The organism is Ruegeria sp. R14_0 (assembly GCF_017743975.1).
GTDB lineage: Bacteria > Pseudomonadota > Alphaproteobacteria > Rhodobacterales > Rhodobacteraceae > Ruegeria.
On sequence record NZ_JAGHRC010000003.1, the window covers coordinates 169,488 to 226,576 of the forward strand.

At 57.9% G+C, this 57,089-nt stretch carries 54 protein-coding genes and 2 tRNA genes (2 of these 56 cut by a window edge); 22 read left to right on the plus strand and 34 right to left on the minus strand.

The window, feature by feature from the left end; genetic code table 11:
- The 6 genes from ribD to J7416_RS10645 form a co-directional block, all read right to left on the minus strand.
- Positions 1–192, minus strand: the start of a protein-coding gene (ribD, locus tag J7416_RS10620) for a bifunctional diaminohydroxyphosphoribosylaminopyrimidine deaminase/5-amino-6-(5-phosphoribosylamino)uracil reductase RibD (RefSeq protein ID WP_209224745.1). 909 nt of this gene lie to the left of the window's left edge; the window shows 192 of its 1,101 coding nt (coding positions 1–192); its start codon is at positions 190–192; its stop codon lies off the left edge, out of view.
- Positions 189–659 (minus strand): transcriptional regulator NrdR, encoded by a 471-nt coding sequence (gene nrdR / locus J7416_RS10625; RefSeq protein WP_170324479.1) that lies wholly within the window; start codon positions 657–659, stop codon positions 189–191. Before nrdR ends, ribD begins: the two co-directional genes overlap by 4 nt.
- 121 nt (positions 660–780) lie before the next feature.
- Positions 781–1,194 (minus strand): secondary thiamine-phosphate synthase enzyme YjbQ, encoded by a 414-nt coding sequence (locus J7416_RS10630; protein ID WP_209224746.1) that lies wholly within the window; start codon positions 1,192–1,194, stop codon positions 781–783.
- Between the two features lie 17 nt (positions 1,195–1,211).
- On the minus strand, positions 1,212–1,613 hold the full coding sequence (locus J7416_RS10635; protein ID WP_209224747.1) for a hypothetical protein: 402 nt from the start codon (positions 1,611–1,613) through the stop codon (positions 1,212–1,214).
- An 84-nt stretch (positions 1,614–1,697) separates the two neighbouring features.
- The gene (locus tag J7416_RS10640; RefSeq protein WP_209224748.1) at positions 1,698–2,240 is read right to left on the minus strand and encodes a DUF4166 domain-containing protein; all 543 of its coding nucleotides are present in this window, start codon (positions 2,238–2,240) and stop codon (positions 1,698–1,700) included.
- A complete protein-coding gene (locus J7416_RS10645) occupies positions 2,241–2,675 on the minus strand; it encodes a DCC1-like thiol-disulfide oxidoreductase family protein (protein WP_209224749.1) in 435 nt (144 codons plus the stop codon).
- Between the two features lie 277 nt (positions 2,676–2,952).
- Between J7416_RS10645 and J7416_RS10650 the strand changes: the two genes are divergently transcribed.
- Entirely contained in the window at positions 2,953–3,960 is a 1,008-nt protein-coding gene (locus tag J7416_RS10650) for an AraC family transcriptional regulator (protein ID WP_209224750.1), read from the plus strand.
- Positions 3,961–4,148: 188 nt separating this feature from the next.
- On the opposite strand, the gene rpoD is transcribed toward J7416_RS10650, so the two are convergent.
- The 4 genes from rpoD to J7416_RS10670 form a co-directional block, all read right to left on the minus strand.
- The gene (rpoD, locus tag J7416_RS10655) at positions 4,149–6,137 is read right to left on the minus strand and encodes an RNA polymerase sigma factor RpoD (protein WP_209224751.1); all 1,989 of its coding nucleotides are present in this window, start codon (positions 6,135–6,137) and stop codon (positions 4,149–4,151) included.
- Positions 6,138–6,251: 114 nt separating this feature from the next.
- A complete protein-coding gene (dnaG, locus tag J7416_RS10660; RefSeq protein WP_209224752.1) occupies positions 6,252–8,198 on the minus strand; it encodes a DNA primase in 1,947 nt (648 codons plus the stop codon).
- 80 nt (positions 8,199–8,278) lie between these two features.
- Entirely contained in the window at positions 8,279–8,575 is a 297-nt protein-coding gene (locus tag J7416_RS10665) for a hypothetical protein (protein WP_170422090.1), read from the minus strand.
- 138 nt (positions 8,576–8,713) lie between these two features.
- Positions 8,714–10,144, minus strand: a complete 1,431-nt coding sequence (locus tag J7416_RS10670; RefSeq protein ID WP_209224753.1) for a Glu/Leu/Phe/Val dehydrogenase — start codon at positions 10,142–10,144, stop codon at positions 8,714–8,716.
- A 325-nt stretch (positions 10,145–10,469) separates the two neighbouring features.
- On the opposite strand from J7416_RS10670, the gene J7416_RS10675 reads away from it, so the two are divergent.
- From J7416_RS10675 to J7416_RS10685, 3 genes are read left to right on the plus strand one after another with little or no spacing between them, the layout of a single operon-like run.
- Positions 10,470–12,236: a TadE/TadG family type IV pilus assembly protein gene (locus J7416_RS10675; protein ID WP_209224754.1), complete on the plus strand. Its 1,767-nt coding sequence runs from the start codon at positions 10,470–10,472 to the stop codon at positions 12,234–12,236.
- Complete coding sequence (locus J7416_RS10680; RefSeq protein ID WP_209224755.1) at positions 12,233–12,763, plus strand: TadE family protein; 531 nt, start codon at positions 12,233–12,235, stop codon at positions 12,761–12,763. The genes J7416_RS10675 and J7416_RS10680 overlap by 4 nt, the downstream gene beginning before the upstream one ends.
- 1 nt (position 12,764) lies before the next feature.
- Positions 12,765–13,403 (plus strand): hypothetical protein, encoded by a 639-nt coding sequence (locus J7416_RS10685; RefSeq protein ID WP_209224756.1) that lies wholly within the window; start codon positions 12,765–12,767, stop codon positions 13,401–13,403.
- On the opposite strand, the gene J7416_RS10690 is transcribed toward J7416_RS10685, so the two are convergent.
- The gene (locus J7416_RS10690; RefSeq protein WP_247744237.1) at positions 13,351–13,767 is read right to left on the minus strand and encodes a hypothetical protein; all 417 of its coding nucleotides are present in this window, start codon (positions 13,765–13,767) and stop codon (positions 13,351–13,353) included. The two genes, J7416_RS10685 and J7416_RS10690, sit on opposite strands and share 53 nt — an antisense overlap.
- Before the next feature lie 221 nt (positions 13,768–13,988).
- On the opposite strand from J7416_RS10690, the gene J7416_RS10695 reads away from it, so the two are divergent.
- Positions 13,989–14,900, plus strand: coding sequence for a pirin family protein (locus J7416_RS10695; protein ID WP_209224758.1), 912 nt, complete (start codon positions 13,989–13,991; stop codon positions 14,898–14,900).
- Between the two features lie 18 nt (positions 14,901–14,918).
- Here J7416_RS10695 and J7416_RS10700 read toward each other — a convergent pair whose 3' ends face one another.
- The gene (locus J7416_RS10700) at positions 14,919–15,506 is read right to left on the minus strand and encodes a TetR/AcrR family transcriptional regulator (protein ID WP_209224759.1); all 588 of its coding nucleotides are present in this window, start codon (positions 15,504–15,506) and stop codon (positions 14,919–14,921) included.
- Between the two features lie 100 nt (positions 15,507–15,606).
- On the opposite strand from J7416_RS10700, the gene J7416_RS10705 reads away from it, so the two are divergent.
- From J7416_RS10705 to J7416_RS10730, 6 genes are all read left to right on the plus strand, one after another.
- The gene (locus J7416_RS10705; RefSeq protein WP_209224760.1) at positions 15,607–15,855 is read left to right on the plus strand and encodes a hypothetical protein; all 249 of its coding nucleotides are present in this window, start codon (positions 15,607–15,609) and stop codon (positions 15,853–15,855) included.
- 127 nt (positions 15,856–15,982) lie between these two features.
- Positions 15,983–17,269, plus strand: coding sequence for a homoserine dehydrogenase (locus J7416_RS10710; protein WP_209224761.1), 1,287 nt, complete (start codon positions 15,983–15,985; stop codon positions 17,267–17,269).
- 69 nt (positions 17,270–17,338) lie between these two features.
- Positions 17,339–18,316: a class II fructose-bisphosphatase gene (glpX, locus tag J7416_RS10715; protein WP_209224762.1), complete on the plus strand. Its 978-nt coding sequence runs from the start codon at positions 17,339–17,341 to the stop codon at positions 18,314–18,316.
- Positions 18,317–18,415: 99 nt separating this feature from the next.
- The gene (recJ, locus tag J7416_RS10720) at positions 18,416–20,158 is read left to right on the plus strand and encodes a single-stranded-DNA-specific exonuclease RecJ (protein ID WP_209224763.1); all 1,743 of its coding nucleotides are present in this window, start codon (positions 18,416–18,418) and stop codon (positions 20,156–20,158) included.
- 98 nt (positions 20,159–20,256) lie between these two features.
- Positions 20,257–20,331 (plus strand) — tRNA-Glu (locus tag J7416_RS10725).
- A 24-nt stretch (positions 20,332–20,355) separates the two neighbouring features.
- Positions 20,356–20,430 (plus strand) — tRNA-Glu (locus J7416_RS10730).
- A gap of 11 nt (positions 20,431–20,441) precedes the next feature.
- Here the strand turns inward: J7416_RS10730 and J7416_RS10735 are convergent.
- The 8 genes from J7416_RS10735 to J7416_RS10770 form a co-directional block, all read right to left on the minus strand.
- Positions 20,442–22,283: a V-type ATP synthase subunit A gene (locus tag J7416_RS10735; RefSeq protein WP_209224764.1), complete on the minus strand. Its 1,842-nt coding sequence runs from the start codon at positions 22,281–22,283 to the stop codon at positions 20,442–20,444.
- Positions 22,280–22,972: a hypothetical protein gene (locus tag J7416_RS10740; RefSeq protein WP_209224765.1), complete on the minus strand. Its 693-nt coding sequence runs from the start codon at positions 22,970–22,972 to the stop codon at positions 22,280–22,282. Before J7416_RS10740 ends, J7416_RS10735 begins: the two co-directional genes overlap by 4 nt.
- Before the next feature lies 1 nt (position 22,973).
- Positions 22,974–23,651 carry a hypothetical protein gene (locus J7416_RS10745; protein ID WP_209224766.1) on the minus strand — a complete coding sequence of 226 codons (678 nt, stop codon included), beginning with the start codon at positions 23,649–23,651 and terminating at the stop codon, positions 22,974–22,976.
- Entirely contained in the window at positions 23,651–24,094 is a 444-nt protein-coding gene (locus tag J7416_RS10750) for an ATP synthase subunit C (protein WP_170422131.1), read from the minus strand. The genes J7416_RS10745 and J7416_RS10750 overlap by 1 nt, the downstream gene beginning before the upstream one ends.
- Complete coding sequence (locus J7416_RS10755) at positions 24,091–25,887, minus strand: V-type ATP synthase subunit I (protein WP_209224767.1); 1,797 nt, start codon at positions 25,885–25,887, stop codon at positions 24,091–24,093. Before J7416_RS10755 ends, J7416_RS10750 begins: the two co-directional genes overlap by 4 nt.
- A complete protein-coding gene (locus tag J7416_RS10760; protein ID WP_209224768.1) occupies positions 25,884–26,489 on the minus strand; it encodes a V-type ATP synthase subunit D in 606 nt (201 codons plus the stop codon). Before J7416_RS10760 ends, J7416_RS10755 begins: the two co-directional genes overlap by 4 nt.
- Entirely contained in the window at positions 26,467–27,828 is a 1,362-nt protein-coding gene (locus J7416_RS10765) for a V-type ATP synthase subunit B (RefSeq protein ID WP_209224769.1), read from the minus strand. The genes J7416_RS10760 and J7416_RS10765 overlap by 23 nt, the downstream gene beginning before the upstream one ends.
- Before the next feature lie 203 nt (positions 27,829–28,031).
- Complete coding sequence (locus tag J7416_RS10770) at positions 28,032–29,423, minus strand: MATE family efflux transporter (protein WP_247744238.1); 1,392 nt, start codon at positions 29,421–29,423, stop codon at positions 28,032–28,034.
- A 224-nt stretch (positions 29,424–29,647) separates the two neighbouring features.
- Between J7416_RS10770 and J7416_RS10775 the strand changes: the two genes are divergently transcribed.
- The 6 genes from J7416_RS10775 to J7416_RS10800 all read left to right on the plus strand — a co-directional run bounded on the left by J7416_RS10775 (position 29,648) and on the right by J7416_RS10800 (position 36,854).
- Complete coding sequence (locus J7416_RS10775) at positions 29,648–31,060, plus strand: GMC family oxidoreductase (protein ID WP_209224770.1); 1,413 nt, start codon at positions 29,648–29,650, stop codon at positions 31,058–31,060.
- Positions 31,057–31,488 (plus strand): hypothetical protein, encoded by a 432-nt coding sequence (locus J7416_RS10780; protein ID WP_209224771.1) that lies wholly within the window; start codon positions 31,057–31,059, stop codon positions 31,486–31,488. Before J7416_RS10775 ends, J7416_RS10780 begins: the two co-directional genes overlap by 4 nt.
- A gap of 125 nt (positions 31,489–31,613) precedes the next feature.
- Positions 31,614–33,536: a DUF3604 domain-containing protein gene (locus tag J7416_RS10785; RefSeq protein ID WP_209224772.1), complete on the plus strand. Its 1,923-nt coding sequence runs from the start codon at positions 31,614–31,616 to the stop codon at positions 33,534–33,536.
- 33 nt (positions 33,537–33,569) lie between these two features.
- On the plus strand, positions 33,570–34,400 hold the full coding sequence (locus J7416_RS10790; protein ID WP_209224773.1) for a peptidylprolyl isomerase: 831 nt from the start codon (positions 33,570–33,572) through the stop codon (positions 34,398–34,400).
- Positions 34,397–35,398 (plus strand): HupE/UreJ family protein, encoded by a 1,002-nt coding sequence (locus J7416_RS10795; protein ID WP_209224774.1) that lies wholly within the window; start codon positions 34,397–34,399, stop codon positions 35,396–35,398. The genes J7416_RS10790 and J7416_RS10795 overlap by 4 nt, the downstream gene beginning before the upstream one ends.
- Positions 35,399–35,516: 118 nt before the next feature.
- Complete coding sequence (locus tag J7416_RS10800) at positions 35,517–36,854, plus strand: serine hydrolase (RefSeq protein WP_348540261.1); 1,338 nt, start codon at positions 35,517–35,519, stop codon at positions 36,852–36,854.
- A gap of 30 nt (positions 36,855–36,884) precedes the next feature.
- Here J7416_RS10800 and J7416_RS10805 read toward each other — a convergent pair whose 3' ends face one another.
- The 3 genes from J7416_RS10805 to J7416_RS10815 all read right to left on the minus strand — a co-directional run bounded on the left by J7416_RS10805 (position 36,885) and on the right by J7416_RS10815 (position 39,735).
- Complete coding sequence (locus tag J7416_RS10805; RefSeq protein ID WP_209224775.1) at positions 36,885–37,667, minus strand: hypothetical protein; 783 nt, start codon at positions 37,665–37,667, stop codon at positions 36,885–36,887.
- The gene (locus tag J7416_RS10810; RefSeq protein WP_209224776.1) at positions 37,664–38,944 is read right to left on the minus strand and encodes a hypothetical protein; all 1,281 of its coding nucleotides are present in this window, start codon (positions 38,942–38,944) and stop codon (positions 37,664–37,666) included. The genes J7416_RS10805 and J7416_RS10810 overlap by 4 nt, the downstream gene beginning before the upstream one ends.
- A gap of 122 nt (positions 38,945–39,066) precedes the next feature.
- Positions 39,067–39,735 (minus strand): TetR/AcrR family transcriptional regulator, encoded by a 669-nt coding sequence (locus J7416_RS10815; RefSeq protein ID WP_209224777.1) that lies wholly within the window; start codon positions 39,733–39,735, stop codon positions 39,067–39,069.
- A gap of 67 nt (positions 39,736–39,802) precedes the next feature.
- Between J7416_RS10815 and J7416_RS10820 the strand changes: the two genes are divergently transcribed.
- The 4 genes from J7416_RS10820 to J7416_RS10835 are packed head-to-tail and all read left to right on the plus strand — an operon-like array spanning position 39,803 to position 43,768.
- Positions 39,803–41,158, plus strand: coding sequence for an NAD(P)-binding domain-containing protein (locus J7416_RS10820; protein WP_209224778.1), 1,356 nt, complete (start codon positions 39,803–39,805; stop codon positions 41,156–41,158).
- Positions 41,155–42,069 carry a bile acid:sodium symporter family protein gene (locus J7416_RS10825; protein WP_209224779.1) on the plus strand — a complete coding sequence of 305 codons (915 nt, stop codon included), beginning with the start codon at positions 41,155–41,157 and terminating at the stop codon, positions 42,067–42,069. Before J7416_RS10820 ends, J7416_RS10825 begins: the two co-directional genes overlap by 4 nt.
- Positions 42,054–42,992, plus strand: coding sequence for an SDR family oxidoreductase (locus J7416_RS10830; RefSeq protein ID WP_209224780.1), 939 nt, complete (start codon positions 42,054–42,056; stop codon positions 42,990–42,992). Before J7416_RS10825 ends, J7416_RS10830 begins: the two co-directional genes overlap by 16 nt.
- Complete coding sequence (locus J7416_RS10835) at positions 42,989–43,768, plus strand: SDR family NAD(P)-dependent oxidoreductase (protein WP_209224781.1); 780 nt, start codon at positions 42,989–42,991, stop codon at positions 43,766–43,768. The genes J7416_RS10830 and J7416_RS10835 overlap by 4 nt, the downstream gene beginning before the upstream one ends.
- 21 nt (positions 43,769–43,789) lie before the next feature.
- Here J7416_RS10835 and J7416_RS10840 read toward each other — a convergent pair whose 3' ends face one another.
- From J7416_RS10840 to J7416_RS10890, 11 genes are all read right to left on the minus strand, one after another.
- Entirely contained in the window at positions 43,790–45,994 is a 2,205-nt protein-coding gene (locus J7416_RS10840; RefSeq protein WP_209224782.1) for a PAS-domain containing protein, read from the minus strand.
- 3 nt (positions 45,995–45,997) lie between these two features.
- Positions 45,998–47,167: an FIST N-terminal domain-containing protein gene (locus tag J7416_RS10845; RefSeq protein WP_209224783.1), complete on the minus strand. Its 1,170-nt coding sequence runs from the start codon at positions 47,165–47,167 to the stop codon at positions 45,998–46,000.
- A 51-nt stretch (positions 47,168–47,218) separates the two neighbouring features.
- Positions 47,219–47,896, minus strand: coding sequence for a response regulator transcription factor (locus J7416_RS10850; RefSeq protein WP_209224784.1), 678 nt, complete (start codon positions 47,894–47,896; stop codon positions 47,219–47,221).
- Positions 47,897–47,989: 93 nt separating this feature from the next.
- Entirely contained in the window at positions 47,990–48,460 is a 471-nt protein-coding gene (locus J7416_RS10855) for a putative molybdenum carrier protein (RefSeq protein WP_209224785.1), read from the minus strand.
- Between the two features lie 24 nt (positions 48,461–48,484).
- A complete protein-coding gene (locus J7416_RS10860; RefSeq protein ID WP_209224786.1) occupies positions 48,485–48,919 on the minus strand; it encodes a hypothetical protein in 435 nt (144 codons plus the stop codon).
- A complete protein-coding gene (locus J7416_RS10865) occupies positions 48,909–50,981 on the minus strand; it encodes a glycosyltransferase (RefSeq protein WP_209224787.1) in 2,073 nt (690 codons plus the stop codon). The genes J7416_RS10860 and J7416_RS10865 overlap by 11 nt, the downstream gene beginning before the upstream one ends.
- Positions 50,978–52,060: a hypothetical protein gene (locus tag J7416_RS10870; protein ID WP_209224788.1), complete on the minus strand. Its 1,083-nt coding sequence runs from the start codon at positions 52,058–52,060 to the stop codon at positions 50,978–50,980. The genes J7416_RS10865 and J7416_RS10870 overlap by 4 nt, the downstream gene beginning before the upstream one ends.
- 5 nt (positions 52,061–52,065) lie before the next feature.
- Entirely contained in the window at positions 52,066–52,383 is a 318-nt protein-coding gene (locus J7416_RS10875) for a hypothetical protein (protein WP_209224789.1), read from the minus strand.
- A 77-nt stretch (positions 52,384–52,460) separates the two neighbouring features.
- Entirely contained in the window at positions 52,461–54,530 is a 2,070-nt protein-coding gene (locus J7416_RS10880; protein WP_209224790.1) for a hypothetical protein, read from the minus strand.
- Between the two features lie 210 nt (positions 54,531–54,740).
- The gene (locus J7416_RS10885) at positions 54,741–55,745 is read right to left on the minus strand and encodes a radical SAM protein (RefSeq protein WP_209224791.1); all 1,005 of its coding nucleotides are present in this window, start codon (positions 55,743–55,745) and stop codon (positions 54,741–54,743) included.
- A gap of 487 nt (positions 55,746–56,232) precedes the next feature.
- The gene (locus J7416_RS10890) at positions 56,233–56,607 is read right to left on the minus strand and encodes a helix-turn-helix domain-containing protein (protein WP_209224792.1); all 375 of its coding nucleotides are present in this window, start codon (positions 56,605–56,607) and stop codon (positions 56,233–56,235) included.
- Positions 56,608–56,735: 128 nt separating this feature from the next.
- Between J7416_RS10890 and J7416_RS10895 the strand changes: the two genes are divergently transcribed.
- On the plus strand, positions 56,736–57,089 hold the 5' portion of the coding sequence (locus J7416_RS10895) for an NAD(P)H-dependent oxidoreductase (RefSeq protein ID WP_209224793.1). The gene runs 255 nt beyond the window's last position; 354 of the gene's 609 nt are visible here — the first part of the coding sequence; the start codon lies at positions 56,736–56,738; the stop codon falls past the right edge of the window.

Here is a 57,089-nt window from a genome sequence, read left to right on the forward strand (position 1 = left end):
GGCCTCTCCGGCCTGCGCCAACGCTACGGGCTCGGCGTGCGGGCGGCCACCTGGTTGGGTCCAGCCCCGCCCCACAATTCGCCCGTCGCGCACGATCACGCAACCGACCGCTGGGTTTGGCCAGCACGTCCCCTGACCGCGTCGACCCAAAGACAGGGCCAACGCCATAAATCGCTTATCTGTTTCGCTCACTCGTCCGTCGAAGGCTGCGGCGGGCGCAGTTCGTGGACAAACTCCTCGAAGTCATCGGCCGCCTGGAAATTCTTGTATACGCTCGCAAAGCGAACATAGGCGACGGTATCGATCCGCGCCAGAGCTTCCATGACGATCTCGCCGATTTTGCTGGATGGGATATCGGTCTCACCCATGCTTTCCAGACGGCGCACGATGCCCGAGATCATCTGGTCGATGCGATCAGGCTCAATCGGGCGTTTCTGCATCGAGATACGGATCGAGCGTTCCAGCTTATCCCGATCAAAATCTTCGCGCTTTCCGTTGGTTTTGATCACCACCAGATCGCGCAGTTGCACACGCTCATAGGTCGTGAAACGGCCGCCGCACGCAGGGCAGAACCGGCGCCTGCGAATGGCTACGTGATCCTCTGCCGGGCGAGAATCTTTGACCTGAGTGTCGATATTTCCGCAAAACGGGCAGCGCATCCGCCGTCTCCTCGTCCCTAGTACCGCCTCCATTTGTAAGCGCTACGGCTTACTTATCCACAACTATAGGGCAGCCGCTAGGGTTTGGGTAGTCGGAATTTTTCAACGCAAGATAAAGGGGTCAGGCGAAGTGTGCCGCAACCCGTCGTTTATGCGCTGCAGTACGGTGTTCGAACAGGTAAACGCCTTGCCAAGTTCCCAATACAGGTTGGCCTCCCGACACAGGGATAGACAGCGAAACAGGCAACAAAGCCGCCTTGATATGGGCGGGCATATCGTCGGGTCCTTCGTAGGTATGGCGCAGATAAGCCATCGCTGGGTGATCAGACGGCGGCACCAACCTGTCGAAAAAAGCGCGCAGATCCGTCTGCACTTCGGGGTCGGCGTTTTCCTGAATCGCCAGCGAACATGAGGTATGGCGCACGAACAGTGTCAGCAACCCATCGCCTGAGACCGAGTTGAGCCAGTTGCGCACGTCCGAGGTGAATTCGTACAACCCCGGACCATCCGTCGAAATAATGAACTCGGTCTGCATTTGTCGATCGCTATGGATCAGTTGAAGAACGGACGAACGTTACAGCGCCCATTGGCCCCCTGAACGGACATGCTTTCACCGGGATTAAAGCCGGAAGTCAAGAAACTGCCCTGCTGCGGCTGACCACCTGCGGGAGGCGCGATTGAGAACCGAACAGATGTCCTACGACCTGTTGCCTCGCTGGGGCCATAGCCACGCACAACGTAAATTCGATCCTGCCAGCCTGCGCCCAGGGTCCGGCGAGCGAAATCCGCGGCCGCACACCAATACCCGTCGACGTCGCGCCGCGCGCGCGGGATCACTTCGAACTCGGTGTTGTTCAGTGCGACGGTCTGAAACCCGTTTCGCGCTGCAGAGGCCGTAGCGGGCACGCTCAGCAAGATTGCGGCAGCCGCCGCCAAAGTCATAACCTGTTTCATAATCATACTCTTTCCTGTTTCGAGGTAATTTCTGAAATAGTGTACATCCCCACCGGACAAAGCCGGATCACAATCAATTCAGCCCTAACCCTTTTGCTCGTGATCAGACGTTAACCAACCCTGATAGCGGATCAAAGGGCCCAGAACCGGCATCTCGGCTGACACATCGAACCTGAATCGGTTGCTCTCATCTTGCCATTCAATTGTTTTTGAGCGCGGCAAAAGCGGCTTGGGACAGGGTATTCCAAGGAACTTAAGCCCGAGAATCTGGATGGATAATAGATGGTTCGAAGAAACCGGCTTCAGCCAAATCGACACCGGGCCAAACCGTTCGCGCACGCAGTTGGAACGGTGATCAAAGCTGAGCCGGGATCGCGTGGTATGACCACCAAAATCGCGCGTCCACAGCCACCCTGCGCCGTTCCTTGTGATCGAAACCTTGACCTCAACATCCCGCCCGTCCGGCGGCATGCGCGCACAGCGCAAGGCCAACGCAACCAGCATTCCGCCCCCAGCTTTGATCGTGCAACGACCCGAGTACTGGCCGCAGACGCTGTGCAACGCACGCACCGCCTCGGGCAGTTCCGTTCCCTTGGGCAAGGCTTGCAGAAAAGGATCGGGATGCACTCAGAACCCCTCGGGCAGAAAGCGAGACCGGAGGGCCGCATCAGGTACCATACACGTCTCGGATCGTCCGAAAATCGCAAACCGGTTACGTGCAATCGCTTGGTAGAGCGGGTCTTTGATAAACCGAGGCAGCCATTTGCAGACAGACAAAGCCGGCCAGATGCCGGGCAAGCGGCGCATTGCAGCTGCGAATGCATCCAAACGCTGGTGGATCACGCCATCCGTGACCACAAGGTTGGTTTCAAAATCATGGGTTGGCAAGCCGAGGTCGGAATACAGCCTCTGCCCCAAAGGCGATTGCGCGGTTGCGAATTTGAACCGTTGGGCTTTGTCCCGTGCCACCATGAACCGAAAAAAGCCCGAACAAAGAACGCATTCGCCGTCGAAGACGATGAAATCCTGCCCTTCGATTAGGTTTGTTGTGTGATTGGTCACGCCGGATACGTCCGCTCGAACTCTGCTGACGCAATTTGGCACCAGGGCGCGCGACAGACAATGCGACACGGAAGCCTCATCGCTGTCGGGGAACCTACGGTGGTGAACCGGGCTCTGACCTCATCCCCTCAAAGATCGCGACCCGACAGCAAGCGAAAAATAGGTACCCGTTTGGCTGCGGTCTTGCGAAACACGGCCAATATTATTTGAATAGATGCCATATGCTTCGCTTTCCCCTATATTCAGGTGCAGCCGATCAACAGCATGGGTTTTGAGAATGGACGTCGACATCGCCCGCATTCAGGTCTTGTCCAGAACGTTGGATCAACGGGCCACAGACCCTGCGATCGTGGACCGCGTGCTGGCCAAATCAGGCCTGAGGCGCGCCGATATCGAACCACCCTCGACAGCCTATAGCGCGCACAAAGAGGCCCTGTTCGCTCGCTATGCCTGCGATGCCCTTCACGACACCACTTTTGCCGCACAGGCCGGACTGGCATTCAACGCGTCTTCAAGCCTGACGGCTTACATCAGTAAGTACTCACGCGATCTAAAGCAGGTGGTGGAAAACTCATCCCGGTTTCACGGCATGATTGACCCGGCGCTGCACCTAAGCCTGCGGGTTGCCGGGAACTTTGCCTCAATTGAGGCAGAGTGGAAGGACGCCAGTTTTGCCCGGTACCACCGCCGGACCGAGTTTCTGATTTTTGCGGCTCTTGCCCGGATGCGTACGCTGACGCAGACCGCTTTTTTTCCCATCGAAATCCGGTTTCAGCACGAGGTGGGTGATATCGGCAAAAACTATCAAAAGCTCGCAGGTTTTCCGGTAAGTTTTGGGGCCGAGCGGTTGGAAATCGTGTTGACCTTGTCCTCATTGGACCTGCCGGTGCCAACCTATGACCCAAGCCTACGGGAACATCTGTTGGCCTATGGCGACCGCATTCTCGCCGAGCACAGGGAACCCAAGCAAAAACTAAGGGCGCAGGTCGAGGGGCTGATCACACGCTCCCTGCCTGGGTCAATCATACAGGCCGAAGATGCGGCCTCGAACCTTGGGATGAGCCCGCGCACCTTTGCGCGGCGATTGAGCAATGAGGGCACGAGCTATCGCGAGATCGTCGAGGACCTGCGTTCGGACCTGGCACAGACGTTCATCACCAACGGGATGCCCTTGTCGGAAATTGCATATTCGCTGGGTTACGCCGACCAACCGGCTTTCTCGACCGCATTTAAGCGCTGGACCGGCCAAGCCCCCAGCGCTTTTCGTGGCCGTTTAGATCTGTGATCCAAAGCAGCGGGTGGCCGGGGGTCGTCAGCGGCACAGCCTCGCCCCGGCCTGTCCCATGAGTGGACTAGGCCCAGATAAGGTCACATGGGTCACATGCCTTGTGAGTTCTCGCCAAATTGAAGCCTGATCCCGCCACCGTGAGGGCTGCGTGAAAAAAAGGCGCCTCAACCGAGGCGCCTTTCTGTTTACTGATCCAGGAAGGACCGTAGTTTCCGCGACCGGCTGGGATGCTTCAGCTTCCGCAGCGCTTTCGCTTCGATCTGACGGATGCGTTCGCGGGTCACGCTAAACTGCTGACCGACCTCTTCCAGCGTGTGGTCTGTGTTCATGCCGATGCCAAAGCGCATCCGCAGAACCCGTTCCTCACGCGGCGTGAGCGAGGCCAGTACCCGTGTGGTCGTTTCCTTGAGGTTTTCCTGAATCGCGCTGTCCAGCGGCAGCACGGCATTCTTGTCCTCGATGAAATCGCCCAACTGGCTGTCTTCTTCATCGCCAATCGGCGTTTCCAGCGAGATCGGCTCTTTGGCGATTTTCATCACCTTGCGAACCTTCTCAAGCGGCATCTGCAGCTTTTCGGCCAGTTCCTCGGGCGTCGGCTCGCGCCCGATCTCGTGCAGCATCTGGCGACCGGTACGAACCAGCTTGTTGATCGTTTCGATCATGTGGACCGGAATTCGGATGGTACGCGCCTGATCCGCGATGGAGCGCGTGATCGCCTGACGAATCCACCAGGTCGCATAGGTCGAGAACTTGTAGCCACGGCGGTATTCAAATTTGTCCACCGCCTTCATCAGGCCGATGTTGCCTTCCTGAATAAGATCAAGGAATTGCAGGCCGCGGTTCGTGTACTTCTTGGCGATCGAGATCACCAGACGCAGGTTGGCCTCGACCATTTCTTTCTTGGCCTGGCGCGCCTCTTTCTCGCCCTTCTGAACCTGCTGCACGATGCGGCGGAATTCAGGGATGTCCAGACCAACGTACTGACCGACCTGAGCCATATCGTTGCGCAGCTCTTCGACCTTTGCGGTCGAGCGTTCGATGAACATCTGCCAGCCCCGACCCGGCTTTTCAGCCATCTCGGACAGCCAGTTCGGGTCCAGCTCGCGGCCACGATAGGCATCGATGAACTCACGACGGTTGATGCGGGCCTGATCCGCCAGCTTTACCATCGCACTGTCCAGCGACATGACACGGCGGTTGATGCCATAAAGCTGGTCGATCAGCGCTTCGATACGGTTGTTGTGCAGATGCAGACCATTCACCAGTTCGACGATCTCAGACCGCAGCTGTTGATAGGTCGCCTCTTCTTTTTCCGAGAACGTGTCGTCTTCGTTCAGGGTCGCGGAAATCCGGCTGTCCTGCATTTCCGATAACATGGCGAAGTCGGTCGAAATGCGTTCCAGCGTGGTCAGAACCTGATCTTTGAGCGCGGCTTCCATCGCGGCCAGCGACATGTTGGCCTGATCGTCGTCGTCGTCATCGTCGTCATTGTTCAGCGGATTGCCATCGGCGTCCAGTTCAGGGCCTGTGTCCTTGGCTGGCTTGGCGGCCTGCACGGCTGAGGTGTCGACGACCGGTTCTTCCACGTCGCCGTCTTCGTCCATCTGGTTGCCGAACGTGGCCTCCAGATCAATGACGTCGCGCAGCAGAATGTCTTCTGACAGAAGTTCGTCGTGCCAGATGGTGATCGCCTGGAAGGTCAGTGGGCTTTCGCACAGACCGGCGATCATGGTGTTGCGGCCGGCCTCAATCCGTTTGGCGATGGCAATTTCGCCTTCACGGCTCAGCAATTCCACCGAACCCATTTCGCGCAGATACATGCGCACCGGGTCGTCAGTGCGATCCAGCTTTTCGGTCGCCGCCCCGGCCAAAGCAACCTCACGGTTGCTTTCCGTCGTGGTCAGTTCGGTCGAGCCTTTATTCTCTTCCTCTTCGGCCTCTTCATCTTCGATGATGTTGATGCCCATTTCGGACAGCATCGACATAACGTCTTCGATCTGTTCCGAGCTCACCTGATCAGGCGGCAGAACCTGATTGAGCTGGTCGTAGGTGATGTAACCTTTCTCGCGGGCCTCGGCGATCATCTTTTTGACCTGGGCCTGGCTCATGTCCAGCGAGATTTCCTGTTCCTGCTCTTCGGATTTGCGATCTTCGGTCGTGTCTTTGGCGGCCATTCAATGCTCCTGCAGGGATGGGTGATTCGATTGAACCGAATCATTAGCGCGTAGAAGTGATTCGGCCACCCGTTTACCCGTTTTTCTTTTCCAGTGCCTTACGAAAACATCACTTTAACGACGTTTCCGTTCGAAATTGATGCCGGACATGATCGCCTTGAACGCGTCTTTCTCGTCGCGGTTGATTCGCGCACCGTTGTCGGCGATGTCGAATACCGCCCTGTCCTCGTTCTGGCTACGACTCGTACGGTTGCGCTCTTCGGCGGCCTGTGCCAGCCGGTATGTCAGCGCCTCATCAGCCAGTTCAGTAAGTTCCTCGGCAGCTTCGGCAATCTCGGCATCCAACCCCCGGAGCGCTTTGATCTTTGCGAGTTCCTCGGCCAGTGTCATCTCGGCCTTTTCAACGTCGCCTGGTTTGAACACACAGGGGATTACTGCGACATGGCGAAGGGCCAGCAGGTTTTCAAGGATTTCGCTGCCTAAAGTTTCGATTATGTGGTCTTTCAGATGATCCGGGTCATCGATGGCGTGCCGCAAAATGGCCGCGCGCAGGGCCGCGTGGTCGGGGTCATGGCACTCCATCTCTTCCAGCTGCGCTTCAAACTGGATGACGACCTCAGGGTTCAGGATTGCGATGGCGAGAATTGCTGCCTCACGCAGTTGGATGTCGGCATTCTCGGACGACGCAAGGAATGAAGCGCGTGCACCTGGTGTTGCGGCTGGCTTGGGTTGCCACTTGCCGCGCGGCTGCCATTGACGGTTCTGCGGCTGGCGTTGCGGGCGGAACAATTGCCAGCGCAGGTCTTTGATCTCCTGTCCATAATGCGACCGGATTGAAGGGTCTCGGATCAGTTTGATCTTGTCGCGCAGCGCCTTGTCCAAAGCTGCCTTGCGTTCCGGACTGTCGAACACCTTGCCCTCGGTCTCGCGCTGCCACAGCAGTTTGACCATTGGGATCGCGCCTTCCAGCACCGATTGAACCGCCCCAGGTCCTTCGGCGCGCAATAGGTCATCAGGGTCCTTGCCTTCGGGCATCAGCGCAAATCTTAGGGATTTCCCGGCCTCGAGCAACGGCAAGGCCAGATCGACGGCGCGCATCGCCGCGCGCAAACCGGCCGTATCGCCATCCAGCGCGATGATCGGCTCATCCGATATCCGCCAGAGCAGTTGCAATTGATGCTCGGTGATCGCCGTGCCCAGCGGCGCGACCGAAGACCCAAACCCGGCCTCGGCCAAGGCGATCACGTCCATATACCCCTCGGCCACGATCAGTGGCTGTCCCTTCCCCGCCGCCTGACGGGCAGGTCCGTGGTTATAAAGGCTGCGGCCTTTGTCGAACAATTCAGTTTCAGGCGAGTTCAGGTATTTCGCGTTGTCGTTGGGGTCCATCGCGCGACCGCCAAAGGCAATGCAGCGCCCCCGGGGGTCGCGGATCGGGTACATGATCCGGTTGCGAAACGTGTCGTACGGCTTTTTGCCCTTGTTCGAAGGCTTGGCCAGACCTGCCCCAAGGATCAGATCCTCGGCCACGTTCTTGCCGCGCAAATGATCCCACAACCCTTGCCATCCGTCAGGTGCAAAACCGATTTCCCATCGATCCAGCGCTTGCGGATCCAGACCACGACGCGTCAGGTAATCCCGCGCTGCACCCCCTGCACCGGTCTTGAGCTGCAGACGGAAGAATTGCACCGCCTGCTCCATGACTTCGGCCAGCTGTGAGCGGCGGTCCTGCTTCTCTTGCGCTTTCGGATCACGCGCGGGCATCGGCATGCCGGCCTCGCGCGATAGTATCTCAACCGCTTCGATGAACGAGACGTTCTCGGTCTCTTTCACAAAAGTAATCGCATCACCTTTGGCATGACATCCAAAGCAGTAATAGAACCCCTTTTGGTCATCAACGTGGAACGAGGCGGTCTTTTCATGATGAAACGGGCATGGCGCCCACATATCCCCCTTGCCCTGATTGGACTTGCGTTGATCCCACGTGACTTTGCGACCGACAACCTGAGACAGGCTGAGCCGGGTGCGAAGTTCATCGAGAAAACCGGGAGGCAAGGACATGGCTTAAACCTGCCAGAAATGGAAACGCTCGCCAAGACAGGGGCGAGCGTTTGTCCACAAAGAAATCGTCGGACTGTGGATTATTGCTGCAGACACAGCTCTAGCCACGCTGCACCCAGATCTTTCTTGCGCACATCCCGCATCTTTTGCTCATAAACCCAAGGGGTGATCAGTGGGATCGCCGCGTTGTAGTTTTCAGGCCAGGACGGGCTTGTTTCTGCAACCGCCTGTGGCACATCGCGTTCTTTGACACGGTCCAGCCGGGCCTGCTGAATCGCCTTAACAACGTCAGCCTGGTACTGGCAGCTTTGTTCCTTGGTCTCGGCGGCGGCCAAAGGTGTGGCCAGCAAAGCTGCAGCAAGGGCGATACGCAACATGGGGTACTCCGAAAATCGATTCTGTCGCTGCAGCTTACCTGCCGCAGGCGTAAGCTGCCATTGGCGTTTTCATCGCATCGGTGCGAACATCGGCAACTGTGTTGCGCAACCCGGTCAAAACCAGATTGCGCGTTGGCTTCAGAGACCCTTGGCGCGATAACTTTTGGAAACCCGGTCAATAGCCACGATATAGGCCGCCGTCCGCAGGTCTTCGACGTCATCGCGGCTGTGCCACACTTCGCGCATCGACTGATAGGCAATCCGCATGGTGTCATCCAGGCCCGAGCGCACCAGCTCCAGCTCATCCGCGCCGCGCAGATACTTGGCCTTGAAATCCGGAGACATCGACCACGCATCACCAAGGTAACGGTCCAGCCGCTGTAGCTCGCTGACGATCAGCTCGTGCCGCGCCTCTTCCTGCCGGCGCTGCATGCGACCGAAACGGATATGGCTCAGGTTTTTGACCCACTCAAAGTAGGACACCGTCACACCGCCTGCATTCGCGTACATATCCGGAATGATGACCGTGCCCTTCTTGCGCAGAATCTCATCCGCACCGGCGGTCACCGGACCATTCGCGGCCTCGATAATCAACGGCGCCTTGATGCGTTCCGCGTTGGAAAGGTTGATAACCCCCTCCAATGCGGCCGGAATCAGAATGTCGCAGTCTTCTTCCAGAACGGCAGTACCTTCGGCCGAATGGGTTGCATCCGGATAATCGCTGACACCGCCATGCTTGATGATCCATTGGCGAACCGACTCGACGTCGATCCCTTCGGGATTATACAGCGCGCCGTCCCATTCGATGATTCCGACGATTTTCGAGCCGTCCTCTTCGCTCAGGAACTTCGCGGCGTGATATCCCACATTGCCAAGGCCCTGAACAATGACACGCTTGCCATCCAGCTTTCCGGAAAGCCCCGCCTTCTGCATGTCTTCCGGATGGCGAAAGAACTCACGCAAAGCGTACTGGATGCCCCGACCCGTTGCTTCGACCCGTCCGGCGATCCCGCCGGCATTCAGCGGTTTGCCGGTCACACAGGCCCGCGAGTTAATGTCCGTGGTGTTCATCCGGGCATACTGATCGGCCATCCAGGCCATCTCACGCTCACCCGTGCCCATGTCCGGGGCTGGTACGTTCTGGGATGGGTTGATCAGATCCCGCTTGGCCAGTTCATAGGCGAAACGTCGGGTGATCTGCTCAAGTTCATGCTCTTCATATTTTCTGGGGTCGATGCACAACCCCCCTTTCGAGCCGCCAAATGGCGTCTCAACCAGGGCGCATTTGTACGTCATCAGTGCCGCCAACGCCTCAACCTCATCCTGATTCACGGCGGTGGCATATCTGATACCGCCCTTCACGGGCTCCATATGTTCAGAGTGAACCGATCGGTAACCAGTGAACGTGTGAATATCGCCGCGAAGCCGAACGCCAAAACGCACCGTATAGGTGGCGTTGCAAACACGGATCTTTTCTTCCAATCCCGGAGGAAGATCCATCAGGGACGCCGCCCTGTTAAACATCAAGTCTACACTTTGGCGAAAGCTGGGTTCGTTGTTTGGCGTCATGTGATCCTCCGTGCCGGTGAACGCAAAGCGTTCTGACGTTTTGTCGCACCCATTGCCTAAACGATCAATATTTAAGCAAAGATAAAACGCAGAATCCTACGGAAGACCCGCGAAACAGGCTGAGTCGCCGGTCATCTTCGAAAGCGCCGAAATTGTCGCCGCAGGGAAAACAGAAACCCTGAATGCCGCAAAATTATCCCCAGTCTGCCTGCAAACTAGCCAAATACCTGGCGATTTTGCCCAATTCACGCCACGTTTCGCCGTTAATTTTTGAACGTTAACGTTTCCTTAGCAGTTAGAGTCTCTGCTCAGCGAGGTCGGCAAAATGGCAATGCGCGTATTTAAGTGCGGTTCTAAAAACCAAAAGGGTGAAACCTCTGCAGCGCGGCGTTTCGCGCGAGAGGAAGATGGTGGTGTCTTCACCATTTTCGTGCTCATCGGTTTTTTGCTCATCATGGCGACAGCTGGCATCGGCGTGGACATCATGAACTTTGAACGCGACCGCACAAGTCTGCAGGCTACTCTGGACCGCGCGGTTCTTGCAGCAGCGAACGTTAAGCAAGACCTTCCTCCTAAGGAGGTCGTAAAGTCCTATATCGAGAAATCTGACGTTCGCGGGGAACTTACGGGAGAGCCTATCGTTCTCGAAGGAATTGGCTCAAGAAAAGTCACGGCCAATGCTTCAGTCGATGTTGACATGCATTTCTTGTCCTATTTCGGTTATCCCAAACTGACAGCGGCAGCCGCAAGCGTCGCGGAAGAGGCCATCGGTTCGATCGAAATCGCGATGGTTCTCGATATCTCAGGCTCCATGAATTGGAACTCTGCGACAGCCAACAAGAAGAAAATTGCCGCGCTTCGTGAAGCTGCGGTCAAATTCGTGAATACGATCTACAAAGAAGAAGATCCCGACAAGATTTCGATCGCGATCATTCCGTACAACAATCAGGTGAATGCCAGCGCGAATATCCTGGATAAGATGTCCGGCGTGACGCGCGAGCACACCTTTTCGAATTGCGTAAACTTCAAACCGTCCCAATTCGGGGAAGTTGCTTTGGACCCCACCAAACCTCTCAACCGAACAGCGCATTTCGACCGAAGAAACTATGGGGACAATTACAGTAGCGAACTTCACAGGAGTTCTGTCTGCACTACCCGAGCAGGCAGCGCCATAACACCAGTGACCAATGTTATTGCAGACCTGCACAAGCAGATTAACGCGATGACACCAGGCGGAAACACGTCGATTGATATCGGGGTGAAATGGGGTGCCGCGTTTCTGGACCCTTCTTTCCAGCCTGTGATCGCGCAACTGGCAAATCAGAATTTCGACCCAAATGTGAATGTTGATCCAGATACTGGTTTCATCGTTGGGACGTCTCAAGAGCCTAAGAAAGTTGTACCTCCGGTCTTTAGTAACCGACCGGCGGCGTATGACACTAACGTCAAAAAGATCATGGTTGTTATGACCGATGGTGAGAACACCGAAAACTGGATACTGGACGATGATCTGCGCGATGGGGCTTCGGATGTTTGGTTCAACTCAGACCCAATCATCGGTGAAGTTTGCACCTATTACCCGGGCTGGGGAACATGGTGTCGTGATGAAGTTATTCACGACAATGAGTACAGCGTTCGCACCTCTACTGATCCGGATCTCTATTACTGGACCCGGCAGGAGTTGGAAGACCAGACTGAACCCTACGGTGGCGCAGACAAGAATACGCGCCTGACCTACCCCCAATTGTGGAACCGCGTAAACTTAGACTGGAACGCTCGGTATAACTATGCTTGGCAGGACAACAACAACACTAACTGGTACTCGAGAGCATTTACCACGACCAGCAGAACGACCAAAGATACGCGTCTGAAGAATATCTGCGGCAAACTCAAAGCAAAAAATGTCGACATCTATGGCATTGCGTTCGAAGCACCGGACGTTGGCGTCAAAGCAATCAAAAACTGCTCGAGCGGCGACGGTTTCTTTTTCCCGGTTAACGCCGGCGGCACGTTGGGAAGCGAAAATCTGACTTTGGAACAGGTTTTTCAGACCATTGCAGTATCAATTAAACGCCTGAGGCTGACGCAATGATCCTCAAAACGCTGGGAAAAATAGTTCGCTTCAAGCGGACCGAAGACGGCGGAGTGACAATCGAGTTTGTTATCCTCTTCCCTCTTTACATGTTCTTCATTCTGGCCGTGATTGAATATGCACTGGTCACGATTCAACAAGCGATGTTGGAACGCTCCGTGGACCTGGTCGTGCGCGATATTCGACTTGGCATCAATTTACCGGACACAGAACACGACACGATCAAGGATGCCATTTGTGGCAATATGGTCGGTATGCGGGATTGCTCGAACAATCTGCTGTTGGAGATGATTGTTCAGGACCCTTTCAGCGGCGTGAACTTCCCTGCCGAGCCAACTTGCGTTGATAGAGAGGAAGAAGTTCAACCGGTGACCACATTCCAAAACGGTGGATCGAATTCGCTCATGATTATGCGCGCCTGCGCCCTGGTTGATCCGTTGTTCCCGACAACTGAAGTTGGCCGGAAGATGTCAGGCCACAACCTCGTCACACTGACGACGACAACCACTTTTGTTCAGGAGCCCTAATATGAAGCGTTTCTTCCCACGCATCCCTCGCTCCCTTAGTAACTTTGCCCGTCGAGAAAACGGCAGCCTTTCCGTTGAAACGGCAATTATTTTTCCCGTTCTCACTTGGGCGGTAACGCTTACCTATTCTTACTTCGACGGCTTTCTCGAAAGCACTGCCAACGTGAAAGCGGCATACACAATAAGCGACTTGATTTCGCGGGAAGGTGACAGGGAAATCACCGACACCTACGCGGAATCCATGTACGTCCTGTATAACCGAATGGTGGCCAATGACTCGCCGTTGCGGATGCGTTTGTCGGTCGTCACATATGTTGCGGCCGACCCAGATACAGGTGCCGACGAGTACTATATTGTCAATTGGTCGACGCATTGCGGTTTTGAAGGGAATTGGACACAGGACAACCACGATCCGCTGATCGAAAAGCTGCCGGCAATGGCGGACTTGGACACGTTGATCATTGTCGAAACGTCCAAAGAGTACATTCCGCGTACGACGACAAAGTGGCTGTCTGGCGGCAACGAGTTCAACAATTTTGTTTTCTCGCGCCCGCGTTTTGTCCCAATTGTGAAAGGGAACCCTTCTGCTAAGTTCTGTCAGTTGGACATCCCACCAGCGCAGACAGCCCCTGAAGCATAAATTTGGTTTCGGCGGCCGTGGTCAGGCCGCCCACGCCTACGCGGCGCCCTAACCGCCACCACAAACCCGGTGCCCAGCTGTTGCCCGCCTTTTCTTTGGTTTTCAGCAAAAACCCGTTTGAGGGCTTGAAAGCAAACACGCCCTGATCGATGGCCTCGATGTCTTCGATCCGAGCGATCAAGTGCCCTGCCCCGGTTCTGAGTTCAGTCTCAGTCAATTCGATCCAGTCGCTTGTGGCGTGCCACATCCGGTAGGCAAGCCAGAACGACGCCCCCCCAACAACCAACAGAAACATCTGCCAGACTGGCTCTGGCGGTGTGGCGATCGCGACATAGATGACAAGCACACCGACGGTAGACAGCATTCCCACCCCCAGCCATCGTCTTGGTGAAGATGGGCGGACCGTGGCTAGAATTTCCTGTTGCATTGGCGTTCCCTGCTCTGTTTCGCATGGGTTTAGCCGCTTTGCGCAACAAAAAACAGAGGGACACATCCTGCGAATTTGCGCACAGTCCCCGTGTTTGCATGCAAATTGACGCAGATAGCGCACAACATACATGATCCTCAGAAGTTCAGGAGATCATCATGTCCCTCAGACCAACATTGGAAACCCGCAAAGCCGTGCCGACCATGGAAGGCGCAGGCGTAAAACTACACCGGGCCTTTGGGTTCCAGGACCCGTCCGAGCTTGATCCATTCCTGTTGTTCGACGACTTCAGGAACGAGCGCCCGCAGGACTATCAAGCGGGTTTCCCATGGCACCCCCATCGCGGCATCGAGACCATCACCTACGTGCTGTCAGGCACCGTCGAACACGCGGATTCGCTTGGAAACACCGGGACACTGGGTGCAGGTGATGTCCAGTGGATGACCGCTGGTTCCGGGATCCTGCACCAGGAAATGCCCAAGGGAAACACTGCGGGCCAGATGCACGGGTTTCAACTGTGGGGCAACTTGCCGTCAGATCAGAAGATGACCGCGCCCCGTTATCAGGACGTGCAAAGCAAAGACATCCCCGAGGTCATCGATGATGACGGAACAACCGTGCGCGTCATCGTGGGGGAATTCTGGGGCAAGACCGGTCCCGTCGACGGCATTGCAGCCGATCCACAGTATCTGGACGTGCAAATCCCGGCCGGAGTGAAAAAGACCTTTCGGATCGACACCTATCGCCGGGCCTTTGCCTATGTGTTCCAAGGTCAGGCAGCCTTTGCCGACGCATCGCAACCCACCGGCGTACTGCTGGAAAAGGAAGTCGCCGGGCAAGAGGTCAACATCCGCGATCTTTCGGGGGACCGGACTCTGGTCCGGTTCGGAACCGGTGATGAAGTCACTGTTCAAGCAGGCCCCGAGGGCGTGCGGTTTCTCTTGATCTCGGGCGCACCGATAGACGAGCCAGTTGCATGGCATGGACCTATCGTGATGAACACCCGGGCCGAACTGGAACAGGCGTTCCGCGAATTGCGCAACGGTACGTTCATCCGCGCAGCTCACTAACAAAAAAAGAAAACGTGGTCAGGCGGTTACGGCGCGCCTGACCATATCCCAATAGATCTGCTCGACCTCATCCAACGACAATCGGCCACCGGTCCGATACCAGGTCATTACACCGTTCAACATGGCAATCACCGCCAATGTTGCGATCTTGGTGTCTGCGACCGAGAACAGCCCGGCATTCTGACCGTCCTGCAATATCCTTTCGAGTGAATCCTCATAGGCCCGGCGCAAGGCTTCGATCTCCGAAAAGTTCTCGGGCGTAAGATTGCGCAGCTCCATATAGGCGATGAACACCTCATCCGGCCGCTCCATGTGGAACCGAATGTGAAAGCCGACAAATCGGCGCAGCGCGTCCTCAGGACCAGTCGGTTTATCCAACGCCGCATAGGCGGCCAGCAGATCCTTCAGATGATCTTGCATCAACCGATACAGCAAACTTTGCTTGTCCGGGGTGTAGTTGTACAACGCCCCCGCCTGCACGCCGACCTCCTTGGCAATCTGGCGCATGGACACGGCCGCATAGCCGTGCCGGGCGAACAAACCCAACGCTGCTTTGCGGATGCGCGGGCCAGTGATGTCGGAATGTGATCCTTGAGTACGTGCCATACCCATATCGTATATGAACAAGCGTTCATATAGAACCCCGCTTGAACGCTCGCCGCAAAAGGTGCATCACAGGGTCAGATGCAATCGAAAAGGGTTCAGCATGAAGCCCCTGACAGTTTTGGTTCTGCTTTTGACCTGCGCAGCCTGCGCGGATTTCCCGGAACTGGACGGGCGAGAGCAGCCAAACGTGCGCTGGGCCAAGTATCCCAAGCTGATCCCGGTTCAGGACATTCTGGGCCCACCTGTTGATCCCGTGAACGAGGCCGCTGAGGTCGAAGAGGATTTGACTGCACGCGCAGAAGCGCTGGCCCAAAAGGCCGAGGCGCTGCAAAACGCGCAAACAAACTGATCCATTGCGATTCAAACACCTGTTACCGCTGTCTCGGATTGCGCCCCGTCGCTGAACCCGCTAAGGCACCGTTGAGCGGGCGTATAGCCTGATACCAAGGACATTCGAGCGGAAAGGAACCCACGGAATGACACAGGCGCTGCGGCTGGGAATTGCGGGCTTGGGAACAGTAGGCGTGGGTGTCGTGCGGATCGTCCGCCGCCATGCCGACCTGCTACAGGCACGGACAGGCCGCGCGATCGAGATCACCGCTGTGTCCGCGCGCGATGCGAACAAAGACCGAGGTGTGAACCTGTCGGACTACGCGTGGGAAACGGACCCGGTCGCTCTGGCCCAACGGGATGATGTCGACGTGTTTGTCGAGCTGATGGGCGGTGAGAATGGCCCGGCCAAAGCCTCGGTCGAGGCCGCGTTGGCTGCTGGCAAGGATGTGGTCACCGCCAACAAGGCATTGCTGGCCATTCACGGCCAAGAGCTGGCCGAACAGGCCGAGGCCGCAGGCCGAGTGATCCGGTTCGAAGCCGCCGTTGCCGGAGGCATCCCGGTCATCAAATCCCTGACCGAAGGCTTGGCCGGTAACCAGATCACCCGCGTCATGGGTGTGATGAACGGCACCTGCAACTACATTTTGACCCGGATGCAATCGCAAGAGCTGGGCTACAATGCCCTGTTCGAGGAATGTGCCGAACTGGGATACCTCGAAGCTGATCCAAACCTCGACGTGGGCGGCATCGACGCGGCGCACAAGCTGGCGCTTTTGTCCTCAATCGCGTTTGGCACCAAGCCGAATTTCGACGGCATCCAGATTGAAGGTATCCAGCAGATCAGCCTGGATGACATCCATCAGGCCGATGACATGGGGTATCGCATCAAGCTGCTGGGCGTTGCGCAACGTTCGGCCCGTGGTCTGGAACAGCGGATGCAGCCCTGTCTTGTCCCCAGCGGCTCGCCTCTGGGTCAGCTGGAAGGCGGCACTAATATGGTCGTGATCGAAGGCGACGCCGTCGATCAGGTTGTTCTTCGTGGACCCGGCGCGGGCGAAGGTCCCACGGCCAGCGCTGTAATGGGCGACGTCTGCGATCTGGCTCGCGGCCTGCAGATTCCGACCTTTGGCCGACCCGCCACCACATTGGAAGACGCCAAACCGGCCATCACCGGCCTGCCTGCGCCCTATTACCTGCGTCTGGCCCTGTTCGACAAACCCGGAGCACTGGCCAAAGTCGCCGCGATACTCGGCGACGCAGGGGTCTCCATCGACCGGATGCGCCAGTATGGCCATACCGACAGCACCGCACCTGTTCTGATCGTGACGCACAAGACAACCCGCGCCACGCTGGACGTCGCGCTGGACGGTCTGCGCGCGACCGACGTCGTCGCGGCCGAGCCCGTCGCATTGCGGATTGAAGAGGTTTGACCCTTGCAGCCCGCGTGAAACGCAGGCTATGCCCGAAGAAACGCCTTTACTGACCTGAGGATACCTAAAATGAGCGCTGCCAAAATCGACTTCAACGACCGCCTATTGTCTTTGGGCCTTGCGCGGGTCGCGGAACAGGCCGCACTGGCCTCGGCCTCGCTGGTCGGGCGTGGCGACGAAAAGGCTGCGGATCAGGCGGCTGTGAACGCTATGCGCGAACAGCTGAACCTGCTGGACATTGCTGGTGTCGTTGTCATCGGCGAAGGCGAACGCGACGAAGCACCGATGCTCTACATCGGCGAAGAAGTTGGCACCGGTAACGGCCCTGGCGTGGACATCGCGCTGGACCCGCTGGAAGGCACCACGCTGACGGCCAAGGATATGCCGAACGCTTTGACAGTAATCGCTATGGGTCCGCGCGGCTCGATGCTGCATGCACCTGACGTTTACATGGACAAGCTGGCCATCGGCCCGGGATTTCCGGAAGGCGTCGTGAACCTGGACATGAGCCCGCGTGAACGCGTCGAGGCGCTGGCAAAGGCCAAAGGGTGCGAGCCTGCCGACATCACCGTCTGCATTCTGGAACGCCCCCGTCATGAAGCAATGATCGCCGAAGTGCGCGAGACCGGCGCCTCGATCCGCCTGATCACTGATGGGGACGTGGCCGGGGTCATGCACTGTGCCGAAAGCGAAGAGACGGGCATTGACATGTATATGGGCCAAGGTGGCGCGCCCGAGGGCGTTCTGGCCGCTGCGGCGCTGAAATGCATGGGTGGTCAGATCTTTGGTCGCCTGTTGTTCCGCAATGATGACGAACGTGGCCGTGCAGCCAAGGCGGGCATCACCGATCTGGACCGTGTTTATGCGCGGGATGAAATGGTCACGGCCGACGTGATCTTTGCTGCTACCGGCGTGACCGGAGGCTCGCTGCTGCCGCGCATCAAGCGTGAACCGGGCTGGGTTGAGACCACCACCCTGCTGATGCGTTCGAAGACAGGATCGGTCCGTCGCATGTCCTACCGCACGCCGATGTGGTCGCATACCTGAGGAAAGCGGCTTGCGCCGCGGCCTTCGGCGAGAGTATTTGTAAAAAGATGAAGAGGCCGGGTCCGAGAGGGTCCGGCCTTGGCATATGAGAGGCAGGGCATGAGCTTTTTAGGCATTGAGCAGTCACTGACCGGGCGGCGTTGGATCGGGCCGGAGGCCGAGGTCGAACGCGCAACAGAAATGCTGGTGCAGCAGGCCGGGCTGCCACGGGCCGTGTGTCAGGTTCTGGCCCGGCGCGGCGTCCCGCCAATGGAAGCACAGAGCTTTTTGGAGCCTAAGCTGAAAGAGCTGCTGCCTGATCCCCGGTCCATGAAAGATATGGAAACCGCGGCGACACGCTTTATTAAGGCCGTACGGGAAAAGCAGCGGGTTGCGGTCTTTGCAGACTATGACGTGGACGGAGGAAGTTCGGCTGCTTTACTGCTGGTCTGGCTGCGTCAGATGGGGTCGCAATCAACGCTCTATGTTCCCGACCGCATTGACGAGGGGTATGGCCCCAATGTCCCCGCAATGCAGGAACTGGCGGCGGCGCATGAGCTGATTATCTGCGTGGATTGCGGGACACTCAGCCACGAGCCGATTGCGGCGGCAAAAGGCGCGGATGTCATTGTTTTGGACCACCACCTTGGGGGCGAGACCCTGCCGGACTGCGTCGCCGTGGTGAACCCTAACCGGCAAGATGAAAGCGGTGAATTGGGCTATCTCTGCGCGGCTGGGGTGGTGTTCCTGATGCTGGTTGAGGTCGGTCGGCAGCTGCGCGACTCCGGGGCAAAAGGTCCCGATCTTATTGGCTTGCTGGATCTTGTGGCCCTCGCGACCGTGGCAGATGTCGCGCCGCTGATTGAGGCGAACCGGGCCTTGGTGCGACAAGGTCTGAAGGTCATGGCGCAGCGACAGCGGCCGGGCCTTGTCGCGTTGTCGGATGTGTCGCGCATGGACGCGGCACCCAACAGCTATCACCTGGGTTTTCTGCTGGGCCCCCGCGTCAATGCGGGTGGGCGGATCGGTCAGGCCGATTTGGGCGCGCGTCTGCTGAGCACCGACTCGATGACCGAGGCTGAGGCGCTGTCGCAAAGATTGGATGAGCTGAACACCGAGCGGCGCGATATTGAGAACGCAGTGCGTGCCGCGGCGCTGGAACAGGCTGAGGAGCGTGGGCTGGACGCGCCTTTGGTCTGGGCGGCAGGTGAAGGGTGGCACCCTGGCGTCGTCGGTATCGTCGCCTCGCGCCTCAAAGAAAGCGCCAACAGGCCTGCGATTGTCATCGGATTTGACGGGGATGAGGGTAAGGGCTCGGGCCGGTCGGTCTCGGGCGTTGATTTGGGCGCGTCGATCCAAAGATTGGCGGCAGAGGGCCTGTTGGTCAAAGGCGGCGGTCACAAGATGGCCGCAGGACTGACCGTCATGCGCGATCAGTTGGAGCCCGCCATGGCGCGTTTAAGTGAGCTGCTTGCCAAACAAGGTGCTGGTCAAGGCGGACCGGCGGATCTGAAACTGGACGGTGCATTGATGCCTGGCGCGGCCTCGGTCGACCTTATTGAACAGATTGAAAAGGCCGGTCCGTTTGGGGCCAGCGCCCCTGCCCCGCGTTATGCCTTGCCGGACTTGCAGGTGCGCTTTGCCAAGCGCGTGGGGGAATCGCATTTGAAGCTGTCCTTGTCCGATGGAATGGGCGCAGGACTGGACGCCATCGCCTTTGGTGCCTTTGACACTCCGATGGGTGAACGGCTGTCCAATCACGGTGGTGCCCGGTTCCATTTCGCCGGACGGCTTGAGGTGAACACCTGGGGCGGACGGCAGAGCGTGCAGCTGAGACTGGAGGACGCGGCGGAGGCAATCTGAGCCAGTTTCCAGCCCGACCAAAAAAGTTTCGCATCCCTGCATTTTTCGGCTTGCGGGGGTTAGAGGTAAACCGTAAAAGGCCCTCCACAAGCCAGCGTGGCCCGTTCGTCTATCGGTTAGGACGCCAGGTTTTCAACCTGGAAAGAGGGGTTCGATTCCCCTACGGGCTACCACTTTTGCTTGTGCCATTACCAAATGGCCCGTTCGTCTATCGGTTAGGACGCCAGGTTTTCAACCTGGAAAGAGGGGTTCGATTCCCCTACGGGCTACCATTTCTCCTGATCTACACTCCAAACTTATCGTGGCACAGGTCCGTGATCTGACCCCAGATCGACTTGAATTCCGGCGTGTTTTCCGCAGCATAGTGGAAGTTCTTCATCAGTCCGGTCAGTTGAGTGAATACCTGACGCACTTCAGCCTTATCGGCAAAGCTCGCCGTGGATTGCGTGACATTGTAAACCAGCTTGAAGGTCATCTTCTGACGCTCCAGCGGGACGGTTGCGTCCACTTTGTCAAAGGCGTCCTGCTGCAGATAGACCATGTCGACGAACAGCGCTTTTTGCTGGGTGACGAAATCCTCGATCGTGACGCCTTCTTCGCCGGTGACCTGCATCATCTGGTCCACCTGCTCGCCCTTTTCGATCAGAGCCAACAATTCGCGCACCTTTCCGGTCCAGCCGGGTTCGGCGTTTTTGTCGTACCAGTCCGAAAGCTGATCGGTATAGCGCGACCAACTGAGCATCGGGTCGACCGCCGGGTAGAACCGTTTGTAAGCGCGCTCGGATGACAGGCCGAGGAAACACTTTACCGTCGACAGTGTCGACTGCGTCACCGGCTCGTCAAAGTTACCGCCGGCCGGGGAAACCGTGCCAATCAAAGTCAGACTGCCCAGATCGCCATCGTTGGTCTTCAGCGCGCCCGCGCGTTCGTACAGGCCCTTGATCGAGCTTTCCAAGTAGGCGGGGAACCCCTCCTCACCCGGAATTTCTTCAAGCTTGCCTGAGGTTTCGCGCATAGCCTGCGCCCAGCGGCTTGTACTGTCTGCGATCAGCAGGACGTCATAGCCCATCTGCCGGTAATACTCGCCAAGAGTAATGCCCGTGAAAATTGACGCTTCACGCGCGGCGACGGGCATCGACGAGGTGTTACAGATGATGATCGTCCGGTCCATAAGGCTGCCGCCAGACATTGGGTCGGTCATCTTGGGAAATTCGTGGATCGTTTCCACCACCTCGCCTGCGCGTTCACCGCAGGCCACGACGATCACGATATCGACTTTGGAGTTCCGCGCGATCAGGTTCTGCAGCACGGTTTTGCCCGCTCCAAACGGACCGGGTATGCAAGCCGTACCGCCGCGGGCGATGGGAAAGAACGTGTCGATCAAGCGTTGCGAGGTCAGAACCGGTTCGGTCGGATAAAGTCGCTCCGATAGGGCACGTTTCAGGATGCTTTCAGGCAAAGGTCGACGAACGGGCCACTTCTGAAACAGGGTCAGAGTGTGCTCACCGCCGTGCTCGTCTTCAAGACGCGCGACGATCTCATGGATGGACGCGGCTCCTTTCTGAACCCAAACGACCTTGTAGTCGCCGACCCAGTTGAACGGCAGCATGATCTTGTGGGTGAACCGCCCCTCGGGGACGGTGCCGATGCTGTCGCCTGCTGTGACCGTGTCACCAACCTTGACCGACGGGGTGAAAGACCACTTTGCCTGATCGTCCAGCGGAGCAACATCCGCGCCGCGCGGCAGGAACGTCCCGAACTCGGCGGCCACTTTCGGCAAGGGCGACTGCAGACCATCGAAAACCTGCCCCAGCAGACCGGGCCCAAGCTCGACCGACAGCAATTGGCCGGACTGTTCCACAGGGTCACCCACGGCAACGCCATCGGTGCTTTCGTAAACTTGAACGTCCGCCGTGTCGCCGCGCACGCGCAGCACCTCGGCCTTCAAACGTTCCTGACGGCCACCGGGTCCGGGGCGTGTGGGCAGGATGAACACCACTTCGTTTTTGACCAATTGCCCGGGAACGCCCGCGGCATCGTGATTGGCCTGAATTTGAACCAGCCCTTCCTGGACCGAGACGACGCGGGCAGTTGTGGTTTGAACCGAAGGTGATTGGGCAGTCATGCGCTTACTCTCTCAAAATCGAAATCTGCGACATTGGCCATGGCCTGTTGGGCCAGCTTCTCAAATCTTATGGCCGCATCCTGAGCGTTACTTTGCGCCCAGCGGTCAAAAATGTTCCAGATCAGAACGTAAATCGCCACGGCTTCGAAATCGAAGATATGGCGGCCGGCGTGCCGTTTCAGCTGCTTGTGGCTGACAGACAGCAACAGACGTTCAAGGCCAAGCGGGTCTTCGGCCTCCAACAGTTGCCGCGCTTCTTTAATCCAGGGCATCGGCACCGACAGGCGAAAGTCGGGATCGCCCCAGTTGGCGGGGATATGACGGCTCCAGCGACCAAAGCCAAAGGCACCCGCAGGTGGAGAGCCCCCCTGCATGCGCATGCGCAATGCGGCAACGACAGTGCGCAGGTCCATGCGTTCAAGAAATAGGCTACGCAAGGTCGGTTGCGGAATGTCGGCAAGCGCCTGTTTGCACCGCTCGACAGCCTGAGCGTCGGTGACATCCATGTTGTATTCGTTCCAGCTCAGCGCGTGTTCCATCACCTTCAGGACCCGCGCGTCTTCGGGCGTCAGCGCCTTCAAGCGGCCGTCCAGCCGTAGCCGTGACAGCGGAGGCTGCTTGGCCACAAACAGCCGCTCAGAGCCCGGCAGGCTGCTGATCAGGGCGATATAGGCGTCAGGGTCCGACATCTCAGCGGATTACACCTTCCAGCACGGCGCGGAACCGCGGCTGCAGATGTTCCATCAACAGGGACGCGACGGCCTTGTCGGTCAGATCCAGAACCACGCCCTGATCCTCGGCCCGAACTCGGATACCGTTTTGTGCGTCGTCAGAGGCGTGCAGTTCGACCTGCTCGCGCAGCATCTTGGCGGTCAGACCCAAAACATACTTGGTCAGCTTTCCCGATTGAATGTCATCAGCGTTTTGCTTGATGTCTTCTTGTGTGGCGACTTTGGCGGGCAGAATGACCTGAACCTTCCCATCCAAGTTGACGCCTTCGGCCTCGCGCCCGACAACCTCAAGGATCATCTGCTTCAACAACTCCGGGTCGGCCATTTCCTTGGTCACGAGGCGTTCGACATCTTCGCGAAACCGATCTGTCAGCCCGCCTTTCATCGTCAACACCGCATCCCGCATCGCAGTATTCAGCGCCTCTTCCCCGGCCGCGCGATAGTTGTCGGATTCCGTGCGGGCCTTTTTCTGGTACTCGTCCGCTTCGCGCTTGGCGTCTGCAAGTATCTTGGCCGCTTCGGCCTTTGCATCGGCGCGCAGCTTTTCTGCGTCCGCCTGACCTGCGGCCACGCCGTCGTTGCGCAGCTTGTCGATCAGGGCATCCACGCCGTGAGAAATCATGCCATCCTGTGCCATCAGCTGATCCCCGCGCTGATAACGAGGGCAAAGACGAAGGCAAAGACGCCAAAGCCTTCAATGATCGCCGCCGGGGCGAGCGCCAATCCAAAGATCTCAGGCTTTTCCTTGGTGGCATTGATCGCTGCCGCACAGGCCCGTCCCTGCCAGATCCCGCAATACATAAGTGCGATGCCTGACAGGATGCCGATCCCGAACAGCCCACCCGCGTTTTCCGGCGTTACGTCCCGGTTCAGGGTGAACATGATGACAATGCCGTAAATCACCATGGTCGAAGGAAAGGCCGAGACGCCGACGAACCGACCATAGCCGCCTTCGGTCTCGGTCATGGCACCGATACTGGCCTGCCCGGCGATGGCGCAGCCGATGGCGCTTGCTGCAGCGCCCAGCGCCATTGGCGCATAAATACCTAGCCAACCCAATGTCAAAACAAGCTCATTCATTCCTGAACCTCCTTGCGGGCGAACGGGCGAAAGACGATGCCTTCGTCCGGCAAACCCCATTTAAAAAATTCGATGTAATTGAGACGCAACCCGTGGACGACGCCGCTCATCATGGCGAGGGCGAAGTTGAGAACATGGCCGATGATCAGGATCAGAAGGCCGAACAGTATCCCCGGCCCCTTCAGCGCCTGCATGACCGAGACCGCCAAATCGTTGAACGTGATCGCCAGCGAGGCCGACGCCAGACCCAGTGCGAACAGGCGCATATAGCTAAGCACATCTCCAAAAGCGCCCATGGCACCGGCAAGGCTTTGCAGCCCTTCGATCAAACGCCATAGCCAGTCGGTCGGCTTCTTTATGACGCGCTCGCTTGAGAACCAAACGATTGCCAGAACACCAGCACCCATGAGTACCCCACCCGGCACAGCAGAATTGCCTTTCATGTAGCTGAGCCACAGGACAAAGCCGCCAATCAGCGCTGCGATCCAGCCCAGATTGGCGATGGCTTTCCGGTGCCCCCATGCCGCCCGCGCGGCCAGCGCGTTGGCCAGAACCAAATGCAGAACGCCCACGACGATTGAAACCATCATCATCGCGCCGAAATTGTTTAAATCCAGCACTTTGAGTCGCGCCCAAAACGACCCCTCCGGCGGCGATACGCCAAAGTAACTTCCCACCAGAATGCCGTAGAGGATCGTGGCACCCGATATGATGACACCGAAACGTCGCCACGACCTTTCGCCAGGCGTGGCGTCCATCCGTTTCCAGAACAGCAAAAGACCCAGCAATATGACCGCTCCGTACCCCGCATCGGCCACGATCATCGCGAAGAAGATCGCGAAGGATGCAGCGACGATCACGCTGGGATCCCAATCCTTGTATCCGGGCACTTGATAAAACAGCGCCAAGTCCACGGCAGCGCTGCGTTTTTCCGGCTGTTCCAGCAGTGTCGGCGGGCTGTCTTCGGGGCCGGGTTCTTCGATCAGAACGGCGGCGTTTTTGGTACCTGCCATCTCAAGTACCGCGTCCACGCGATCCTCGGGGACCCACCCCTGCAGGGCAAACATCGTCTCTTCATCGCGCACTTTTTGTGTCGCATGGGCTAGCTCGGCCGCGCTTTCGGCAACGGACAAGTTCCGTCGCATCAAGGTCAGGTACCGGGTCTGTGCGATCCGTTCAGCTTCCAGAGATTCAATCGCGATCTCCGCCTCTTCCAGCTGCGCCTCAAGCTCGTGAATAGGCAGCGATCCGGTATGCGTCCGCGGGACCGGCAGGATGTCATCACCCGGTTCGTCCGGAGCGATCAGGACCGCATAGACGAACCGATGGTCCTGCTCCAGAATGGCCCAGGGCATGTCCAGCGCTTCAAGCGCATCCCGATGCTTGAGCGGTAGCTGATAGAACCACAACCGGTTGCCCGCCAGCACGTCATCGGGTGGAAAATCCAAATCGCCCCAAGGGCGCACCTGCGCGATCCGATTGGCCAAAAAGTCCCTGCGGTCCGTCATATCCCGGGTGCGCTGCATCAGGTCCAGCACGTCCTTGACGAACTGGTCCATGTCAAACCCCAGATCGCGCTGAATCTGCCGACGCTGTTCGGCGGCGTCATTCAGAAACCGTAGCGCCTTGTAAGCATCCCGCGCACCACGTTCGCTGATCTTCTCGGGTTCACTGGGCGGAGGGGCAAGCGGCAGGACATGCATACAGCCAAGATCCTGCAATGCCTCAAGCGTCTCGGTCTTCTGGGCGGCCCGCCCGACCAGCGACAGTTTCTTGAGGCGCGCGACACTCATGACACCGCCTCCTGCGCATGTTTGCGCTTAGAGATTTTCGACCGGACCACGGCCTGCATTTGCTCATCACTCAGATAGATGCGGATTTTCTTGATGTTGGCCTTCGCGCGCGGGATCAGAACCTTTTCGAACAGGTTGACCCGCTGGGTGATCGTGGCGACGGCCTTGTCGAATATCTTCACCCGCTCTTCGGCCACTTTGACGCGCAAGCGCGCCTCGATCATGTCATGCAACAGGCTCGCCGCCGCATCGACCCAGTGGGGCTTTGCCAGATAGGAGTACGGACGCACCGCGACCTCAATCCGATCCAACGCGGGCATCTTGACGCCCACAACGTTGACCTCTTTGACCTGATAATCCTTCAGCTCGACCAACCCGTCCAGATCGACGCCCTGCTGGGCCAGCATGGGCAGCTTTTCCCCGACTTTCTGCGCCAGTTCCTGCACCTCAGTTTCAAGGCGCTGCACATCCTCTCGCGCCTTGGCGCGTTCCGCCATCAATTGCTGACGCTTGAGGTCCAGCGACGGCAGGAACCTCTCATAGCTTTTTAGCTGGGTCTGCTGGCGGGCCAGCGACGATTTATTCAGCTGCAACCGCGCCATTGGCATCCTTTGGGAAATACTTGTCGATCAGAGCCTGCTTCATCAGCAATTGTTCTGGTGCGAAACACTCGGCCAGCGTCTTCCAGCCCAGATCCAGCGCCTCTTCCAGCGGGATCGAGACGTTGATGTCCATGAACCGCGTTTTGAAGAGGTCGCCGAATTTCAACAATTGGTGATCATAGTCCGAAAGGTCGAACGCCATTGCCTGTTTCTGCGCGGCGTCGCGGCTTTCGGAATAGAACCGGATCATGGTGTTCATGATCTGACTGTGGTCCTCACGTGTGGTCTTGCCGATCACGTTCTGTTTGAGACGCGAGAGGCTGCCGAACGGGTCAATCACTCCGGAATGCAGATAAAACTGCCCCTCGGTGATGTAACCCGTGTTGTCCGGCACCGGATGGGTCACGTCGTTGCCTGGCATCGTCGTAACGGTCAGCACGGTGACCGATCCGCCCTTGGCATAGTCACAGGCTTTCTCGTACCGGCGCGCCAACTGCGAATAAAGATCGCCCATATAGCCACGCTGAGAGGGCACGCGTTCCTGGCTGATGCCAACCTCTTTCATCGCGTCGGCATAGGCGGTCATGTCGGTTAGCAGGACCAGCACGCGCTTACCCTCTTCCACGGCAAATTTCTCCGCCACGGCCAGCGCCATGTCCGGCACCAGCAGCCGTTCGACCAGAGGGTCCATCGCCTGATTGACGAACATGACGGTGCGCGAAAACACGCCCGCGTCCTCGAAAGACGTACGGAATGTATGGTAGTCATCAAAGATCAGCCCCAGCCCGCCAAACACCACGATATCGGCATCCGCCTGAATACCGATCCGGCTTAGGAAAGCATTGAACGGTTCGCCCGATACCGAAAAGATTGGGATTTTTTGGCTTTCGACCAGCGTGTTGAACACGTCGATCATCGGCACATCGGTGCGGATCATCTTGTTGGGCACGGCCCGTTCCGCCGGGTTCACGGTCGGCCCACCGATATCGACACGCGGCTCGGAAGACAGATCGGGCCCGCCATCAATGGAAACGCCTGCGCCGTCAAACACGCGCCCCAGAATGTTCTGCGAATACGGCGTCTGCATCGGGTGGCCCAGAAACGTGGCCGTCGCCTCAGTCGAAACACCCTTGGTGCCTGAAAACACTTGCAACGTGACGACATCCCTGTCGATGAAGATCGCCTGCGCCAGCGTTTTGTGACCGTCCACGGTCTCGATCACAGCCAGATCGTTGAACCGCACCGCCGCGTCGGTTGAACCATCCAGCGGCACCCTGACCTTGATCGTATCCCCGACAATTTCAAGAACACGCGTATACTTTAAAAGACTACGGGACATTGCTCATCCTCGGTCATTTAAGAATTTTTCAAATCGTCGCAGGAAAATCAGCAACCGTTTTCTGCAATCATAGGGTCAGCTTACAACGAATTCATGAATTGGCAAATGAGGATGCGACGGACGAAAGGCCGCGCCCAAAACGTGTCAAATTATTGCCCATACAGTTGGCGCGAAAGGGTGCCACCATTGCGGGCCAACCCAACTCACCAGCCTCTGCGCCCGAACAAGGACTGCAAACGGCTTTGGCCAGCAAATGGGTCGACCGCCGCGGGCGCGGTCAGACCCGAAACGACGCGACGCACCAGCCCCCAACAGATCACAGCGAAGATGACACCGCCCAGCGCCTGCCCCAGCAGCACCCCTGGCGCGCCGGCCAGATAAGCGCCCGCAACCGCAAAGGGCCAGGTCCCAAGCGTATGGCGGCCCCAGTTAACCCACGTAGAATAAATGGGATAGCCAAGATTGTTGAAGCTGGCATTTGCCACAAAGATCACGCCGTTGAAGAACGACGCCAGCGCCAATGGCCCGCAAAACAGATAGATCAGTGTCCGTGTCTCGCCTTGTGCCTGAAACAGATCCGCGATGGGTGCGCGCAAAACAAACAGAACGGCTGCCATCAAAACCACGTAGACCGCGGTAAACTTTACTCCGGCCAAAAAAGCGCCCCTGACGCGATCATATTGTCCGGCCCCAAAGTTCTGGCCAACGATTGGGCCAATGGCACCGGACAGAGCAAACACAACGGAAAACGCAACGGGCATCAGCCGCCCGATCACGGCCATCCCTGCCACTGCATCAGTGCCGAACTGGGCGACCTCTCGGATAACGATGGCATTGCCGACCGGCGTGGCGACGTTGGTCAGGACCGCCGGAATGGCAATCGCGCGAACCGGAGCAAGGTCATCCCGCGTTTGCGCCAAGGAAGGTTTTGCAAATCCACGGTGTACACGTATGGCGGGCCGGACTGCCGCGATCAGCATACATATGCGCGCAATTACCGAGGCTATCGCCGCACCGTCCAACCCAAGGCCCACGGCAAAGATCAGGATCGGGTCCAGAATTGCATTCGCCAACCCGCCATAAATCGTTGCCTGCATGGACCTGCGCGCATCACCATACGCCCGCAGAACGGCCATGCCGGTCATCGCCACAGCCATGACCCACATGGTTGGCAGAATGATGGTCACGTATCGCACCGCCAGTTCCAGAACCTCGCCCTGGGCCCCCAGAAGGGACAGGCAAAATTTGAGGTTGGCCATGACGAGGGCCGATATGACCAAACCAATGAGGATACCCAGAAGGGCTACGCTGGTTCCGAATTGCCGCGCTTTTTCCGGCCGCCCGGCCCCCAACTCGCGGGCCACCAACGCGCCCGCTGCGATCGAAAGGCCTACGTTGATCGCGTTGGTGAAGAACAGCAGCGTTCCGGCGTAACCGACTGCCGCCGCCAGCGCGTCATTGCCCAACATCGAGATAAAGACCATATCCACAAAGTCGACGGCAAAAATCGCCATCAGGCCGATACTTGTTGTCAGCGACATGCGGGTCACATGCCGCATCAGGCTACCGGTCAGAAAGACGGCCTGATGTGTCATTGGCGGGTTCCAGTGTTTTTCATGGCCAATCTGCCTGCCAAGTGGCCCGGACAGCAAGGGCAAAGATGCGTGTCTTGGATTTACCTATAACCCGCCGCGAAACCTCATGTTCATGTCGTGCTGTTGAGTTGCGCGCCGTCATGTTCATGCCATAGTGTGATGGCTTGTTACGGTTGCTGTTCCTCAGCCTTTTGTTTGAAGAGTAAAAAGGTCATCCTGTTGCCATGCGGCGCGTATCCCTAGATCAGGCCAGCTCACGCGAATGGGACGTCATCATTGCGGGATCCAGTTTTTCCGCGATGTTCTTTGGCCATGGGCTGCCACCAGACCTGAACGTCTTATTTGTCGAAAAAGGTGTCGAGTACACCCACGCAGACCAGATTGAAAATGGCTGGGCCGTGCGCGAGACGTTCAACCAGCGCAACAGTTCTGGGCTGAAAAAGAACTGGGTTGCTTTCACCTTGTTCGGTGGCAATTCGAATTATTGGTGGGGCAATGTTCCCCGGTTCCATCCTGATGATTTCTCGCTGAACAGCAAGTTTGGCGTCGGTATGGACTGGCCGATCACCTATCAAGACCTTGAACCTTTTTGGGAGCGGGTCGAGGACATCATCGAAGTTGCCGGTGGCGAGAATGATCATATCCTCCCCCGCCGCACACCGTTCCCCTACCCTCCACACACACCGTCCCGTGCGGATGTCGCGCTGCGCGCGTCTTCGCCGCTGTGGGTTCCTGTCTCAAGTGCCACATCCAACGGCGGTTCGCGCCCGACCTGTTGCGTCAACGGCGTGTGCAGAATTTGCCCGATCGACGCGAAATTCACCGTTTTGAACGGGTTAGAGAAGCTTACCCACCCCGTTGCACACTACCTGTTCGACGCCGAGGTTCGGACCGTGGACATCGAGGGCGGTCGCGCAACCGGGGTCAGTGTCAAAACCGCGGACGGTGCCGATGCACGCCTGCGCGGCAATACCGTCGCTTTGGGCACCAACGGGATTTTCAATGCAGCCATCCTGCAACGCTCAGGCGTGCGCAACGAGGCGCTGGGCAAATACCTACACGAGCAAGCGGTCATCAACGTCTACGCCGACACCGCAAACATCAAAGGGTTCTTTGGCGGCACCTCGGAAACCGGACATGGCTATCATTTCTATCACGATATTGACCGAAGCACGGCGGCAGCAGCACTGATCGAGACGGTGAATGCCCCGGCCTCTGTCCGGCGCGAGCGCGGGAAATGGGCAAATCGCATCCACATGCGGATCGCTGTCGAGGATTTGCCCCGTGCCGAGAACCGCGTGTTTCTGGAAGAGGACGAGCCTGTGATCGAATGGACCGGCTATTCGGATTACGCAAAGCGTGGCGTTGAACGGGCAAAAACGGGCCTTCCTGATGTTATTCCGGACACGATTGAGCATCTTGAAGTCTCGGACATTCTGCCCTCGGACGCGCATATTCAGGGCACACACCGAATGGGCCTGTCCGCCGACGACTCGGTCGTGGATGACCGGCTGCGTCTGCATTCGGCATCCAATGTATTTGTGCTTGGCTCTGGTGCGTTTCCAACCTGCTCTCCGGCAAATCCATCTCTGACGCTTTCGGCACTGGCGTTGCGCGCATCGGAGGCCGTCGGATGAAGCTGTCGCGCCGCAAAGTAATGGCCTTAGGGGTCGGGGCGGTTGGTGCCGGTCTCGCCTACCGAGGGCTGAAAGGACATGGCATCGCCGGCCATGCCCTGGACATCATCCGCGATGTCTATGGCCCCGACATCGCAGCCGATCCGGCGGCGTTGGAATTTGCCCAAGCCTATGAATCGTTTGTTCTGGCGAAGGGCGTACAGGGCCGTATGTTGGATATGGGCTATTGGGCCGGTCTTCAGACCCTACCGTATGTCAGCGACACACTCAGTCGGATCAATGACAGCGTGATCGACAAATTCGCGACATCGACAAATGTGATCCTTGCCACGGAACAAAGTGTCCCGCTTGAGTTTGTCGCCCTGTTCGACCCCTACGAAAACAGCTGCCAGAACCAATTGGGCGCGCTGGCCTACTCTGTCGCCTAGCGAAGCTGCGCAGACGAGCGCTGTACTGACAAAAAAATCTGTACAAAATCCCACGCTAATACATTATAAGAAATGAATATACTAAAGTTGATATATACAACGACCGAACGTCTGGGGAGGGTTCAATGCGTCGATTTTCAACCTGCTTGATCACACTAATGGTGTTGCCAACTCTAAGTTGGGCAGATGCTGTTCCCAGTCAAAAAGCGGCCGAAGGCACCTTTGCCGACCGCCCGTTTTCGCCCTATGCGAACCGATCCTTTCCCGAACGCCCGCTGTGGGGCGACACCCATTTGCACACCGGCCTATCTCTGGATGCAGGGGCTTTCGGAAATACGTTGCTTCCCGACGATGCCTGGCGATTTGCCAAGGGTGAACAGGTGATTTCATCGACTGGTCAGCCTGTTCGGCTGGCGCGCCCCTTGGATTGGATGGTTTTGACGGACCACACCGATCTCATGGGCTTTGCGCCTGATCTGCAGGCCGGGAAACCCGGTGTGCTCTCCGATCCCAAAGGTCTGGAATGGTACGAAGGTTACAAAGCGGGTGGTGAGGATGCTGCCAAGGCGGCGTTTGATATCATCACCAACTTCTCGCAAATGACCCTGCCCGAGATTCTGCTGGAATCCTACAGCCCCGGTGCCGATGCGTTTGCCTTTACCTGGGAGCAGATCGTTCTGGCCGCCGAGCGTCACAACGACCCCGGGAACTTTACCGCTTTCATCGGTTTCGAATGGACCTCGGTCCCCAAGGGGTTCAACTTGCATCGCAACGTGATGCTGCGCGACGGTCCGATCCGTGCTTTACAGGTCGTTCCGCCGGTGACTCAGCCGCCTTATGGCGACACCGATCCCAAGGCGCTTTATGCGTGGCTTGAAGACTACGAGAACAAAACCGGTGGGCGCGCAGTGGCATTCGCCCATAACGGCAACCTGTCCAACGGCTGGATGTTCCCGACCGAAGGCACCTATCACGGCGGCCAAGTGGACGAGGAATACGTTCTAAACCGCAACAAGTGGGAACCTCATTACGAAGTCACTCAGATCAAGGGCGACGGTGAGGCGCACCCCTATCTCAGCCCCGATGATCCGTTCGCTGACTATGAGAACTGGGATGTCGGCAACCTCGATATCACCGAGCTGAAAACCGACGACATGTTGGCGGGTGAATACGCGCGCGAGGCGCTGAAACGCGGTCTGGCGTTGGAAGAAAAGTTCGGCGTAAACCCCTATAAGTTCGGCATGGGCGGGGCGACTGACAGCCATACCTCACTGGCCACTGCAGAAGAAGAAAACTATTTCGGAAAATCTGTCAGCGCCGAGCCGTCACCCACCCGCGTCCTGCATCCGTTTGTCGAAAGCGATCTGGGTGCTTTCGAAGGGCACACATTGGTGGCTTCGGGCTATACTGCGGTTTGGGCCACCGATAACACACGCTCGGCCATCTTCGATGCGTTCAAGCGCCGCGAGACCTATGCCACCACCGGCCCACGGATCGGATTGCGGTTCTTTGGCGGTTGGGACTTTCAGGAAGATGATTTGCTGACACGTCTAGTGGCTGATGTAGGTTACACCAAAGGTGTGCCCATGGGCAGCGACATGCGTCCGCGCGAAGGCGACGGTGCTCCGACTTTCCTGATCGGTGCCTTGCGTGACCCGATCGGTGCCAATCTGGATCGTGTTCAGGTGGTCAAAGGCTGGCTGGATGCCGATGGCGCGTTGCAAGAGAAAGTGTTCAATGTCGCATGGTCCGACGACCGCGCGCTGGACGCGGATGGCAACCTGCCCGAAGTCGGCAATACCGTCGATCTGGAAACCGCCAGCTGGAGCAACACGATTGGCGCGTCAGAGCTGCTGACGATCTGGACCGATCCCGAGTTTGATCCCGACCAACGGGCATTCTACTACGTTCGGGTGCTGGAAATCCCAACGCCCCGCTGGGTCCTGTACGACAAGCTGCGGTATGATGTCGAGCTGCCTCCAGAGGCGCAGTTGGTGCATCAGGAGCGCGCGTATTCCTCGCCCATCTGGTACACGCCTGAGAGTTGATAGAACGGCAAATTCTGGAAGTTCGGACTATACATGCGATTTTATAAAGAGCCGCTGTTCCATTTCATACTAATGGGCATTGCGATCTTCTGTTGGTTTGCTTGGGTCTCGCCTGCCGAAGATGTGGTCGAAGACCCTGATACGATCACCATCGACGACAATGATGTCGCCCTTTTGAAAACGCGTTTCGAAGCTAGCTGGAACCGCCCGCCTACAGACAGTGAGCTGCAATCCCTTATCGCCGCAACGGTACGAGAGGAGGTCTTGGTGCGCGAAGCACGCAAGCTGGGTCTGGATCAGGGGGATCAGGTCATTCGCGCCAGGCTGTCGCAAAAGATGGACTTTCTTACCGAGGCGATCGCCGCATCGGTCGAACCTGAACCCGAAGTTCTGCAAGCCTTTCTGGAGGAGAACACAGATCGGTTCACCACCCAGCCGAAGATCGCGTTCGATCAGGTCTATCTGGGAGAAAGCGTCGGGTTGGACGCTGTCGAAAGCGCAATCGCGGCTGCAAACGCAACCCAAAACTGGAGCGATATCGGCTGGACAACGTTGTTGCCAAAATCCATGCCTCTGACCACTTTGCGCGTGGTCGATTCCAGTTTTGGCGTGGGCTTCGCCGCAGCCCTGAACGACGCGGAAACGGGCAGTTGGACCGGTCCGGTCCGCTCTGCTTATGGCGTCCACATCGTGCGCGTGACCGACAAACGCCCCCCCGAACTGCCTGAACTGGACGACATCCGTGAAACTGTGCTGTTGGAATGGCGGCGCGCAACGTCGGATGAGTTGGCGCAAGCGCAGTACGAAAGCCTGGCGTCGCGCTATCGGGTCGAAACACCTCAGGTCGAGGTGACGCCGGAATGAGGCATTTGCTGTGTCTGCCGCTGGCTCTCTGGCTGCTTCTCGCCGCGCAGACGAGCCACGCCCATGCGCTTGACCCCGGCTATCTTGACCTGCGGCAATTGGCGACCAACACGTGGCAGGTTCTATGGCGCAAGCCTGATGTGAACGGCCAACCGATGGACATCGACGCCGTCCTGCCCAGCCAATGCTCTGAGCCCCGCGGGCCCGAGCCGCGCTCCGATGGTTCCGCGTGGATTGCGACATGGGTCGTCGATTGTACTGGCGGTCTTGCGAGCCAGATCATCACCATTGAGGGGTTGGAACGGCAACGTAACGACGTGCTGCTGCGCGTTCAGCCACTGTCATCCTCACCGGCGACCTTTCGATTCACTCCGGATGCGCCCTCCTTGACCATTCCTGAACGGCCCACAACCTGGTCGGTTCTTGGCAGCTATTTTCAACTGGGTTTTGAACACATCCTTGAAGGCTGGGATCACCTTCTGTTCGTCTTTGCCCTGTTCGTACTGGTGCGCGACCCATGGCGATTGGTTGGGGCGGTAACGGCGTTTACCGTCGCGCATTCCATCACTCTGGCGCTGGCAACGCTGGGGGTACTGCATGTGCCTGGCCCGCCGGTTGAAGCCGTCATCGCCCTGTCGATCGTGTTTCTTGCGCTCGAGATACTCAACCACAAAGACGGCACCCTGCGCCTGTCCGAGAAATACCCATGGATCGTCTGTTTCTGCTTCGGGCTGTTGCACGGTTTGGGGTTTGCCGGCGCACTTGCCGAGATCGGCGTGCCCTCGGACGACCTTTTTGCCGCTTTGCTGGCTTTCAATCTCGGCGTCGAAGCGGGACAGCTGTTGTTCATCGGCGCATTGTCGGCCGTGATCCTGGCGTGGCGCTTTGTCCTGCCCACCGTTTCAAAGGCGATCGCCCCGGCTGTGATCCCGGTAACCGGATATGCCATCGGCTGCGTTTCGATGTACTGGCTGGTGGAGCGTGTCAGCGGTTTCTAACCGAAGCACGACCAGGCCCGAACGCAACGGAACGGTGGTAACCCGTGGCCGAACACTCTTTACTCAACCCCAAGTGAAACCTGAGGAGGAGACCGGCGCGGCCGGTTCGGGTAACTGAGTGATCGTCAAAGCACTAAAGATCGTCGCAGCCACGCTGGTTGTGGGTGTCATTGCAATCGTGGGCTATCTGCTGATCGCCCCACCTGACTTGCTGAAGGTTGGAACGAACTATTCGGCCAAGATGGTCTGTTCCAATGTCTTTATCGCGGGCCGTGACCCGGACGAGGTTTTGAAGGTCGACGTGCAGGCACCGGGTCACCCCCTGCTCCGCCAGATTTCAATCGACGTGGACCGGGACCAGCAGGTGGTAACGGCGCGCATCTTCCGGTTCTTCGCGCCCGCCACCTCGCAATTCCGCGACGGCTTGGGCTGTGCCAATGTCCATGACGCAACGCTTAGCGATGCATCCATTGCAGCGCTGCCGCCTTTGTCCGACGCGCTCTGGCCCGCAGGAAACAACGTCGCTGTCTCTCAAAACCCAGAGGTCGCCCGAATTCTGTCGGACCAAACGCTTCTTGGCGAAGGTTACCGGGCCGTTGTCGTCGTGAAGGACGGGCGCATCGTTGGCGAAACATATGCCGAAGGGTTCGATGAAAACACCCCGCTGCTGGGGTGGTCGATGACCAAAACCGTGACTGCGGGTCTGATCGGTACGCTGATCCAATCCGGCCAAATGTCACTGGAGGATACACTGACGGCCAGCTACCCCTATTGGGCAGAAGACGCGCGCGCGGACATCACGATCGCGGACATGCTGGCCATGGCCAGTGGCCTGCAGTGGAATGAAGGCTATGGCGACGTCTCGGACGTGACCAGAATGCTATTTCTCACCGACGACATGGCAGAGTTCGCCGCCGACCAACCGGCAGCCAGCGAGATCGGAACCGATTTCAACTATTCATCCGGAACAACCACCGTCCTGTCGCGTGTCTGGCAGGACAAGCTGGGCGATGGTAACCTGACATACCCGCAAGACGCGTTGTTCGAACCGCTGGGAATGACATCCGTCGTACTTGAAACCGACGCAAAAGACAGCTTTGTCGGGTCCAGTTACATGTACGCCACCGCGCGGGATTGGGCGCGTTTTGGGCAACTGCTGTTGCAGCAGGGCGAATGGAATGGGCAGCAAATCCTGCCCAAAGGCTTTACGGATTGGATGTTCGAACCTGTCGCCGTATCGGATGGAATGTACGCCAAGGGGCATCTGTGGCTGGAATCTCCGGGGGGCTTGCCGCCCTACGAGGATGCCATCTGGTTGCAAGGCCATGACGGGCAGTTTATCGGCGTCTTCCCCTCGGAAAACATGGTCGTGGTTCGACTAGGCCTGACCCCGTCGCGGCAGGGGTACTCCTCGTTGCCGCTGGCCAAGGAACTGATTGCGGCGTTCCGGAACTGATGTGAAAGGCCCGCGCGCCGGGCCTTTTTGTCATTCCAGAATTTGCGTTGCGATACGGGTTTCTGTCAGCTCATCTTCGACCAGAGCATAGATCTGGTCCGGCGGTGTATTCAGTGAATAGAGCATCAGCGCCGGATCAACGCCCATGTCGATCAGATGCTGCATCGTTTCGCCCTGCCCTTTCTGGATGCCCTCAACAGCAAAGACGACCGGTATCAGGCGCGGCTGGTCATAGTAACGCTGATGCAGCCCCACAATACCCTGTAGCGATACCAGACGCTCGACACCGCCTGCCAGAATGTACGGGCAGGCAGACATGCAAACTGCACCTTCCAGAACCGCCGAGGACAGCGCGGCCTCGCGGATATGACCGCCAATCAATAGGGCCTCGGGAACCTTGCCACCGGGGCTGTGCAGTGCCACCAGATCGGGTTGGTCCTGCATGCCGGACAGGTATGAACTGAACCGTTCGGCGTCACCGGTTTCGATCTGACCACTCACGAGTAGAACGCGCCCCAGATCGTCGACCGTCTGTTCTTTGAACTCCAGTCGCGTTGGAAAATTCTGAGGCACCGGGACGTCCAGCGGGCGGTCCTGCGGCAATAGCGTCGGATCGGTGCGGTCGGTTCGGTATTCGCGACGCTGATCCCCGGGCGAGATCGGCCCCGTCGGCAAATCAACAGCGGGCCTGAACGGGTTTTGCACGACCCTCCCAACGTCCGACAGGATCAGGATTCCCGCGATCAGCAGTTGAAGGACCAGCACGTATCGCAACCCCGTGCGCAGATCAATTTTGGACAGGAACCCCATCATGTTTCGTCTTTTTTCGGCGGTGCGCGATCGAGGATTGCCGCATCTGCAACACCCATCGTCGCCTCGACATCCTTCATTGCGTTCATTGCGGCGCGCAGGTCGGACAGTGTCAGAGTGTCCTCAATGCTCATCCCATCTTTGCCGCTGCGAATAGCGGCTTGGGTGATTGCCAAAACGAACACCAGAACGGCCGGCAGCAGGTCGATCGCAATAGCACCGGCCCAGGACGGTACAAAGTTATGGGCATATTTGATCACAGCATCCGCGCTTGAGATCGGGTTGTACGCGGTCTCAATCGGAGGTTCGATTTCCAACACCTCTTCCGCCGCGTTCTGCAGAGTTTTGCCCCGCTGATCCAACGCATTCAGGACCGAGTTGATGGTCGAGGACTGCGCATCCCGAACCTCGGAGCTACGCCCGTCAAGCTCGGGCAAAACGACCGACGAGGGCAAATCCTGCGCTGCTCGCGCCACAAGCGGCGCGACGTTGTACTGGTTCAGGCGCGAGATCACCCCCGCCAGCTTGACGCTTTCCTCGGAAAACTGAACCGAGCGGCGGTCGACCGGCCCCGGGGCCACGGTCAGCTCGCGCATAGTGGCGAGGATCTCATTGCCCTGCTGAAACGCGTCCTCGATCAGAGGTTGCTGATCAGCGATCTGCTCTTCCAGATTGCGCAGCTCTTCGGCCTTCTGGGTCAGAACGCGAAACACCGCGCCCCTTCCGGCCGTGCCGGACAAATCCCCGGATTGTTCAAGCTCGGCCAGCTCTTCAAAGCTTTGGCGCGCCCGTTCAACCTCGCGCCCCAAGGCCTGGCCACTGAGTGCGATGTCATGGGCCTGCTCGAGCGCGGCTTGGTAGTCGCGCACGGTGTTTTCGAGGTGCTGTTCGACTGCTGCCGCCCCGGCCAACGCAGCGGCGTTCAGCCAACTGGACATCGCTATGATCGCGACCGAACCAACTATCGTGGAAATCGTAAGGCCAATAAACCCGCTGGCAGTGCGCATCGATGGCAAAAGGCGCAGCATGTAGCTCCAGAAGACGAAGATACCGACTGAGACTGCGATGGAATATGCGACTGCGGCGAAAAAGGTCACCGCGCCATTGTCCTCTAACAGAGACGAAACGCCGAGATAGGTGTAAATCCCCGAGGCGATCGCCAACACCCCCAAAGCTGCGGGCGTGAATGTGTCCAGCCAGGCCAGATGCGCCTCAAGCTCTTTGGCCGTGCGCAGGCCCCTCGCCTCCTCCGCGGTCAGGCGGTCCTTTTTGTCAGTCATGTCACCCCACGCTCCAAATCGTTAACAACAAGATAATAACGCATAGATATAATTGATACGGCTGGGCCCGTAACTTCAAGTTGAGGAACGGGGTTGGCAAGCAGGCAGCCGGCCCAAGACGCTTATTTGGCAGGCTCCAGAACAGCGGCAAGCCCGGCCTGACAGAATTGCAGCAGGCTCTGGATTGCCTCCTCGGGGTCCGGTTCACCATCCGGCCCGGACAGTGCCGTGATCCGCCATTCGGATGTACACAGCGCCAGCATTGATGACACAGAAAACACCAACGCTCCGGCTGCGCGTGCAGGATCAGCTTGGGGGTAGCGCGCGCACAATTTCTGTACGACCAGCGAGGCGACCGGATCGAAATGGGTTTTCGCAAGTGCATGCCAACGTGCATCCGCGGAGACGATCGCCACGATACGCGCATAGGCCAGCCATTGGGGATCCTTGCCAAAAGCGCGGTTGAGAAGCGGCCGCATGAAGGCCGAGATAAGGTCCGCCGCATCCCATTCGCCCTGTGCCTCAAGCTGTGCAATGGCCTGACGCCGTTCCCGGGACAATTCACTGGCGCGACGCGCGACGATGCGTTCGAACAACTCATCCTTGGGGCCACCGTGAAAGTTCACGTTGGCCTTCTGAACCTGCGCCCGCTCAGCAATGTCGCGAATCGATGCGCCTTCGAATCCCCGTTCGGCAAAGACGAGTTCCGCAGCGTCAAGAATACGCTCTCGCGCAGCAATGGAGCGTTGCGACGGTGCTCTTTTTCTTTCTTTTACAGCGTGTTGTGCCATCTCAAAAACTAGTTTGCCTTATTTCGAACGATCGTTCAAGATAAAAGCATTGCGGGAGGAGAGACGCATGGAACAGGTGCAAGTAGGAGCGGGCCAGCCGGTCACGGTAAAGGCCCGCCCGGAAGAGTGTTACGCTCTGATCGGAGCCGGACCGATGGGTCTGGCGATGGCCAAGACGCTTGTCGAGCAGGGAGTGCCATTTCAGGGATTTGAACTGGCAGATGATGTGGGTGGTCTGTGGAACATCGATGCACCCCGGTCCACGATGTACGAGACCGCCCACCTCATATCCTCAAAGAAGATGACGGAATTCACCGACTTCCCCATGCTGGAAGAAACGGCGGAGTATCCGTCGCATCGTGAATTGAAGACGTATTTCCGCGACTTCGCGAAGGCGTTCAACCTGTATGAACGCTTTCATTTCGGTGCCGAAGTTCTGAGCACCACGCCACTGGACGCGGGCGGCTGGGAGGTCAAATGGCGCGACAAGGACGGCGCCGAGCACAGCCAAACCTTTGCCGGCGTTCTGATCGCCAACGGCACCCTGTCCGAGCCGAACATGCCGCAATTCGAAGGTGAATTCACAGGCGAGTTCATCCACGCGTCGGACTACCGCTATCCAACGCAGTTCACAGGCAAGCGTGTGTTGGTTATTGGGGCCGGAAACTCAGGCTGTGATATCGCAGTTGACGCCATTCACCACGGTCAGTCCTGCGATATCTCAATGCGCCGCGGGTATTACTTTGTGCCCAAATATGTCTTTGGCGTTCCTGCGGACACGATGGGCGGGAAAATCAAACTGCCCATGTGGCTCAAGCGCAAAGTCGACGGAGCAATCCTGAAATGGTTCGTCGGTGATCCGCAGAAATATGGCTTCCCCAAGCCAGACTACGCCCTTTACGAATCCCACCCCGTGGTCAATTCGCTGATCCTTTTCCACGCCGGGCACGGCGATCTGAAGGTCCGCGCAGATGTTGAACGGTTCGACGGCAAGACCGTGCATTTCCGCGATGGCAGCAGTGCTGAATATGACATGGTTCTGGCGGCAACCGGTTATAAGCTGCACTACCCGTTCATCGACAAAGCCCATTTGAACTGGCAAGGCGAGGCCCCGCATCTGTATCTGAACTGCATGCACCCAAATCGCGACGACCTGTTTGTGCTGGGCATGATCGAGGCCTCGGGTCTTGGCTGGCAAGGCCGCCATGAACAGGCCGAGATGGTCGCGCGCTATATCGCCGGACTAAAAACAGGCAACTCGGCGGCAAAGGCTATCCAGGCGACCAAATCCGAAGGGTTTGAACGCGCGACTGGCGGAATGAACTATATCGACCTGCCCCGCATGGCCTATTACGTCGACAAGGCGACCTATCGAGGGGAAGTCACCGGCCAGATCGCCGCCCTGAAAGCGGCCCAGTCATGAGCGGGATCGACGACGTTGCGCTGAACTTCGACGCTGGAAACCTAAAGCTTCTGAACGCAATCCTCGCCATCGTCATGTTCTCGATCGCGCTGGATCTTCGGATGGATGACTTCCGGCGTATCGTGCGTGGACCCAAACCGCTGCTGGTCGGGTTGGCCTCACAGTTTTTGGTTCTGCCTGCGATTACCTTTCTGATGCTTCTGGTGGTCAATCCGATGCCCTCGGTTGCGATGGGGTTGATCCTTGTTGCGGCATGCCCCGGCGGGAATATCTCGAACTTCATGACCCACCGCGCGGGTGGAAATGTGGCGCTTTCAGTGTCCATGACAGCCTTTGCGACCGTGGGGGCGATCCTAGTCACGCCCGCGAACATTGCGTTGTGGGGCAACCTCTATGGCCCGACGCGGGAAATCCTGCAACGGACCGAGATTGACCCCGTCGCGGTGGCCATCACAGTCGGCTTTATGCTGATCCTGCCCTTGATCCTGGGGATGTTGGTCAATGCACGCTTTACCGCTTTTGCCGATAAAATACGCCGTCCGATGCAATGGCTTTCCATGGCGATCTTCATAGCCTTTATCGTCGTCGCCCTTGGGGCAAATTGGGATAACTTCCAGCGGTTTGCCACGGGGATCATCGGGATCGTGATCCTGCATAACGCGCTGGCTTTTCTGGGGGGCTATCTGACCGCCACGGCGGCAAACCTGTCCGAACGCGACCGCCGCTCGGTTACCATCGAAACTGGCATTCAGAATTCGGGCCTTGGCCTAATCCTGATCTTTGCCTTTTTCGGCGGGCTTGGTGGTATGGCCGTTGCTGCCGCATTATGGGGCATCTGGCACGCAATTTCGGGGCTGGCGCTGGCCGCCTTTTTTGCAAGACGGGAGGTGCCCGAATGCGCCACATCCTGATAACCGGAGCGGCAGGTGCAGTAGGGTCCGCCCTGCTGAGGCGGTTGGGTGAACGTGCTGACATCACCATCACCGCGACGGATATTCGCGAACCGGAAAGCCTGCCCGAGAACGCCCGTTTCATTAAGATGGACGTCACCGGCAACGCGCCTCTGAATGTCATTCTTGACCGAGCACCAGATACCATCGTGCATCTTGCGTCGATCGTGACGCCCGGGCCGAATTCGACCAGAGAACTGGAGTATCAGGTCGATGTCGAAGGCACACGAAACGTTCTGAACGCCGCGATCGCTGCCGGGGTGCGCCGTCTTGTGGTAACCTCGTCCGGGGCAGCGTACGGATACCACGCCGATAACCCTGTCCCCTTGCGCGAAACGGACGCGATACGCGGCAATCAGGAATTCGCCTATTCCTGGCACAAGCGCCTGGTAGAAGAGATGCTGGCAGATGCCAGAGGATCCGCACCCGATCTGGAACAGGTCGTCCTGCGCGTGGGTACAGTGTTGGGCCGGAAGGTCGAAAACCAGATAACCGCGCTTTTCAAAAAACCACGCCTATTAGGGCTGAAAGGATCGGACAGCCCATTCGTATTCATCTGGGACGAAGATCTGGCTGATATCCTCGTACGCGCTGCCACGGACGGCCCAGCTGGTGTTTTCAACGTTGCAGGCGACGGCGCGCTCAGCGTGTCGCAGATCGCCTCAGAGATGGGTAAAACTGTTCGCTGGCTGTCGCCCGGTTTGGTCAAGGCCGCCTTGGCCATTGCCCGACCCTTGCGTCTGTCACGCTATGGGCCGGAACAGGTGCGGTTTCTTTTGTACCGCCCCGTTTTGAACAACGCCGCGCTCAAAAGCGATTTCGGATACCGCCCCAGATTCTCAAGCGCTGAGGCGTTCAAACACTGGTGGGAGGGCGCTCAATGAAACCTACAGCTGTGATTACCGGAGGCGCAGGCGGATTGGGTCGCGCGCTGTCGGCCGCTTTGCGGGAAACCGGGTGGCATACGGTCCTGATCGACTTGCCCGGCCCCGAACTGGACGCGCTTGCCAATCTGGACGATGTCAGCACCTACGCCTGTGACCTGACCGATCCTGACCAATGCGCAGACACGTGTGACCGGATCCTGCACGCCTCGGACTCGATTGATCTGGTCATCTACAACGCTGGTGTCTCGCAGATCTCAGCGTTTTCTGACAGCGATATGGGAGCCCACCGGAATCTGTTCGAAATAAACTACTTTGCGGCCGTAACCTGCGCGCAGCACTTCCTGGAAGCCGTTAGGTCGGCCAAGGGCACACATCTGGCGATCTCATCCGTCGCAGGTTTTGCCCCGCTTATTCACCGCACCGCCTATGCCGCCAGCAAACACGCTATGGAGGGGTTCTTTAAGTCCCTTCGGGCCGAGGAGGCTGCGCACGGGGTACAGGTCTCGATCGCGGCACCGTCTTTCGTGGCGACCAATATTGGGCGACCCGAGGCGGCAGGCGACGGTTTTGTCCGTCCCGGCTCTGCCACTGATGGGATCGACTACATGGAACCGGAGGCGGCGGCGCAGGTGATCTTGCGTGGCTATCAACAGCGCAAGGAATACATTCCGGTCGGACGCGTGGCGCGGATTGCCAATCTTCTGAATCGCGTGGCACCACGGTTTTATGTTCGGCAGATGATGCGGACGGTTGGTAAGCAGCGACCTTCCTGAGCGCTGCTCAGGCGGTAAGCGTCAGCGAACCAAGGCCTCCAGCACAGATTTGAACCGTTGCACATCAATTGGCTTGTGCAGCAAGGGAAAGCCGGCAGCTTTGCAGAATTGCTCCAACGCGGTCGAACGATCGGCCGAGATTATGCAACCGGGTAAGCGCCCGAATTCATGAGCCAGTTGTGCAATGGCCTGGGTTCCCGTCTGATCCTCTGCTAACTGTTCGTCAGCAACGATTACATCTGGCAAGATACCGATTTCTTTCAGCAGACTTGAGGCCTCTTCCCTGCTGACCGTTTCAAGAACCTGAACGCCCCATGTTTCCATCATCATGCAAAGTGCAGAGCGCAGATTGTCATCGCTTTCGATCAACAGAGCGACGGTTCTTTGCAGCACGTCGGGACAAACCCGTGCCGCCAATGCCCCCTCGGTCTGCACAGCAAGCTTCGGGCCCACCGTGGGAACCTCGACCGAGAATCCGGTCCCTCGCCCAAATTCAGAGTGCAGGTGAATCGGATGGTTCAGCAATCCGCAGGCGCGTTCCACGATTGCAAGGCCCAGCCCCATCCCCTCGGCCGCGCTGGCGTCAGAGTTCAGACGCTTAAACTCCTGAAATACAACATCTCTCTGATCTGACGCGATACCGACACCGGTATCCCAAACCTGGATCAAATGGTTCCGCCCCTTGCGCCGGACACCGACCAGAACCTTGCCGTGATCTGTGTAGCGGATCGCATTCGACAACAGGTTTTGCAGGATACGTCGCAGGTAACTGGCGTCACTTCTGACCATCGCGCTGGTGCTTACAAAGCGCAAACCAAGCCCCTTGGCCTGAGCCACCGGTCCAAAGGCATCCTCCATCTGGGAAAACAGCTCTGCGACTGGGATTGCGGACAGGTGCACCGACGCCCGCCCCGAGTCCAGTTTCGAGATATCCAACAGCGCTTCAAGAATATGTTCAACGCTGTTGAGCGCGCTTTCAGCCTTGGTCGCAACCGCGTGCGCCTCGTCTGCGTCCAACCCGCTGCCCAAGGTCGAGACATAGAGTTTCGCCGCCGATAAAGGTTGCAGCAGATCGTGGCTGGCAGCCGCGACAAAACGCGATTTCGACGCATTTGCGCGCTCCGCATCGCTCAGCGCGTCGGCCAGCTCCATTGTGCGCGACGCGACGCGTTGTTCCAGCAGCTCCTTTGCCTCGACCAACGCTTGCGCGGATTTTCTTTCGTCTGTGACGTCAGTGAAGGAAATCACGAAACCACGATCTGGCATCTCCTGCGCAAAGACCGACAAGATCTTGGCCCCTCCGCTGTGCATCTGGAATTGCAGCGGCGGACGTTCCGTTGTGTGGTTGACCCAGGCCAGCAAGTCCGCATCGCTGACACCGCCTTCGAAACGGATCGTGGCGCTCAGACGGTTGAACACGGTCTGAAACCGCGCCCCCATCTGGAATTGCGCGTTGGGGATGGCCAGCAACGCGCTGGCGCGGTTGTTCCACCCAACCAGGCGCAATGTGCTGTCAAAGATACAGACCCCCTGATCGATATGTTCCAGCGTCGCTCGGATCAACTGGGCCTTGTCGTCAAGGATACGGTCCCTCTCTCTCCGCTCGACGCGCATGATGTCAGAGACGTCCGTCTGCAGAATTACAGTGCCGCCGTCCGGGGTGCGATGCTCGGACACCTGCATCCAGCGACTGCCGCTGAGACGGACGTTGAACACCACGTGATCGTCCGCATGGCGGGCAAGGCGCCGTTCGACCCAATCCGCAGGCGCAACCGCCTTGGGCAGCGACAGAAACTTCGACCGGCTCACCAGCTCCGCATATTGCGAAAACTGCAATCCGGGAACCAATCGGGCTTTGATGTCAGGCATATGCAGACCGAACCGGCTGTTGCACAGCACCAGTTCGTCGTCCCGGTTGAACAGCGCAAAGCCTTCCTGCACGGCCTCAATCGCATTCGCCAGGTCTGCGCGTGCGGCCTCGGTTTCCTGGTTTGCAAGCGCCAGCCGTGCGTTCGAATCGTTCAGAAGTTCAAGCGCACGCTCAAGCTCATCTGTCCGCGCCCGGACCTCCTGCTCCAGCATGGCGGCCCGTTGAAACTGCGCATAGGCCGCGCCCGAAGCGTCTGTGGATTCCTCAACCCGCCGCATCAGGGCCGCAACGATCTTCAGCAGCTTCTCATTCTGCCGGTCCAGCGGGTCATTAGGGTCGGTCAGAGATTCAATCATCGCCTAACCATTTTCCGGAGGATAGATCGCCACGCCCGTTAGCGTCTGGTTCACATGGATCGAGTTGAATTGCTCTCCATACGTCGAAAACCCAACCACGTGGTTCTCGGACAGCAAGCAGGATAGCTCGCCTGTCTTCTGCTTCTCCTGCGCCTCAAGTCGGCGGAGGATACAATCACACCCCAAGATCGTATCAGGCCGCGCATCCTGCGTCAGGGCGGCTAGTTCTTCCTGCAAGTGCGAGACCATGTCCCGAGGTTCTGCCAGCGTCAGAACCAACCCCTCGTCAATTGCAGAGAAGAACACCAGATCGCCGTTACCTGCGACTTGCTGGATAGCCCGCACGTGATGTTGACCACCGATCTGAACAACCAGCGGATGGGCGGCAAAGGTGAAGGTCGTCAGCTGCTCCGGGTCTTTTCCAAGCAGGCGCGCATATTCGCGTGCGGCAGGTTCGGCATTGATCTCTTGCACCACCCGGTTTGCGGGGTCGGCTTTGGTCACGACCATACGCCGCGCAGTCGGCAGCAGATGATCTGTCTTGAATACCTTGATCGGACACCGCGTTCGGACCTGAGTCAGGATTGCAGCGTTCTGTAAGGCCTGCCCCTCGGTCAGAACATAGGCACTGCCGAAACGGGTTCCGTCCCCTGCCGACCCACCAAACAGCGGAACCGGGCCCAGGCCAACGGCCAATTCCGAGGTCAGCAGATCTTCTTTGGTCGAAAGACCGTCGATCATCAGGAAGGTAAATTCATGCGGCCAATCCGGCGCAGAGGCGGCCATGTCATTGCGGTTGCGGATCATTTGATCGATGATTTCTTGCGCAGAAAACGCAGCAAGATCAGGCACCAGAAGTGTCCGCGCCTCGAAATGCGACGACGGCAGGCCAATGGCAACGATCTGGTCTTCACCATAGCCGCAATCAGCAAGCTCGCCGGCGGTGGTGCATCCGATCACTGGGGTTGGAGCAAACGCGTCGGCCGCATCGGCAATAACCTCGGCCGCATCCGCACCCGGGCTCACGAACAGTATGACCAATGCCAAGTCATCATCACCAAGCGATCCGGCAAGCTTTGCAATTGCCTGATCTGTATCCCGGTGAACGAAACCTGTTTTGACGATACCTGGCGCACGGGCTGCGGCTGTCGCCCACCCGACTGCTTGGTTCATCGTGCCCTCCTCCCTAAAGCGCGACGTTGCCTTAAGATATGGCGCGTAAGCTCAGTCTTGCAAGACACTGTTCAGCGAAGCTTTGTTGGCCAAAAGCACCGCTTGCGTGCGGCTTTGCACGCCGAGTTTGCGCATGATTGCTGTGACGTGCGCCTTGACCGTCGTTTCAGCAATCGAGAGGTCATAGGCGATCTGCTTGTTCAACTTCCCCTCGCAGATCAGCTGCAGGATACGCGACTGCTGAGTTGTCAGAGTTGCCAAGCGGTTCACTGCATCGCTTTGTTCAGTGTCAGCATCTCCTTCGGTGAGCACGTAGCCCTCGGGCACAAAGACAGTTCCCGCATGGACGGCCTCGAAAGCTGTGCGGAACACGTCGCGTTGGCTGTGCTTGGGCACATAGCCAGAGGCTCCTGCCTGAATGACCTGGCTGATGACGCGATTGTCCGAGATTGACGACACGACAATAACCGGCGCGTCTGTTGCGGCCTTTACACGTGCCAACCCCTCAAGCCCGTCAACGTCGGGCAAATTCAGATCCAGCATGACAGCGTCTGGTCGCAACCCTTCGACCATCAGATCAATTGCCCGGCCCAACCTGTCAGCTGTGTGGATTTCGCCAATTTGCGCAACGCTTTGCAGCGTCATCGACAGGGCGTCACAGAACAACGGATGATCATCAACAATCAGGACCTTGTCGAAATCAATCTCTCGGACGGATTTTGCACGCATGAATTCTGGCCTTCGCAATCACGTGACCCGACCCTATCAACCGAAGGGCGCTGCGCCTACTGGCGAAACGTCGTAAATCCAAACCGACCAAAATCAGTTGTTGGTGCCATTTGAAGTCAGAACTTGCTGCAGCACTGCGGTCACCTGTGACCCGATACCCGGCGCTTCGCTTTCTCTGGGACCCGCTATGTTCAGATTGCTCACGGGGTGCGAAGCGATCCACGAATTGATCTGGTCCGCACATGCCGCGATCCCCAACCGCAGATCGACCACCAGACAGGGCTTTCCGATGTCCTGCGCAAAATCAATGGTCAGCTGCGTTCCCGGGCTGATGGCTCCGTCAACAAATACCAGCAGTGCGTCGCAAGACTGCACGTTCTTCTTGGTACGCACGGCAACATCTTCGGATTGGGTTTCCATCAGCCCCTTGAAGCGGTCTGGTATACGCCCGTCCTCATTCAGCCGCCCTTTCGGAACCCACCCGCCATAGGGGATGCCATTGTCCAGCGCATACTGCCAGGCCGCCAGATCAACACCCGTTTGGCCACCGGTCACGATCTTCACGACACCCTCCATAGTCAGTGGAGCTTAGCGTAACATCCCAATTTCATGTCCGTTGATGATAATCGCCAGATCCCAGTATTTCCTGATTTCTTCCTCGGCGGCCTGCGCAGCGGCGGAGTCCTCGGGAATGCGTTCGACCCGAAACCCAAACCTTTCAAGTCCGCAATAATCAACCCGGCTGAGGATGATCGGATAAACGTCCCGCTCCATCGCTGCTGCCGCCAACAGTCTTGCGACTGTGTAAGGCGTCTCTGGCGGTTCGAGAATCCGGACGCCAATGTAAACGGGGCCGCCCTGCTCTCTTGGCCAGAGGTTAACTGCGGGAGCCAACCGCATCTGTGGAAAGACAACTTTGCCCATAGTTTGCGGGTCGTGGTCGTCATTCAAAAGATCATCCAGCGACACGGGTACGTTTGGCGACGCGCGGCTCAGGATTTCGAACCACATGTTATCCTTCATGTCTGGCCTCCAATCCGGTCAACAGGGCCGCAGCCTTGGAAGCCCCTGTTTCGGGCAGTTTGAATGCGTTCAACGCAGTTTGGTAAAACGCCGTTCCCCCGTGATCCAAACAATCTGTCACTGTGCGCTCAAGCTTCATGAACTCTCGCTCGGTGATCATGGCGCACAGATCGCGGTCGGCCATGGCCTGCGCGCGGCGTTCCTGATCATCCAGATACGGTGCCGATTGCGGGATAAAGATCGCAGGAATACGGTGATAAAGCATCTCAAGAACCGAGTTATACCCCGCCGCCGAAATAACCAGATCAGCTGCAAGACACAGCTTGGTCGCCTCGAGCGTCTGCACCACATGCGTATTCGTCCAGCCGAATGCCGCCGGCTGAACCGTACTGCCGGGCCAGGTCACGACCAGATGCAGGCAGTCTTTTCGCGACTCAACCATGCTTGAGATCGCCTGCAACTGGGCCGAGCGATCCGACGCGACGCCACCACCCAGCATACTGACGACCAGTTGTTTGAAATCCCGACCGAACCGTTTCGCCAAACGGGCCCTAAGCTGTTCTTTTTCTTCTGCCGACTGCTCGACCTGACGAACGATCGGACCCACATAATGCACGTGATTGCCAAAGCTGTAGGCGTCGTTCAATTCTTCAAACGCCTCGGATGGTACGATCACACGGTCAAACACCCCTTCGCGGCGCAGCATGGATTGCCGCGAGCGGCCCTCGGGCCAGAGCCCGCGCCGGATCCACACCGCCAACAAACTGCGTTCGCGGATCACGCGATAGACAGAGTCGAAAACATAGCCCCCGTCAAAAACCAGCGTGTCGTTGTCGCGCAAGGCCGCGCTCAGACGACGATAGGTCAGCACGTCATTCCCGTCTGCACTGGTCTTGGTGTCGATGCGTTGAACAAGGGGGATGCAATCAATGCCTTCACGGCGCACCAGCGGCACACAACTTGGAAAGGCTGCAAACATCTTGGGCGCGGCTTCAGGCATCTCGCGCGCTATGACCGCGCACCGCTGAGCATGGCCCAAGCCGACCCCATTTGTTGGAAAGAACAGTGTTTTTTCCTCGGCTGGCGCGGGCTTGCGTTGTTTGGGTCGAAGGCCAGCGGCCGTTTCCAAACGCGAGATGTCGACCGTATGCCTCCACTGTGACTTGGCGGCCTGTTCGGCAATATGCGCGACGTTGCCGATCACCTGCCCCGTCAGATAACCGTCCAAAGCAAAGGGTGTCTTCGGGCCCAATACCGCGGGCGCACCGGATGCCATCAGTGCCTCGTCTTCGGTACAGTCAATGACCACGCCACCCGTGACGATCAACTCAACCGCAAACGCAGCCATGCGCACACCTGCAATACCTTTGCCGAACATTGCCAGAATATCTGTGGATTTGGCCAAGCTCAGCGGGGACAGGCCGGTGTACATATAAGTAGACAGATCGTGAAACGGCGAGGCTTTGATAGCTTCGTTCTGGGCCCCGCTAACAATCAGCCTGAGGTTATAACCACCCTGGCTGCTCATCCTCGAAAAGCACGACAGTGTCTCGGGGTTGTCCAATTCCATCGAACCCAAAACCACTGTTACATTCGGAAACTCCCGGCTTGGACGCCGGGACGGGGACCGAATATCCGAAACCAACGGGCTTGCGGTTGCTGCCATTACTGGACGCGGCTGAAAATCAGTCAGGTCCATCACCCGAACTTCGCGCCCCAGCGCATACGCCAGGCGCGCCTTGGCAGCGATATAGCTTTGCTGGGTCGGAAACCGGCCGGTTGCGATCACCGGGACACTCGGGTCCAGCTCTTTCTTTCGCAGCGAGGCAAGCAGCTGATCGTCGATCTCTTCGACGCCCAGGACAAACACGGTCTGCGCCTTGTGCTCTTCGGGGTCGGCAAGAAACTTGGACGCCTCATAGAACCTGCCGCGGCCCGGGTCTTCGGGAAAATACTCGGCATCAATACAGACATTGAAGCCGCGCGCCGCAAGCTGTTCAGCAAAGATCAGCTGCGCATCAAACGAGCGCAAAGAACGCGTGCCGGATTCGACGTAAATCATGGATGTACCCCGCTGTCGGCAGACAGAATGCCGGACAGCATCGCCTTGAATTTCTCTGGGGAATAAGCCTTGAGCGCCGCTTGCGACTTGGCCACCTGATCATGGTACTTCTTCGGGTTCGCGACCAGATCGGTGATGATTTTGTCCACTCCCGCTGGTTCGCAGGTCAGAACCGCATTGCCGAATGTTGCCCCGGTGTCGGGGTTGGTCAGAACCACCTTGCCCGCGGCAATCGCCTCGGCCACGACGCGACCAAAGCTTTCCTGCCAAGTCGGCGCTGTGAAATATACGAAAAAGTCAATCATTCCAAAGAACTCTTCCACACTTATGGCATCGAAGGGAAGCAACTTCCAATGCGCGCGCAGAACACGGGCATTCAACAAAGCATCCGCCCCGAGGATGACATTGCACTGAGAATGTGGCGGAAAACAGTTATCCAGATCGGCGATTGCAGGAAATTTTTCGAACCCCGGGCGTGAGTGCCGCCCACGGCGATCCTGTGGTCTTTCGCACGGGCCGCGCATGTCGGACTGGCATATGTTGAACCAGTCGTTGTCCAGAACTTCCCATTGCCGCGCCACGCGGGATGTGGCCAACCAGTCGGTTACGGTCCGCCGGTTATAGGGCGAGATCGGTGCCAGTGTTTTTCTCAGCGAAATCGCTGAAGTCTCAATCTGGTTGAGACAGGCCGCAACATCAAACCCTTCAGCGCCCCCCGGACGCAGGAAATTCTCATGCGTGATCACATATAGATCCCGCGCTATGATCCGGGTGTTCAGCGTGTCCTGGTATTTGAGAAAGGACGGGTTGTGCAGAAAAACGAAATCCGCGTTTATCCGTGGCGCATCCCAGATTAGCGGAATGTTCAATTCGTCCAAAACCCGCCGCAAAACCGGCGAGATATGCTGATTGCCGCCAAAGGTCCGGGACGTGATTGCATGCACGACAACCTGCCCGAACTGGGCGGCCACCGGCAGTTCAGCGGCCACTGCGGCCGATGTCCCACCCGAGAAACGCGGTTCGATAACATAGGCGATCTTAGGTGCGTTCGATCGCCCGACGGCTTGCAATTCGGACATCCGGTTCAGTGCTGCAGGGTTGAGAACGTGTTGTCGGACAGGCCGCTATCGGCAGTGGCGGACGCAGTTGTGGCATACCCAAGGTTGACGTCACCAACGGACGCGGCCTCGTGAAAGCTTCTTAACTCAAGCGACAGCTCGTCCTCACCCGTCAGCAATTCCGGGTTTCTTTCAAGGTATGAATACAGTGCCTGAATGTCGTTGGTCGAAAGCATCTCATCAATTACAAGCAATTGCTCAAGCGTGATCTCGGCGCGCGCGCCCTGCGACGTGGTCAGGAATAAGAGCGCAGTAACTATGCCGATCAGTCTTCTATCCGTCATCGTTAGAAACCCCGTGGGAAATAATTAACAGTACACAAAAATGGTCGAATCCTTCTTAGTATAACTCAAGACAACCCTCATTGGGTCGTCGCTTTTTTCAGTTTGCTCAAAACCTGACTTCTCAGGCGATTTACGCGGTTCGGTGCCGGTGCTTGCGCCCTGGTCTGACGCGTGGTCCGTTTGACGGCGGCAACGCCCGATCCCTCTCCGGCCAGCCACAACTCGATGATCCCGCTTGGTGTTTTTGTGCCGGCGTCGGTGAAGTCGCGCAACAATGCGCCGGCGTCCTCAGCAAGGGCTGCGGCCCGGGCCTCGTCCTGACGATGGTAGAAGCGAACGTTGGACTGGCTGATCCCAAACCCGACGCGGGCCTGCCCGCTCAGTTCATGACCGGTGGTTGTCAGGTCGCTTACGACCGAATCCACCACACCCTGCGGCAGGTTGTTGGGCGCATATAGCCTGAAGGCGACCTGCGCAGCTGGCGGAGGCGTCTCTTCTGGCGTGACTTCAACCTCAAGAACCGCCGTACGGTCGATCGCAGTGGGCGGAATGGGCGCCGCTGACGGTGCGGGCGATTCCGTCGGAAGGGTTTCCGGCTCTGCGGACAGCGCAGCGGTCTCAATCTGCTCTGATGGCGCGGGATCAGTGCTTTGAGGAGCGATCGCCGTGCCCTCTGGCTGGAGGGTCGGATCAATTGACTCGACCTGCAAATCACCCCTGTCTGGCACCGCCGGCGGGGGCGCAACAGGAGGTAATTCGATGTCCAAAGAGGCCAGTGCTTCGGGTTCAATGAGGTCCACGCGGGGTGCACCGGCATCCAGACCACGATCTTGCGGCTGGTAAACCAAAGCCTGCTCAGACAGTGTCGCCTGACCAACAGGCACCTGCGGCGGTACAAAGACCAAGGCCTCGGGCTGCACTGGAACCGTAGGAGCGCTCTGCCGGGCCACCGGCGTTTCTGGTGGCACCACGGCAATAGGCGCGCGCACTGCGGTGATCGTGGCCCCGGCCAAAAAATCTTCTGGCCGTGTTCCGGTCACTGTTTCTTCGAGCAGCGCGACAGACGTGCTGAAAATCTCGGGCGTGGATTGAAACCGCACAAAGCCAAGGTTCATTTCTTCCCTCGGCCGATAGCTAAGCAACGTTAAGGGCAGCGGCGGCTGCGTCAGAGACGGCACGAAAGGTCGAACGCTTGGGGCCAACCTAAGCAATTTTGGCTCGACTTCGCCGGACGATTCCGGGTTTGACAAAGGATCGGTCAAACCCGCCACATCTTCCGTCTCGGTGATCGCATCATCGGACGGCAACGAACCCGTCGGCGCGTCAAAGACACTGGCCGATAATCCGGCCTGCTCAGCCGTCGTGTCCGGCGCAATTGTTTCGGTATCCGCGAACAGCTCTCGACTGGCCAATTCGGTTTCTTCGCTTGCAAACCCTGCGCTTTCAACCGGGACAGAGGTGCCCCGATCAGACATCGCAATGAACACCGAAGACGATGCCGCCACACCAATGACGCATCCGATGGCAACAAAGCCAAACTTCAGTTTGCGACGATTGCGCTTTTGATCTTCCATCCGTTCCAGAAGGGTCTTGCGCAAGCGATCGGCCACCTCACCCTCGGACAACCTCAGACTGGGTTCTGCGGCCAGCGCGGCTGTTTCGCTGTACTCGGAACCTGCACCGACAGGGTGCGCGTCGTCCTGAACGGCTTCTTGTTTGGGTTCTTTGTTTTGGTTTTGAGCGTCAGGGGGAGCGGCAGCATTTCCCTGAATGCCCCCTTCTGTTTTGACGTTTTGGCTGCTTTCCGCCCTTTTGGGCGAGATTGTTGCCGACTCACTCGGTTGCCCCCCAGAGGTGGGTTTGGGCTTATTTTGAACCGCCTTTGGCTGCCCCGCCCCGGCCGGAGCGGCTTTTGGAGCCGCGCTACCAGAGGTTGAAGTCTTGACTTCAGACTGGCCAGCATTCGGCTGACCGCCCTGACCCGCCGTCTGCCCCTGCGCAGCCTGAGCCATGTCCTGCTGTATCCGCGCGTTTTCAAGCACCTCCTGCCATTCAGGAGATTGCACGAAGTCATAAAGGTCAGACACTTTCTGAGTGCCTTTTTTCGCAACTTTAGGTCGAGCTTTTGGGCCGCTGGCCTTTGTCATCAATACCCCCGAACTGGTCGCCGAAACACGCTCTACGCTGTCGCAACTCGGGCAAACCAAATACACTCGTGAACATCAAAAATTCCAAAATAAATGCGTTAATCAGTATAAAAAAAAGGCCGCACGAAAACAAGTAAAGCGGTGACGGGGGTCATCCGCATGCAGTTTTCAGCGGCGTTGAATTCTGTTGATGTCGGCGGTAGGGCGACGTTAATCCCACTTGAATTTTGAGATCAGAATGTCGGCGACGCAGGAGCATGACTCTTTCGTGCAAATGACCGCCCCCTCGGGCAGAGCGATGTCACCGCCGATTTTTCCGATACGCCCTCCGACACCGCATACGGCGCGAAACACGCCCCCATCTCCGGCAATGCGCAAAGACTCGATCCCCGCATCACAGGTCCAGCCTTTCCAGCGGTTTTCGCCACGCATAATCAACTCATTGGGCCGGAACGTCTCGCGCGAGCCGTCAGCGTTGTTTCGAACCATGATCCCACGTGGGTGACGCAGCTTGCCGCCCGATCCGCCGGGGTTGGACATCCGCTCGCGCATCTTGGCAAGCTGTTCGTCGCTATAAGGATAAAGCTCGTTGCGAAACTCTAGCCGCAGGGGCTTCATGACGATCCCAATACGGGGGAATTCCTGTCCCAGTTTGCGCGCAACGTCATAGCTTTCGTCAAAGCGGTCCGGGTTCATGGTGATATTGACCTGAACGTGGATCACCTCGGATAAAATTGCGATAACGCGGCGGACATGCTCAAAATCCGCCTCTTCCAGATGGTAGGTCAGGATCAACGAGTCCAGCTTGTCACGAATAGCCTGCCAGAACCGCTCGGTCCGCGACCCATTGGAGATCACGCTGACCTTCATACCGTGCGAGCGAGCGGCACTCAGGATGTCCTTGATTTTGGGGTGCAGCGTCGGTTCGCCCCCAGTCAACTGCAGCCACACCTGACTGCCCAGACCTTCCTGATAGTGTTCCTGCAGCGCTTCGATCATGCCAACGACGTCTTCGAGGCTTTGCCATCCTATTGATCCATCATGCAGCGCAGCGGGACAGTAGCTGCACGCATAGTTGCAGCGATTGCCCAGCATCCAGTCGACCAGGACAACCTTTTTGTGGATGTCATCTGCGTGTTCGATCCATTCCAGCGGGCGCGGATGCATCTCTGTCAGCGGGTCATCGGCCCATTCTGTATTGTGTATAGACTGCATCAGTAGCGTACCTGCTCAGGCTGGGTTTGGAAGTCGTCGAGCGATCTGTCGCGCGGGTGTCCGTTTCCTCTGTCCGGTCTCTGATCACTGTTGTTGTATCCCTTGGCGAGACAGTTGCCATTTCCAATAGCAACGCGGGAACCGCGACAATTCAGGCTAAAACAACTCACTCAGGTCACAACTCAAACATAGGAATAATCAACTTCAACTTGCGCACTTTATTCCAGTAAGCGCTTACACGCAAATCGGGGTGGTTTGTGAAAAGGCTTGCCCGTTGCAAAGGGGTCAATCTGGTCGACGGAGGCAGGCGATTGCTGCAGTTAGCCCTGCAATTCTGCCTTGGCCCATTCGCCAACTGCTTGCTCTGGCATACCGATGCCTTCGACCGCGAAGGAAGAAACCCTGGCAGGTTCAAATGTGACGGTGCCCTTGCAAGGTCGCGCAGGGTCATGTCCTTGGGACAGTTCACAGGGCAACTGGCCGAATTTCAATAGTCGTTGGGCAAGCCATTGGGCAGCTTTTCTGTCCACCTGCGCAGCTCATCAAGGAAACCAAGGGCCGTTTGGCCCAGTTCGGTGACCGAGTACTGAACAGATACGGGGGCTGTGTCCATCACTTCACGATGCACCAGCCCCTGATCCTCGAGCTGACGCAAACGTTCGCTGATCATCTTTTTGCTGGCGCCGCCCACCATGCGGGACAGATCGTTGAACCGGACCGGACCGTCCTTCAGGTGCCAAAGGATAGATCCGGTCCATTTGCCGCCGATGATCCGCATTCCACGTTCAATCGCACAAGGTTCCAAACAGGCGTCGGTTACCCGTCGGCGCCCTTTCGCGTCCTCGTCAATTCGCGCGCGCATCGTCGTCCTTTCGTTAAAAACTAGGTTACCAAAAGTATACTAGTTGCATTTCTTCACTTGCAAACTCAAATTCCCTGTGAACCCGCCGCAAGTCAAGGGTTCAGAGATTGCACATATAGGATATGGACATGAGCAAAATCCTGATCGTGAACGGCACGCAGCCCTACGAATTTGCCCCCGGCCAATTGAACGCCAGTTTGGCCGAGCACGCGCGCGACGCACTGACTGCCATGGGGCACGAGGTACGCGTGACCACCGTCGCCGATGGCTATGACCCCAACACAGAAGTCGAGTCGCACCTGTGGGCCGACACAGTCATCATGCAATTTCCGGTGAACTGGATGGGCGTGCCTTGGGTTTTCAAGAAGTATATGGATGAGGTTTATACCGCCGGAATGGATGGGCGACTTTGTGCAGGCGATGGCCGGACAACTGACGCCCCCAAGGCCAATTACGGTACCGGCGGCACGTTGAACGGCAAA

Bases quoted from the DNA above. Each gene is read 5' to 3' on its own strand.
- nrdR (WP_170324479.1), bottom strand. From the start codon at position 659: ATGCGCTGCCCGTTTTGCGGAAATATCGACACTCAGGTCAAAGATTCT.
- J7416_RS10630 (WP_209224746.1), bottom strand. From the start codon at position 1,194: ATGCAGACCGAGTTCATTATTTCGACGGATGGTCCGGGGTTGTACGAA.
- J7416_RS10635 (WP_209224747.1), bottom strand. From the start codon at position 1,613: ATGAAACAGGTTATGACTTTGGCGGCGGCTGCCGCAATCTTGCTGAGC.
- J7416_RS10650 (WP_209224750.1), top strand. From the start codon at position 2,953: ATGGACGTCGACATCGCCCGCATTCAGGTCTTGTCCAGAACGTTGGAT.
- rpoD (WP_209224751.1), bottom strand. From the start codon at position 6,137: ATGGCCGCCAAAGACACGACCGAAGATCGCAAATCCGAAGAGCAGGAA.
- dnaG (WP_209224752.1), bottom strand. From the start codon at position 8,198: ATGTCCTTGCCTCCCGGTTTTCTCGATGAACTTCGCACCCGGCTCAGC.
- J7416_RS10665 (WP_170422090.1), bottom strand. From the start codon at position 8,575: ATGTTGCGTATCGCCCTTGCTGCAGCTTTGCTGGCCACACCTTTGGCC.
- J7416_RS10670 (WP_209224753.1), bottom strand. From the start codon at position 10,144: ATGACGCCAAACAACGAACCCAGCTTTCGCCAAAGTGTAGACTTGATG.
- J7416_RS10675 (WP_209224754.1), top strand. From the start codon at position 10,470: ATGGCAATGCGCGTATTTAAGTGCGGTTCTAAAAACCAAAAGGGTGAA.
- J7416_RS10680 (WP_209224755.1), top strand. From the start codon at position 12,233: ATGATCCTCAAAACGCTGGGAAAAATAGTTCGCTTCAAGCGGACCGAA.
- J7416_RS10685 (WP_209224756.1), top strand. From the start codon at position 12,765: ATGAAGCGTTTCTTCCCACGCATCCCTCGCTCCCTTAGTAACTTTGCC.
- J7416_RS10690 (WP_247744237.1), bottom strand. From the start codon at position 13,767: ATGCTGTCTACCGTCGGTGTGCTTGTCATCTATGTCGCGATCGCCACA.
- J7416_RS10695 (WP_209224758.1), top strand. From the start codon at position 13,989: ATGTCCCTCAGACCAACATTGGAAACCCGCAAAGCCGTGCCGACCATG.
- J7416_RS10700 (WP_209224759.1), bottom strand. From the start codon at position 15,506: ATGGCACGTACTCAAGGATCACATTCCGACATCACTGGCCCGCGCATC.
- J7416_RS10705 (WP_209224760.1), top strand. From the start codon at position 15,607: ATGAAGCCCCTGACAGTTTTGGTTCTGCTTTTGACCTGCGCAGCCTGC.
- J7416_RS10710 (WP_209224761.1), top strand. From the start codon at position 15,983: ATGACACAGGCGCTGCGGCTGGGAATTGCGGGCTTGGGAACAGTAGGC.
- glpX (WP_209224762.1), top strand. From the start codon at position 17,339: ATGAGCGCTGCCAAAATCGACTTCAACGACCGCCTATTGTCTTTGGGC.
- recJ (WP_209224763.1), top strand. From the start codon at position 18,416: ATGAGCTTTTTAGGCATTGAGCAGTCACTGACCGGGCGGCGTTGGATC.
- J7416_RS10735 (WP_209224764.1), bottom strand. From the start codon at position 22,283: ATGACTGCCCAATCACCTTCGGTTCAAACCACAACTGCCCGCGTCGTC.
- J7416_RS10740 (WP_209224765.1), bottom strand. From the start codon at position 22,972: ATGTCGGACCCTGACGCCTATATCGCCCTGATCAGCAGCCTGCCGGGC.
- J7416_RS10745 (WP_209224766.1), bottom strand. From the start codon at position 23,651: ATGGCACAGGATGGCATGATTTCTCACGGCGTGGATGCCCTGATCGAC.
- J7416_RS10750 (WP_170422131.1), bottom strand. From the start codon at position 24,094: ATGAATGAGCTTGTTTTGACATTGGGTTGGCTAGGTATTTATGCGCCA.
- J7416_RS10755 (WP_209224767.1), bottom strand. From the start codon at position 25,887: ATGAGTGTCGCGCGCCTCAAGAAACTGTCGCTGGTCGGGCGGGCCGCC.
- J7416_RS10760 (WP_209224768.1), bottom strand. From the start codon at position 26,489: ATGGCGCGGTTGCAGCTGAATAAATCGTCGCTGGCCCGCCAGCAGACC.
- J7416_RS10765 (WP_209224769.1), bottom strand. From the start codon at position 27,828: ATGTCCCGTAGTCTTTTAAAGTATACGCGTGTTCTTGAAATTGTCGGG.
- J7416_RS10770 (WP_247744238.1), bottom strand. From the start codon at position 29,423: ATGACACATCAGGCCGTCTTTCTGACCGGTAGCCTGATGCGGCATGTG.
- J7416_RS10775 (WP_209224770.1), top strand. From the start codon at position 29,648: ATGCGGCGCGTATCCCTAGATCAGGCCAGCTCACGCGAATGGGACGTC.
- J7416_RS10780 (WP_209224771.1), top strand. From the start codon at position 31,057: ATGAAGCTGTCGCGCCGCAAAGTAATGGCCTTAGGGGTCGGGGCGGTT.
- J7416_RS10785 (WP_209224772.1), top strand. From the start codon at position 31,614: ATGCGTCGATTTTCAACCTGCTTGATCACACTAATGGTGTTGCCAACT.
- J7416_RS10790 (WP_209224773.1), top strand. From the start codon at position 33,570: ATGCGATTTTATAAAGAGCCGCTGTTCCATTTCATACTAATGGGCATT.
- J7416_RS10795 (WP_209224774.1), top strand. From the start codon at position 34,397: ATGAGGCATTTGCTGTGTCTGCCGCTGGCTCTCTGGCTGCTTCTCGCC.
- J7416_RS10805 (WP_209224775.1), bottom strand. From the start codon at position 37,667: ATGATGGGGTTCCTGTCCAAAATTGATCTGCGCACGGGGTTGCGATAC.
- J7416_RS10810 (WP_209224776.1), bottom strand. From the start codon at position 38,944: ATGACTGACAAAAAGGACCGCCTGACCGCGGAGGAGGCGAGGGGCCTG.
- J7416_RS10815 (WP_209224777.1), bottom strand. From the start codon at position 39,735: ATGGCACAACACGCTGTAAAAGAAAGAAAAAGAGCACCGTCGCAACGC.
- J7416_RS10820 (WP_209224778.1), top strand. From the start codon at position 39,803: ATGGAACAGGTGCAAGTAGGAGCGGGCCAGCCGGTCACGGTAAAGGCC.
- J7416_RS10825 (WP_209224779.1), top strand. From the start codon at position 41,155: ATGAGCGGGATCGACGACGTTGCGCTGAACTTCGACGCTGGAAACCTA.
- J7416_RS10830 (WP_209224780.1), top strand. From the start codon at position 42,054: ATGCGCCACATCCTGATAACCGGAGCGGCAGGTGCAGTAGGGTCCGCC.
- J7416_RS10835 (WP_209224781.1), top strand. From the start codon at position 42,989: ATGAAACCTACAGCTGTGATTACCGGAGGCGCAGGCGGATTGGGTCGC.
- J7416_RS10840 (WP_209224782.1), bottom strand. From the start codon at position 45,994: ATGATTGAATCTCTGACCGACCCTAATGACCCGCTGGACCGGCAGAAT.
- J7416_RS10845 (WP_209224783.1), bottom strand. From the start codon at position 47,167: ATGAACCAAGCAGTCGGGTGGGCGACAGCCGCAGCCCGTGCGCCAGGT.
- J7416_RS10850 (WP_209224784.1), bottom strand. From the start codon at position 47,896: ATGCGTGCAAAATCCGTCCGAGAGATTGATTTCGACAAGGTCCTGATT.
- J7416_RS10860 (WP_209224786.1), bottom strand. From the start codon at position 48,919: ATGAAGGATAACATGTGGTTCGAAATCCTGAGCCGCGCGTCGCCAAAC.
- J7416_RS10865 (WP_209224787.1), bottom strand. From the start codon at position 50,981: ATGATTTACGTCGAATCCGGCACGCGTTCTTTGCGCTCGTTTGATGCG.
- J7416_RS10870 (WP_209224788.1), bottom strand. From the start codon at position 52,060: ATGTCCGAATTGCAAGCCGTCGGGCGATCGAACGCACCTAAGATCGCC.
- J7416_RS10875 (WP_209224789.1), bottom strand. From the start codon at position 52,383: ATGACGGATAGAAGACTGATCGGCATAGTTACTGCGCTCTTATTCCTG.
- J7416_RS10880 (WP_209224790.1), bottom strand. From the start codon at position 54,530: ATGACAAAGGCCAGCGGCCCAAAAGCTCGACCTAAAGTTGCGAAAAAA.
- J7416_RS10885 (WP_209224791.1), bottom strand. From the start codon at position 55,745: ATGCAGTCTATACACAATACAGAATGGGCCGATGACCCGCTGACAGAG.
- J7416_RS10890 (WP_209224792.1), bottom strand. From the start codon at position 56,607: ATGCGCGCGCGAATTGACGAGGACGCGAAAGGGCGCCGACGGGTAACC.